This is a genomic window from Micromonospora sp. NPDC051924 (genome assembly GCF_055586005.1).
Window position 1 is genome coordinate 1 of sequence record NZ_JBVJJA010000009.1, and the last position, 57,671, is coordinate 57,671.

General features: G+C 69.0%; 51 protein-coding genes (1 of these 51 running past the window's edge). 14 read left to right on the forward strand and 37 right to left on the reverse strand.

Features of this window, described 5'->3' with window-relative positions:
• On the forward strand, window positions 1-384 hold a 384-nt coding region (locus ACZ6S5_RS09425; RefSeq protein WP_465999452.1), incomplete at its 5' end, for an integrase core domain-containing protein.
• 160 nt (window positions 385-544) lie between these two features.
• Here the strand turns inward: ACZ6S5_RS09425 and ACZ6S5_RS09430 are convergent.
• The 6 genes from ACZ6S5_RS09430 to ACZ6S5_RS09455 form a co-directional block, all read right to left on the reverse strand.
• A complete protein-coding gene (locus tag ACZ6S5_RS09430) occupies window positions 545-877 on the reverse strand; it encodes a hypothetical protein (RefSeq protein WP_465999454.1) in 333 nt (110 codons plus the stop codon).
• A gap of 266 nt (window positions 878-1,143) precedes the next feature.
• Window positions 1,144-4,689 carry a hypothetical protein gene (locus ACZ6S5_RS09435; RefSeq protein WP_465999456.1) on the reverse strand — a complete coding sequence of 1,182 codons (3,546 nt, stop codon included), beginning with the start codon at window positions 4,687-4,689 and terminating at the stop codon, window positions 1,144-1,146.
• Between the two features lie 88 nt (window positions 4,690-4,777).
• The gene (locus ACZ6S5_RS09440; protein ID WP_465999458.1) at window positions 4,778-5,338 is read right to left on the reverse strand and encodes a hypothetical protein; all 561 of its coding nucleotides are present in this window, start codon (window positions 5,336-5,338) and stop codon (window positions 4,778-4,780) included.
• A gap of 513 nt (window positions 5,339-5,851) precedes the next feature.
• A complete protein-coding gene (locus ACZ6S5_RS09445) occupies window positions 5,852-6,055 on the reverse strand; it encodes a hypothetical protein (RefSeq protein WP_465999460.1) in 204 nt (67 codons plus the stop codon).
• Window positions 6,056-6,176: 121 nt separating this feature from the next.
• On the reverse strand, window positions 6,177-7,115 hold the full coding sequence (locus ACZ6S5_RS09450) for an AfsR/SARP family transcriptional regulator (protein WP_465999462.1): 939 nt from the start codon (window positions 7,113-7,115) through the stop codon (window positions 6,177-6,179).
• Window positions 7,054-8,838: a LysM peptidoglycan-binding domain-containing protein gene (locus tag ACZ6S5_RS09455; RefSeq protein ID WP_465999464.1), complete on the reverse strand. Its 1,785-nt coding sequence runs from the start codon at window positions 8,836-8,838 to the stop codon at window positions 7,054-7,056. The genes ACZ6S5_RS09450 and ACZ6S5_RS09455 overlap by 62 nt, the downstream gene beginning before the upstream one ends.
• 267 nt (window positions 8,839-9,105) lie before the next feature.
• Here ACZ6S5_RS09455 and ACZ6S5_RS09460 point away from each other — a divergent pair, with 267 nt between their 5' ends.
• The 5 genes from ACZ6S5_RS09460 to ACZ6S5_RS09480 all read left to right on the forward strand — a co-directional run bounded on the left by ACZ6S5_RS09460 (window position 9,106) and on the right by ACZ6S5_RS09480 (window position 14,503).
• Window positions 9,106-9,948: an IS5 family transposase gene (locus ACZ6S5_RS09460; RefSeq protein ID WP_465999676.1), complete on the forward strand. Its 843-nt coding sequence runs from the start codon at window positions 9,106-9,108 to the stop codon at window positions 9,946-9,948.
• Between the two features lie 145 nt (window positions 9,949-10,093).
• Window positions 10,094-10,273 (forward strand): hypothetical protein, encoded by a 180-nt coding sequence (locus ACZ6S5_RS09465; RefSeq protein WP_465999466.1) that lies wholly within the window; start codon window positions 10,094-10,096, stop codon window positions 10,271-10,273.
• Between the two features lie 236 nt (window positions 10,274-10,509).
• Window positions 10,510-12,015, forward strand: a complete 1,506-nt coding sequence (locus ACZ6S5_RS09470) for a hypothetical protein (protein WP_465999468.1) — start codon at window positions 10,510-10,512, stop codon at window positions 12,013-12,015.
• A 458-nt stretch (window positions 12,016-12,473) separates the two neighbouring features.
• Window positions 12,474-13,286 carry a recombinase family protein gene (locus ACZ6S5_RS09475; RefSeq protein ID WP_465999470.1) on the forward strand — a complete coding sequence of 271 codons (813 nt, stop codon included), beginning with the start codon at window positions 12,474-12,476 and terminating at the stop codon, window positions 13,284-13,286.
• A complete protein-coding gene (locus ACZ6S5_RS09480; RefSeq protein ID WP_465999677.1) occupies window positions 13,283-14,503 on the forward strand; it encodes a recombinase zinc beta ribbon domain-containing protein in 1,221 nt (406 codons plus the stop codon). The genes ACZ6S5_RS09475 and ACZ6S5_RS09480 overlap by 4 nt, the downstream gene beginning before the upstream one ends.
• A 56-nt stretch (window positions 14,504-14,559) precedes the next feature.
• Here the strand turns inward: ACZ6S5_RS09480 and ACZ6S5_RS09485 are convergent, their stop codons facing one another.
• Window positions 14,560-15,063 (reverse strand): DUF6036 family nucleotidyltransferase, encoded by a 504-nt coding sequence (locus ACZ6S5_RS09485; protein ID WP_465999472.1) that lies wholly within the window; start codon window positions 15,061-15,063, stop codon window positions 14,560-14,562.
• Between the two features lie 20 nt (window positions 15,064-15,083).
• On the reverse strand, window positions 15,084-15,470 hold the full coding sequence (locus ACZ6S5_RS09490) for a hypothetical protein (RefSeq protein WP_465999474.1): 387 nt from the start codon (window positions 15,468-15,470) through the stop codon (window positions 15,084-15,086).
• A 224-nt stretch (window positions 15,471-15,694) separates the two neighbouring features.
• Between ACZ6S5_RS09490 and ACZ6S5_RS09495 the strand changes: the two genes are divergently transcribed.
• Together ACZ6S5_RS09495 and ACZ6S5_RS09500 are read left to right on the forward strand one after the other, a co-directional pair.
• The gene (locus tag ACZ6S5_RS09495; RefSeq protein ID WP_465999475.1) at window positions 15,695-20,173 is read left to right on the forward strand and encodes an AAA domain-containing protein; all 4,479 of its coding nucleotides are present in this window, start codon (window positions 15,695-15,697) and stop codon (window positions 20,171-20,173) included.
• Window positions 20,174-20,184: 11 nt separating this feature from the next.
• Window positions 20,185-21,003 (forward strand): hypothetical protein, encoded by an 819-nt coding sequence (locus ACZ6S5_RS09500; RefSeq protein WP_465999477.1) that lies wholly within the window; start codon window positions 20,185-20,187, stop codon window positions 21,001-21,003.
• A gap of 294 nt (window positions 21,004-21,297) precedes the next feature.
• Here ACZ6S5_RS09500 and ACZ6S5_RS09505 read toward each other — a convergent pair whose 3' ends face one another.
• Together ACZ6S5_RS09505 and ACZ6S5_RS09510 are read right to left on the reverse strand one after the other, a co-directional pair.
• Entirely contained in the window at window positions 21,298-22,368 is a 1,071-nt protein-coding gene (locus ACZ6S5_RS09505) for a tyrosine-type recombinase/integrase (RefSeq protein ID WP_465999479.1), read from the reverse strand.
• The gene (locus ACZ6S5_RS09510) at window positions 22,365-22,658 is read right to left on the reverse strand and encodes a hypothetical protein (RefSeq protein ID WP_465999481.1); all 294 of its coding nucleotides are present in this window, start codon (window positions 22,656-22,658) and stop codon (window positions 22,365-22,367) included. The genes ACZ6S5_RS09505 and ACZ6S5_RS09510 overlap by 4 nt, the downstream gene beginning before the upstream one ends.
• A 967-nt stretch (window positions 22,659-23,625) precedes the next feature.
• Between ACZ6S5_RS09510 and ACZ6S5_RS09515 the strand changes: the two genes are divergently transcribed.
• From ACZ6S5_RS09515 to ACZ6S5_RS09535, 5 genes are read left to right on the forward strand one after another with little or no spacing between them, the layout of a single operon-like run.
• A complete protein-coding gene (locus ACZ6S5_RS09515; protein WP_465999483.1) occupies window positions 23,626-25,173 on the forward strand; it encodes a DUF2397 family protein in 1,548 nt (515 codons plus the stop codon).
• On the forward strand, window positions 25,170-26,453 hold the full coding sequence (locus ACZ6S5_RS09520; protein ID WP_465999485.1) for a DUF2398 family protein: 1,284 nt from the start codon (window positions 25,170-25,172) through the stop codon (window positions 26,451-26,453). Before ACZ6S5_RS09515 ends, ACZ6S5_RS09520 begins: the two co-directional genes overlap by 4 nt.
• Entirely contained in the window at window positions 26,450-31,438 is a 4,989-nt protein-coding gene (locus ACZ6S5_RS09525) for an SbcC/MukB-like Walker B domain-containing protein (protein WP_465999487.1), read from the forward strand. Before ACZ6S5_RS09520 ends, ACZ6S5_RS09525 begins: the two co-directional genes overlap by 4 nt.
• 3 nt (window positions 31,439-31,441) lie before the next feature.
• Window positions 31,442-32,656, forward strand: a complete 1,215-nt coding sequence (locus ACZ6S5_RS09530; RefSeq protein ID WP_465999489.1) for a TIGR02679 domain-containing protein — start codon at window positions 31,442-31,444, stop codon at window positions 32,654-32,656.
• A gap of 6 nt (window positions 32,657-32,662) precedes the next feature.
• Complete coding sequence (locus ACZ6S5_RS09535; RefSeq protein ID WP_465999491.1) at window positions 32,663-33,409, forward strand: hypothetical protein; 747 nt, start codon at window positions 32,663-32,665, stop codon at window positions 33,407-33,409.
• Between the two features lie 236 nt (window positions 33,410-33,645).
• Here ACZ6S5_RS09535 and ACZ6S5_RS09540 read toward each other — a convergent pair whose 3' ends face one another.
• Both ACZ6S5_RS09540 and ACZ6S5_RS09545 read right to left on the reverse strand, forming a co-directional pair.
• Entirely contained in the window at window positions 33,646-34,233 is a 588-nt protein-coding gene (locus ACZ6S5_RS09540) for a restriction endonuclease (RefSeq protein WP_465999493.1), read from the reverse strand.
• Window positions 34,234-34,258: 25 nt separating this feature from the next.
• Entirely contained in the window at window positions 34,259-37,357 is a 3,099-nt protein-coding gene (locus tag ACZ6S5_RS09545) for a DEAD/DEAH box helicase (protein ID WP_465999495.1), read from the reverse strand.
• Between the two features lie 911 nt (window positions 37,358-38,268).
• Between ACZ6S5_RS09545 and ACZ6S5_RS09550 the strand changes: the two genes are divergently transcribed.
• Window positions 38,269-39,438, forward strand: a complete 1,170-nt coding sequence (locus tag ACZ6S5_RS09550; RefSeq protein WP_465999496.1) for a hypothetical protein — start codon at window positions 38,269-38,271, stop codon at window positions 39,436-39,438.
• A gap of 633 nt (window positions 39,439-40,071) precedes the next feature.
• On the opposite strand, the gene ACZ6S5_RS09555 is transcribed toward ACZ6S5_RS09550, so the two are convergent.
• From ACZ6S5_RS09555 to ACZ6S5_RS09675, 25 genes are all read right to left on the reverse strand, one after another.
• Window positions 40,072-41,136: a tyrosine-type recombinase/integrase gene (locus ACZ6S5_RS09555; RefSeq protein ID WP_465999498.1), complete on the reverse strand. Its 1,065-nt coding sequence runs from the start codon at window positions 41,134-41,136 to the stop codon at window positions 40,072-40,074.
• A complete protein-coding gene (locus ACZ6S5_RS09560; protein ID WP_465999500.1) occupies window positions 41,133-41,612 on the reverse strand; it encodes a hypothetical protein in 480 nt (159 codons plus the stop codon). Before ACZ6S5_RS09560 ends, ACZ6S5_RS09555 begins: the two co-directional genes overlap by 4 nt.
• 342 nt (window positions 41,613-41,954) lie before the next feature.
• Window positions 41,955-42,455 carry a hypothetical protein gene (locus ACZ6S5_RS09565; protein WP_465999502.1) on the reverse strand — a complete coding sequence of 167 codons (501 nt, stop codon included), beginning with the start codon at window positions 42,453-42,455 and terminating at the stop codon, window positions 41,955-41,957.
• A gap of 16 nt (window positions 42,456-42,471) precedes the next feature.
• A complete protein-coding gene (locus tag ACZ6S5_RS09570) occupies window positions 42,472-42,882 on the reverse strand; it encodes a hypothetical protein (protein ID WP_465999504.1) in 411 nt (136 codons plus the stop codon).
• Window position 42,883: 1 nt separating this feature from the next.
• Window positions 42,884-43,147 carry a hypothetical protein gene (locus ACZ6S5_RS09575; protein WP_465999506.1) on the reverse strand — a complete coding sequence of 88 codons (264 nt, stop codon included), beginning with the start codon at window positions 43,145-43,147 and terminating at the stop codon, window positions 42,884-42,886.
• Window positions 43,144-43,281, reverse strand: a complete 138-nt coding sequence (locus ACZ6S5_RS09580; protein ID WP_465999678.1) for a DUF6011 domain-containing protein — start codon at window positions 43,279-43,281, stop codon at window positions 43,144-43,146. Before ACZ6S5_RS09580 ends, ACZ6S5_RS09575 begins: the two co-directional genes overlap by 4 nt.
• A gap of 15 nt (window positions 43,282-43,296) precedes the next feature.
• The gene (locus tag ACZ6S5_RS09585; protein WP_465999507.1) at window positions 43,297-43,563 is read right to left on the reverse strand and encodes a hypothetical protein; all 267 of its coding nucleotides are present in this window, start codon (window positions 43,561-43,563) and stop codon (window positions 43,297-43,299) included.
• Entirely contained in the window at window positions 43,563-43,823 is a 261-nt protein-coding gene (locus tag ACZ6S5_RS09590; RefSeq protein WP_465999509.1) for a hypothetical protein, read from the reverse strand. The genes ACZ6S5_RS09585 and ACZ6S5_RS09590 overlap by 1 nt, the downstream gene beginning before the upstream one ends.
• Window positions 43,820-44,302 (reverse strand): hypothetical protein, encoded by a 483-nt coding sequence (locus ACZ6S5_RS09595; protein ID WP_465999511.1) that lies wholly within the window; start codon window positions 44,300-44,302, stop codon window positions 43,820-43,822. Before ACZ6S5_RS09595 ends, ACZ6S5_RS09590 begins: the two co-directional genes overlap by 4 nt.
• A gap of 417 nt (window positions 44,303-44,719) precedes the next feature.
• A complete protein-coding gene (locus ACZ6S5_RS09600) occupies window positions 44,720-44,899 on the reverse strand; it encodes a hypothetical protein (RefSeq protein WP_091105807.1) in 180 nt (59 codons plus the stop codon).
• A 124-nt stretch (window positions 44,900-45,023) separates the two neighbouring features.
• Window positions 45,024-46,088 carry a ParB/RepB/Spo0J family partition protein gene (locus ACZ6S5_RS09605; protein WP_465999513.1) on the reverse strand — a complete coding sequence of 355 codons (1,065 nt, stop codon included), beginning with the start codon at window positions 46,086-46,088 and terminating at the stop codon, window positions 45,024-45,026.
• A gap of 117 nt (window positions 46,089-46,205) precedes the next feature.
• Window positions 46,206-46,436, reverse strand: a complete 231-nt coding sequence (locus tag ACZ6S5_RS09610) for a hypothetical protein (protein WP_465999515.1) — start codon at window positions 46,434-46,436, stop codon at window positions 46,206-46,208.
• Window positions 46,437-46,681: 245 nt separating this feature from the next.
• Window positions 46,682-47,647, reverse strand: a complete 966-nt coding sequence (locus ACZ6S5_RS09615) for a recombinase family protein (RefSeq protein WP_465999517.1) — start codon at window positions 47,645-47,647, stop codon at window positions 46,682-46,684.
• Window positions 47,648-47,973: 326 nt separating this feature from the next.
• Window positions 47,974-48,378 (reverse strand): hypothetical protein, encoded by a 405-nt coding sequence (locus ACZ6S5_RS09620; protein ID WP_465999518.1) that lies wholly within the window; start codon window positions 48,376-48,378, stop codon window positions 47,974-47,976.
• A 14-nt stretch (window positions 48,379-48,392) separates the two neighbouring features.
• Window positions 48,393-49,400, reverse strand: a complete 1,008-nt coding sequence (locus tag ACZ6S5_RS09625) for a DUF2637 domain-containing protein (RefSeq protein ID WP_465999520.1) — start codon at window positions 49,398-49,400, stop codon at window positions 48,393-48,395.
• 158 nt (window positions 49,401-49,558) lie between these two features.
• Window positions 49,559-50,005, reverse strand: a complete 447-nt coding sequence (locus ACZ6S5_RS09630; protein WP_465999522.1) for a hypothetical protein — start codon at window positions 50,003-50,005, stop codon at window positions 49,559-49,561.
• A gap of 64 nt (window positions 50,006-50,069) precedes the next feature.
• Window positions 50,070-50,312 (reverse strand): hypothetical protein, encoded by a 243-nt coding sequence (locus ACZ6S5_RS09635; protein ID WP_465999524.1) that lies wholly within the window; start codon window positions 50,310-50,312, stop codon window positions 50,070-50,072.
• A 198-nt stretch (window positions 50,313-50,510) separates the two neighbouring features.
• The gene (locus tag ACZ6S5_RS09640; protein WP_465999526.1) at window positions 50,511-50,828 is read right to left on the reverse strand and encodes a hypothetical protein; all 318 of its coding nucleotides are present in this window, start codon (window positions 50,826-50,828) and stop codon (window positions 50,511-50,513) included.
• Window positions 50,829-50,900: 72 nt separating this feature from the next.
• Window positions 50,901-51,437, reverse strand: coding sequence for a hypothetical protein (locus ACZ6S5_RS09645; RefSeq protein WP_465999528.1), 537 nt, complete (start codon window positions 51,435-51,437; stop codon window positions 50,901-50,903).
• Complete coding sequence (locus tag ACZ6S5_RS09650; RefSeq protein WP_465999530.1) at window positions 51,434-52,522, reverse strand: AAA family ATPase; 1,089 nt, start codon at window positions 52,520-52,522, stop codon at window positions 51,434-51,436. The genes ACZ6S5_RS09645 and ACZ6S5_RS09650 overlap by 4 nt, the downstream gene beginning before the upstream one ends.
• A gap of 1,129 nt (window positions 52,523-53,651) precedes the next feature.
• A complete protein-coding gene (locus ACZ6S5_RS09655) occupies window positions 53,652-53,957 on the reverse strand; it encodes a hypothetical protein (RefSeq protein ID WP_465999531.1) in 306 nt (101 codons plus the stop codon).
• Window positions 53,958-54,020: 63 nt separating this feature from the next.
• Window positions 54,021-54,950, reverse strand: coding sequence for a CpaE-like family protein (locus ACZ6S5_RS09660; RefSeq protein WP_465999533.1), 930 nt, complete (start codon window positions 54,948-54,950; stop codon window positions 54,021-54,023).
• A gap of 201 nt (window positions 54,951-55,151) precedes the next feature.
• On the reverse strand, window positions 55,152-56,075 hold the full coding sequence (locus tag ACZ6S5_RS09665) for a hypothetical protein (RefSeq protein WP_465999537.1): 924 nt from the start codon (window positions 56,073-56,075) through the stop codon (window positions 55,152-55,154).
• Window positions 56,072-57,154 carry a hypothetical protein gene (locus tag ACZ6S5_RS09670; RefSeq protein WP_465999539.1) on the reverse strand — a complete coding sequence of 361 codons (1,083 nt, stop codon included), beginning with the start codon at window positions 57,152-57,154 and terminating at the stop codon, window positions 56,072-56,074. Before ACZ6S5_RS09670 ends, ACZ6S5_RS09665 begins: the two co-directional genes overlap by 4 nt.
• On the reverse strand, window positions 57,132-57,671 hold the end of the coding sequence (locus tag ACZ6S5_RS09675) for a hypothetical protein (RefSeq protein ID WP_465999541.1). Its footprint extends 3,243 nt past the window's final position; only the last 540 of its 3,783 coding nucleotides appear in the window; its start codon lies beyond the right edge, outside the window; the stop codon is at window positions 57,132-57,134. Before ACZ6S5_RS09675 ends, ACZ6S5_RS09670 begins: the two co-directional genes overlap by 23 nt.

Consider the following 57,671-nt stretch of genomic DNA (forward strand, 5'->3'; position numbering starts at 1 on the left):
AGGTCCTCGGCTGGAAGACGCCCGCCGAAGCTCTCGACGAGCAGTTACGGTCACTCCAACCAGCAGGCGTTGCAACGACCGGTTGAAACCAGGCAATTCCGGTCCAGGAAATTCGTCCGAGCCCTCAACCGCCACCACATGGCCGGATCGATGGGCCGCGTCGGCGCCGCCGGCGACAACGCCGCCATGGAATCGCTCTTCGGACTCCTGCAGAACAACGTCCTCAACCGGCGATCATGGGCAACCCGCCAACAACTCCGGATCGCCATCGTGACCTGGATCGAACGGACCTACCACCGCCGCAGACGCCAGCGGTCACTGTCCCGGTTGACCCCCGTTGACTTCGAGACCATCATGCACCCACCGGCCAGTCAGGCCGCGTGACTACACCTGTCACCTGCCGGTGCAGCAGACCCACATCCTCGCCGCCTACATGGCCTCCGGGACGTAGCCAGCGCTAGCGGCTTTGCCGATGAGCGAATGCAGGCGTGGATCAACAAGCCCAAGCTTTCGGAAGAGCGCCAGCCGGGGTGCGTGCTGGCGACTACAGGTATCTGATGCCGTCTTTGGTGATGTGAGCCGCTAGCATGCCGTGAGCCGAATCATCGGACCACATTTCGACGCGTCTACTCTCACGCAGAAGATCGTCACCGGCTACCGGAATGCCTCGTTCCCACTGCGCCGGCCAGCCGTCGAAGCGGCGCACCTCGATGAGGCCGCGGGCCACCAACGAGACCAGCCCCGGCCCGAGGACCGCAGCGACCTGTTGCCGTGATGGTGCCTCGGCCCAGCCGAGTTCGCACAGGGGCAGCGGTGAATCTTCCAGAGGGCAGAGGACCAGTTCTTCTGCCAGGTCCAGCCCTTCATCGTCGACCATGGCACCCACCCTCGACGGATTCCGGAGCAGCATCCCACCCAAAGGCTGACGCCATCTGCCCCGCCCGGGAGCCGATGACTCCCACTTGGTAGCCGCTCATGCCGCGAGCCGGTGCGACGACACGAGATCGCACGTTGTGAGTAGTCCGTCGACCGGAGATGCGTGAACCCGACGACCGCAGCCTCGGAGACGGAGACGATGGGCCACAGCACATCTGGCTTGGACCAGCATCGACGGAAACTTTCTCGTTGATGCAGGTATTGGCGTCACCAGCCGCGAACACGCTCTTCCCGCTCGCGGACTTCAGCCCGCTCTCGAAGCGTGGCCTGCTGGAGGCAGCCCGCCTCGGCCACCGGCGCAAGGGCGGGTACACGCTCACCCAATCCGCTGAAGTACTCGAAAATCTCCTGATGCCTTGCCGACTCCGGCCCCCAACCTGACACCAGGCCGCCAGCGGCTGCGGCGATCCGCTCGGGTGCGACACCGCGCTCCAACAGCAGCGGCCCGATCTCTTCGAGCGTCTCGTTCCGCCCACCCATAACCACTTCGAGGAGCCCGTCGGGCGTAACGGTCCTGTCATCGAGGAATCGCTCTGCGAGTTCCTGATCCCGTCCGACGAGGTAGGCCAGCAGGTTCTTGCCAATCCAGGGCCGACCCGCACATCGACGAGCGAGGCGCTCGCGGTGCGGCTGGGGCAGCTTCCCAAGGAGTCTTTCGCATCCACGGGGTTCGGGAGCCAAGATGAACCCCTTCTCGTCCGCTCCGTCGAGCTGGCGCTCAAACCATGCCTCGAACAGGTCCGGTTCATGTTCCGCGAGGTGCTTGAGCAACTCGCCGGTACGCCACTTGCCGTGCTTGTCAAGATCTTCGGCTCTCAGACGGCGGATAGCTTCCTCCCACTCAGGCCGCCATTGCTCGGGTAAGGCCGGGCCGTGCTTCTGGCCGACGCCGAAGCTCACCGCTGTGGCAGCGGCAATCGCCGGGATGGGGTGCACGAGCAATTGGCGCAGGACATCGTCTGGCGCGTCGCGGGTGAACAGCCGGTGGAGCATCGGAGCGTCCTCTGCCCGCAGATCTCCGATTACAAGTGCAGCGAGGTCATCGACCACCGAACGTGCGAGCATCGCGGTAATCACCGCGGCGCGCAGCTTCGGGCCGCGCAGGGCCTCGGCAATTGCAGCCTCAGGCAGCGCGTTTGGGCCTTCTGCCAAGCAGCGCTCCGTAGCGGCGTGCAGAAGCGAGGGTTCACCGGCCGCGGCGGCGGCCTGGTACCAGGCCGCCGGGTCGCTCATGTGCAGCTTCATTCGTTCCGCGATCCACCCTCCACTGAGATGCTCGACTGCCAACCCTCCCTGTTGGAGTAGTCCAATGAACCTGGCGATGCCACGGGCCGGCCCGAGGGCGGCAAGCCGGCGGGCGAGAGCATCGGTAGCGGCGCCCCGCTCCTGCAACGCGGCATTGAGATCGTCGGCCAGGTAGGGGTCGTGCCGTCCGACAAAATCTTCTAGATCAGAATCAAGTTCGAAGGCTTGGATCAGGCCGCCAGCGGCCTGACCGCGCTGCTCAAGGTCGAAGACTAGACGCTGAGCGCGCAGCGCGAGTCCTGGTACTCGCTGCAGGGCTGGCCGAAGCGATTCAAGGATCTCGCGGCCACCGTCGGCGGCAATCTGCTTTTGTTCATCAGTCGGCTCGGTCTGGCCGAACGAGAAGCCCATACCGAGGCGCAGCCACTCGCCAGCCAAGTCGAGCAGGGATCGAAGCGCCTCCGGCGGGCAGCGAGGCCGCTCCGCCTCCTGGTCGGTGCTGACGGCTTCTGCGATGCGCTCCCACATCGCCCTCAGCCGCGCGAGATGTCGCGCGTTCTCGATCCCCTGGGAGACGGTAATCGTGTACGGGGCGCCCGGCTCGGTCCAGCTTCCCGACGCCTCGACCGAGAAGACGGCGGCGAAAAGCTCCGCCGCGACGATCCACCGGTGAGGTTCGGCATTCTCGGCCAGCCAACCGAGCGCGCCGTCGAGCAGACGTTCCCGGATTTCGACCGCCGTACCGTAGTCAGGGTCAACATGTCGGGCCAGGTCGCCAAGCACGCGCAGCGGGTGCGCTGGCGTCTGGTGGCGCAGGCGATTGTCGCCGACGGCCAGATCGAGCAGCCCCGCTACGGCCTCGGGCAATAGCCACCCACGGGCGGCCCGGGTCAACAATCTGGCGGAGGCGTCCCCGACCGGGTCGAGGCTGACCTCCCCGATCCGGACGGTCTCGCGCGGCGCGGCTAGCGCCGTTCGGGCGTGCTTGACCGCGCATAGGGCGGCACTCTCGTCCAACGTCGAGTACTCCGACGCAACCGCGAAGATCGCCGTGTCCCAGCTCGCCGACTCTGGCAGCGATGTCACCCAGGTTTCCGCCGCGCTCCGAGCGGCCGCAGACCCAGTGTGCGCTGCCGCCACAACCGCACCGGCTAAGTCGAGCGACCGGTCGGGGAACGCCTCGTGCAGCGTTGACCACGGACGTCCAGGCGGATCGGTGAAGAACCATCGGGCGACCAACGGCGCCCGCAGGCTCGCCTGAACAGACCAGCCGCCCCCGGCCTGGTCGACCAGCCCGTTACGGCTGAGCCGGCTCACCAGCCCGACCAGCTCAGCGGGCGGAACCCCCAGCAGCGGTGCAAGTTTGTGCAACGTCTCAACAGGGATGTGGCCCAGAGCCGCCATACATGCGAGAGCGTCAAGGGCAGTCTCGGACTCGGTGGCCCGACGGAGGAAGCGCTCCACGTTCGCCAGGTGTGCTGCGCCGCTCACAACATCGTAGCCAGCGCCTTTCACGAAGAGTTCGCAGAGCGCAAGTGCCCAACCTGGGCGCCCCTCTGCCTGGCGCAGAACGATCTGCCTCGCCCGATACGCCGTGACGCCGACCGACTCGACGAGCGAGTTCATATCCGCCAATTCGAGCAGCTTGATCGGAACGGCCTCGGCTCCGGGCAGCTCTTCGACGACGGCGTCGAACATGTTGGGCCAGGTAGACGCGATGATCGAATAGGAAAGGTCCTCCTGCAGGCGCGCACGCCGCAAGACCCGCAACTCGTCGACACGGGCGTGCGCATCATCTACCACCACAGCGGACGGGGACCGCAACAGCAAATGATCAATAACCCGGCCCGGCTCCGCCTGCTCCAGGAACACCACCGATCGATCGAGTTCAGCCAGAACCCGGGTCTTCCCGACGCCCGGGACGCCCGTCACGACCGCGTCCTTGCCGTCCGCGATCACGTTGCGAAGCATCGACAGCTCGATATCCCGACCGACCAAAGCGACCGAGACCGTCGCCTGCTCCAGCATCTCCAGCGGCCGGTCGACGAGCGCACCGAGTTCGCCACCAATGCCGAGCAGCCGTTGCCGCCACACCGGCTCGCGGACGAGTTCGGCCACGAACCAATCGCGGGCGTAGACATGCGGCGGGTCCAGTTCGCACTCCGCGCAGATGTCGTTCAAGGTGGCTCGCTCACGGGCACTGACTGCCCGGATACAGGCGATGACCACCAAGTCGACGGACAGGCCCTCCTCCCGCATCCGCCGCAGCCCAGTCCGAAGATTCGCGGCCGGATCACCGGTCGTAACGAGAAGTCGTCCCCGGCTACGCGTGTCCCCACTACCGAACGGAAAGTAGATGTCGGCGTCACGCCCGAAGTCGTGGCCGCCCTCGACGGCAGAAAGGCCCGGATAGCGCGGTTGCAGGAGTGCACACGCGCATCGCTCGAACTCGGCCGGATGCACGGGCTGGTTCGCCAGTGTATTCAGCAGGCGAGCTACGAGATCCACAAGCGCTATATCCTACCCCTTGCTCTCGTCCGTGGCGTCTGAGACGGCGTCCGCTCATGCCGCGTAGTGCTCGTGCCACGGAGCTACGTCAGAGGCGTATGGCCGGCACCTGATTGTCGGCTGGCCGCCGCACCTGGTCGATGGTGCCGCCGCGGACACCGAGGCTGCCTCGCGCGGCCCGGTAGAAGCCGTCACGAGTTTCATCGGCCCGCCGGACCAGGTCCGTAAGATCGTCGGGAGGGTCCGGCAAGGAACGCGCCGCCTGCTCCAGAGCTCGTACGGCGTGACGCCACGCGGAGGCTGCCCCTACGGTGACCTCATCACCGAGCAGCAGAACCGCCTCCCAGGTCAACGTGTGCCGCACATCCGCCTCAGCCAACCGGGCTAACCCCTCCTCGCGGCCAAGTGCGGGGGTACGCGCGCCGGGCCGGTGGGCGCTGAGCATTCCCAGCGCCAGCAGGTGGATCTCCTTCACGGCACGCGTGAAATCGGCGTAGGCGTCCAGCCGCCGCTCGTCCCATCGCACCACTTGACTGCGCCGCCACCGGGCCCGTTCAGCCACTGTCGTGGCGATGATCGTGCCGACAGTGCCGACCACCACACCGATCAGCGCCGGCACCTGCGTCATCAGGGTCTCCAGCAGACTCATCGACGTCCCCTCGCCGTGGTTGGATTCGGCCCGTCCCGCCAAGATTTGCACCACCGTCAGTTGCCGAGCCGGCCGCGCCGCCGGACCAGCATCCTTGCTGGCCGACCGACGGATCCGTTGACAGTAGTCCCCGGGATGTTGGCGCGATTGTCTCCGATGGAGTGATCATCGTGGTGGACTGGCTCCATCGGCGCGCCGCTTTTCGTCACATGTGGCCGGACAAGGTGCTTGCCCTACCCAACCGCCGATGGTTGACCTACTCACATGCCGCGTTCCGCACGGCTGCACGTAGCTATTGGGCCCGGCTTGATCGTTTCGGGAGCCCGCTCAATCTGAGCGGGCTCCCCGGAGCCTGGCCCGACTCGAACGGTGCTGCCACCCCTGGGTTCAGTGACGCGCGGTACCGGCGCCGCGCGTTGGGCAGGCCGGGCCCCAATCGTAGTGCGCCCGGCTCCACGGGCGTCCGCCCATGCCGTCGACCGCCTTGCCTGGTCGAGTTGAAAGGATTGCGGCTCAGTTGAACCGGTGTCGGCGGTACTGCGGGGAAATCTCGCCGACCTCGATCCCATTTTCGTCGAGCGCGTTGTAGATCGTCAGCCAGCCATCGGCGAGGCCCAGCGCCACGGTGCCGTCCGCCAGGTCACCCCCGGCGTACTCCAGGAGCTCCACCGCCTCAAGGCGCTGCCCCGCGTAGAGCAGCCAACGGCGCGGAAGCATCGTCGCGCCACGGCAGACGGAAGCCATCCGATGTCGGCCATCTCGGCGCCGGGTCACGTCGACTTCGCACCCGGTGACCGTGTGACGCTTTCGGGCAGTTGGCGCAGTGGTGCAGAGGCGGTCATGTCTCGGTGAGGCTGGTGCGGAGTTGGGTGGCGAGCGTGATCGTGTCGTCTTGTGGTTCGGCGTCGAGGTCGGCGAGGGCTTTGGTCAGGGCGCGCAGGAGGGTGCGGATGCCGTCGGGGTCGCTGAGGGCGTGGCGGGCGTGCATGGCTTTGGTGTAAAGGGCTTCGTTGTAGCGGTCGAGTCCGATGGCTTTGTCGAAAAGCTCGGATGCGGCCTGCGGGTCGTGGTCGAGCAGGTCGTCGGCGAGTAGGAGGTGGGCTTCGGTGCCCCAGCGACGGACCGTCTCGCGGTGCGGCTGCAACCACTCGTAGTCTTGGCCGACAGCGAGGGGCGCGGTGTAGAGGTCACAAGCGGCGGTGAGCAGTTCGCGACGGCGTGGCTCGGTGGCGAGGGTCGCGACGCGCAGCAGGTCGCGGAGGGTCCACACGTCGACGTCCACGGTGGTGGGATCGAGCCGGTACCGTCCGGCGGTCTTGATGACGTAGGCGTTCTTCGTGTCGGCGGTGCCGGCGCGGCCAAGGACGTGCCGCAGGTTCGAGGCGTTGGTGTGTACGCGTTGGTCGGCTTGGCTGATGCGGGCGTCGGGTTCGAGGTATTCGCCGATGTCGCGGGTGGTGAGGCCGTCGGGATGGCAGGCCAGGAGTACGGCGAGTTCGAGGGCTTTGGCTCGTAGTGGCCGGCCTTCCGCAGTGATGTCTTCGATGCGCGGCGAGCCGAGCACGCGCAGCCGCGCCCTTCTTGACGGGGTGCCGGATTTGGGCTTGGGGATGACCGGAGCGGGTAGGTCGATGGCGTCCGGCGTGTTCTGTGCGCGGCTGGCGTGCAGGGGAACGACCGTGACCGGTACGGCTGGTGAGGCGGTGGTGGCTGGTTCACCGGTCTGTGCTTCGCGCAGCGTGGTTAGGATCTGGATCGTTGTGGCTGGTTCGAGCACGGGCAGCCGCGGCGGCACTGGTTCGACGGGCTGCCCGGAGATGAGCTTGGTGTGTCCGTCCTGGGGCGACCTCGACGGTGGCGCCGTGTGCCCATTCGCCGAGCAGCAAGGCGGACACGTGCAGATTTCGGCCCAGCGCGAGAGCTGACTCAGCGCGCATACGGACGTCTGCGGGTGGGGTCTCGGTGATGAGCATGACCGGCGACAGCGCTTTCTCGTCGGGCCCGGCCCGCCGCAGCTCGTCCAGGTCGGTTAGCGCGTGCTCGTTCAGGATGCGGCTGCGGCGCAGCAGCAGGGACTCAACGACGGTGAGCGCATCCTCGATGCCGTCGGCCACGAGCAGGCGCGGCCACGGACCAACGGCGACTGTGTCTGGGCCGAACAGCATGGCCAGAGTAGTGGCGTCGATGACGACCTCACCGCGTGCGTCGGGGTGGAAAGGGCCGCTGTTTGCCAGCACGGCGACAAGCGTTGCTCGGGCGGCAGCGGATGCGCCGTCACCGACGATCCCGATTCCGCCTGTCGGTATGGGGGCGAGGTCGGGCACCGATGCGGGTGGTTCGGTGTCATCGGCATCGGGGTCCGGAAGTTTGGGGTTACGGGCCACGGCGCGGCGCAGCTCGACCACTGCGGGCGGTAGCTCGGTGGGCGGGTCATCGTCGGGTTCACCGGTGTAGCGGCGCCGCCGCTGACGCCACACGAGAGCAGCCGCGGTGCCGATCGCGGCGGCGAGTGACCAGGGCAGCCAATTGGCTGGTGAGAGCTGTACCCCGTGCTCGTCGGTCGCCACGCCCGGGTTTCGCGTGTAGCCAGCGGTTGGTGAGGTGGACGGCGACGCCGTGGCAGCGGGGATGGGGTTCGCCGGCTCGTTAGAGGGGGTTGACTCTCGCACGCTCGGGGTTGCCGGTGCAGTGCTGTCGGGGGTGGCGGCTGATTCGTGCTCCGTCGTCTTGGGCGACACGGTCGGACTCGGCGCGTCTGCCCCGACGCTCGGCGATGGCCCAGGGGTGACCGTCGCCGGTGGTGGCGTCGTAGGACGAGACGGGTCCGGGGTTGCTGGAGTGGCAGTCTGGGGTGGGCGGGCATCAGCGGGCAGCCGCAGGTCCCAGCCGGGGTAGATGAGGTCGCAGTCGCGTAGAGTGCCGCCGATTCGGGGGAAGTGGCGGTGTTTGTTCAGGCGGCAGATCTCTGGCCACCGCCTGGCGTCGCCGAGCCACTCCTCAGAGATCTTGGACAGGGTGTCGTGTCGTTCGACGGTGTAGATGTAGCGGGTGTCGGCGACCTGGATCAGCGCGGGTCCTCGCGCAACGGCTTGCCGAGGAATGACCCTTTCAGGCGAAGCGATGGCGGCGGGCGACCTGTCGCCGCCGCTGGCGAGGTTGAGGTTGCCGACGGAGGTGACGGCGATCGCCGCGGTACCGGCCAGGCCGAACACGAGCCGGTGCAGCGGTGCGGGGAGCCGCAGGACCGGGATCCGCCACCGAGTCACGAGTGCGAGCAGTTCGGCGACCAATAGCAGCGCCAGCGCAGCCCACAGCAGCCACAGTGCCCAGATGGCCGCGCCGGTGAGTACGGTCGGGGTGAACCGTCCGCTCGGCTGATCGAACCACGCCACCACCTGCGGCCACGACGGCAGCCGCCGAACTGGACTACCGCCGAAAAACAACAGCAGCGCAGGTATCCCGCCCAGGAAGGCCACCGCGCCGATGAAGGCGCGGGTCACCCGGACCACGGTCGCCGCCCTCGCCGTGCGACGGCGGGACGGTGACGCAAGGCGTGGGGTGTAGACCGTGGGGCGCACGTAGTCGGTTAGCCGGTCACCTCGAACCGGGGGCTCCTGCGGCATGCGTCTCCTCCCCCGCGCCTGACGCTGATCTTCTTTCCGCTTAAAGGCCGCGCAAATAGGTCAGTGGGGGTCGGGCGGGTAGGAGACGGGCACAGGCATCAGTGATCATGAAGGTTCCTACGCCTAGTGATCACTGGAACGCCTGTGCCCGCTGTCCCATCTTGGCTGAGTGACCCCTTGTGGCACCAGTTCGCCGCGCTGCTGCCCACACGACCCGCCACCGATCCGAGCCACCCCCTGGGCTGCCACCGCCGACGCGTCGCCGACCGGATCGTGTTCGACAAGCTCCTGCAAGTGCTGCGGTTCGGCTGCTCGTACGAGGCCATCGCCGACTCGACCTGCTCGGCCACCACGATCCGCAACCGCCGCGACGAATGGATCAACCTCGGCGTGTTCGCCCAGCTCAAGACAATCACGCTCGACGCCTACGACCGCATCGTCGGCCTGCTGCTCGACGACATCGCCGTTGACGGGTGCATCACCAAGGCCCCCGGCGGCGGCGAGGCCGCCGGCAGGTCCCCGGTCGACCGCGGCAAACAAGGCATGAAACGCTCCATGATGGTCGAGGCCCGCGGTATCCCGCTGGGACGCGTCCTGGCCAGCGCCAACCGCCACGACTCCCCGCTGCTGGAACCCACCCTCGACCGGCTCGAAGACCTCGGTCACCTGCCCGACGACATCACCGTGCACCTGGACGCCGGCTACGACTCCGCCGCGACCCGCGACCTCCTCGCCCGACGCGGCCTGACCGGCGAGATCGCCCGCAAAGGCGTCAAGGCCCCCGTCCAGGCAACCGGACGGTGGCACATCGAACGCACGAACGCCTGGCACAACGCCTTCAACCGGCTCCAACGCTGCTACGAACGCAAGGAGACAGTCGTCCACGCCTACTTCGACCTCGCCGACGCCATCATCACCGTCCGTAGCCTCATCCGCCAGGCCTGGACCCTCTACCGCTGGGACACCCGCACCACCCGCCGACCATGAACCCGCCTAATTGCGCGGCCTCTTACACGACGAGGCGCGGCGACGGCCATCCCGTGGAGAAGGATTCTCACCATGCGCGCACAAAGGATCACGCGGTGAGAAGGTGGTTGACGGTCTACTCCCCCGTCGGGGGACACTGCCGCTCATGCCAAGCGGGGGCATCCGACTGTCGATCGATCTGAGCTCGTCGGCCATCGCCGCCACCACCGACCTGCACGGTGCCCGCATCCCCGTCATGCTCAACGGCCGCCTCGTCATGCCGCACGGCATTGCGCTCGACCCCACCGGTCACCTGCACGGGTTACCGCACCACCAGAGCCTTTAGGGAATCGCCAGTTCATCCACGAACCGCTGGAGCTGCTCACCAGCGCCGGGACCGACTCGCCGGTCGATGTCGTGCAGCTACTCGCCGGGCAGCTACGGCACGTCGCCGACCAGGCCGCCCGCCAGGCCGCGGAACCCGTCACCGCCCTCACCGTGACCATCCCCTCGGGCTGGGGGCCGCGCCGACGAGGACACCTCACCGACGCCGCGGCCGGCGCCGGCCTGCCCGCCCCCGCCATGGTCACCGCGCCAGCAGCACTCGCCGCCTACGCCAGAGCCCACGAAGGCATCACTCCTGACGGGTCATGCCTGCTGATCTGCCAGGCCGACCGGCACCCGATCACCCTGACCGTCCTCCAGACCGACCCCGACGGATACCGCGAACTCGCAACCCGATCGATCAATCCCACCCGCGCCCTGGACCAGGTTCTCGCCCAGCTAATCATCGACGCCAACACCACGGTCGACGACCCGATACGAGCCGAGACAGCCCAACCCACACACGGGCAAGACGAAACGTTGGTCGAGTCCGTCCGTCAGGCCAGGAAACTCCTGGCCACTCAGGACCGCGCGCCAGTCCTGCTTCCCGCGCCCCGCAAGCCCGCCGTCATCACCCGCGACGATGTCGCCGAGGCCGCCCAGCCCCTCCTCGACGAGGTAGACGCGGCGGTTCATGACGTCCTCGGCGCGGCCGACGTGGACCGCCGGCACCTCGGCGGCGTGATTCATCGCGAAGCCGAAGCAGTCCCGGGCCTGCGAGACCGGCTCGCCGCAGCTACCGATCTCACACCTACCACCCTCACCGCGCACTCCCACGCCCTCGCGGACGGCGCGCTGGCCCTCACCGCACCCCACCATCAGGCAACAACCACCGCCGCCGACAGCCAGCTACCACGAGTCCGGCTACGCATCCGGGACCTGACCACTGTCGTCCTCCTCGGCGCCTGCTCGCTCATCCTGCTCCTGCAAGCCATCCTCACCGCAGACATCACCACCATCTACTCCGTCCAGGTCGTCGGTGTCCGCCTCTCGCTACCCGAGCTCGGGGCTGCAGGGGCGCTCGCCATGCTCACCGCGTTCGCCGTGGCGCACCTCGCCCCCACCACCTGGCTCGCCGGAGCGCCCACCCCGTCCACACCCGAACCCACGACCGGCAGCCTCATCCGACGCGGATACCTCACCACCGCCGTCGGCGGCGTCATCGCCGCCGCCCTCTACGGCCTCGCCACCGGGACCTCCGTCGAATTCGACTACAGCCCATACCTGAGATGGACACTCGGCGCTGCACTGCCGCTTGCCGTCTGCGCCGCCGTCATCGCCGCTACCGCACCCCGAATCCCCGCTCCAGCGCTGCCCGCCTGGCTGGCCCGTACTCGACCGGCGATCCTGCAGGCCGCCATCGCCACCGCCGGCATCTACCTCATGCGCGCCGCCCTCACGCTCACCCCACCGGTCGACGTAATCGGCATGCCCGGCCTTATCGCCAGCGCCGGAGCTGCGCTCATCGGCGTCGCCACCTCCCTGACCGCCATCCGAAACCGCACCACCCGCGCCATCGCCGCACCGGGCCTCGCCATCGGCTACGCCATCGTCGTCACCTACGACACCAACAGCGCCCTGATAATCGGATACCTCGTCGCCGTCACCTGGTGGGCCATCGCACTCACCGCACACACGCTGCGGCTCGCGTTCCCGGCCACCGGGCGAGTACTACGCCGCGTCATCGACGGACAAACCCTCTGACGACTGCCGCTGAGCTACTTGCCGCCGTGACCGGATAGCCCCATAGCGACTCAAACAGCGTAGGCCCCACCGCCAGTTCGGCGGCCCCGCTTCGCCTTCATGTCGTCGTATAACGACGAGCCCGCAGAGCTCACGCTCTGCGGGCTTTCTATTTTCGCAATTGTCAAGCCACCAAAGGGAGGCACCCGATGACAGTTTCGTGTCAGGCCAATCAAACGATGGCCGCTACCCCCTGGAGCGCCTATGACACCACACAATCCAGATTTCCCGGTTTCCCAGGAACCCGAATACAATTACCCCAAGGAACAGCCTACACACAAACAGGACCCGCGGCGACTGACTGTAATCGCGCCAGCGGATCCGCCCAATCTCAACCAGGTCGCCGCGCGCGCACTGCTACGAGTGCTGCTGGCCGCGCATCAACGAACTCGTGACCCTCAGAGCAAGGAAGAATAGCAATGGAATGGACAGACAAGAACCATGTCTCCACGGTGCGCACTCTTGCTCCTCAGCCGCTTCGTTGTTTCGCCTTCTACGGGCGAGTCTCGACTGAGGACCAGCAGGACCCGGAAGCCTCCCGGGCCTGGCAGCTCTCCCGGTCACGAGCGCTGATCGAGCCAGCAGGCGGGGAGGTGGTCGCCGAGTTCTTCGACGTCGGCCTGTCCCGCTCGGTGCCGTGGAAACGCCGCCGCGAGGCAGCCCGCCTACTCGCCGCGCTCCGCGACCCGCGGCGCGGCTTCGACGCCGTGGTCATCGGTGAGCCGCAACGCGCCTTCTACGGCAATCAGTTCGGGCTCACCTTCCCGTTGTTCGAGCACTACGGTGTCGGGCTATGGGTGCCGGAGGTCGGCGGAGCCGTCGACCCGGGCAGCGACGCACACGACCTCGTCATGGCCCTCTACGGCGGCATGAGCAAGGGCGAGCGCAACCGCATCAAGGTACGAGTGCGCAGCGCCATGGCCGCCCAAGCCGCCACCGAAGGACGGTTCCTCGGCGGACGACCGCCCTATGGCTACCGACTCGTCGACGCCGGCCCCCACCCAAATCCGAGCAAGGCGGCCGACGGTCGGCGACTGCACCGCCTGGAACCCGACCCGCTCACCGCAGCCGTCGTAGGGCGCATCTACGCCGAGTACCTCGCCGGAAACGGCATCCTCGCCATCGCCGAAGGACTCACCCGCAACGGCATCCTCTCCCCCTCCGCCTACGACCGACGGCGCAACCCGCACCGCAGACGGCGTGGAGCAAGAGCGCCATCCGGGTCATCCTGACCAACCCCCGCTACACCGGCCGGCAGGTCTGGAACAAACAACGCAAGGCCGAAATCCTCATCGATGTCGACGACGTCGCCCTCGGGCACGAGACCAAGATGCGGTGGAACCCGGCCGAGGAATGGATCTACTCAGGTGCCCTGGCGCACGATGCCTTGGTCGATGACGAGACCTTCATCCGCGTGCAAGCCCTCATCGCCACCGCGGGAAGGCGCCCCGACGGAACCAGAAAACCGCGGGCCAGCAAACGCAACTACGTGCTGTCCGGCCTCCTGCACTGCGGCATCTGCCAGCGGCGCATGATCGGCAGCTTCAACAACGACCGCAACCACTACCGCTGCACCTACGCCGCCGAGTACGCCGACGCCAACCGCATCGCCCACCCCCGCAGCGTCTACGTCCGCGAGGACCACATTCTCGAACAACTCGACCCATGGCTCGCCCGAGCCTTCTCACCCAGCCGACTCACCGCAACTGTGCAGGCCATGGCCGACGCGCAGTACGACGACGTCGACGAACAGGGGATCAAAGCCGCACGGGAAACCCTCGCCACATGCACCAGTCGACTGGACCGCTACCGCGCCGCTCTCGACAGCGGCGCCGACCCCACCGTCGTCAGCCGGTGGATCGCCGACGTGCAAGCCGAACAGGTCACCGCCGAGGCCACCCTGCGTCGCCTCACCGGACGTCGGACGATGAGCGCTGACGAGATCCAGCGCATCATAGAAGCCTTGGGAAACATCACCACCGTGCTCCGCGACGCCGACCCCGCCGACAAGGCACTGATCTACCGCGAGCTGGGGCTGACCCTGACTTACCGGCCGACAGCCCGCACGATATCCGCTCAGGCAACCCCAAGTGGATCATGTACTAAATTGTGTCCGAGGGGGGATTCGAACACCTGTACGTATCATCTGTGCACATTTCGAGTGCGCATGCTCGTAGATTACGGTACGGCCAGACTTGGCTCAAGTGCTTGCCTTTCGGCTGCGCCGGGCGTCGCCGGCCTGCGCCCTGGTGTGTTCGTGGCGCGAACACACAAGCATCCGCCGTTTCCAGGCAGCGCGGGTCCTGGACTCGATTGGGCAGACCGCCACGCCGTCGCCGAACACTCACTCAGGCGAGACCCCAAACAGGTCCTGCCTCTCGGTGGCTTGCCTCGAACTTCAACGGATTCGGCCAACTCGCTCTTGCGACGCGCGAAATACACAGGCTAACCAATTGAAGACCGGTACTGCCGGGGTCCTTCAAGCACTCGGCGGCAGTGCTCGACCTACTCGAACAGTTCGCGGATGACTCCCATGGCCCGCGGCGAAATGACCTCGTCAGGGTAGAAGTCGCTGCACAGACGTAGGGCGTCATCCACTGTCGCCACCTTGGCCAGCGCCGCCAGGGTCCGAAGGTCGTCCACGTCGCGGGTCCGCGCCGCGAGCGCCTTCATCGCGAAGATATGCTCCGGCGAGGCCGCCATCACGCGCAGGCCAGGGTGGTCGAAGACCCGTCGCCTGCCCGGGTCGTCCTTGCCGGAGACATACACGCTGGCCTGCTCGTTGAGCCACCACGGCGGCAGGCCTAGTTCGTCGGCCACTGCACGCGCCTCGTCAAGGACGACCCCGTGCGGGACGAACATCGCGTCGACGTCCCTGGTGACCCGTTTCGCATCGTAGGCGAGCGCCATCGCGGCACCACCCACAATGAAGATGTCGGCGACGACCCCGCGACGGGCAAGCCGATCGCCCAGGTGAGTGAACGCGCGTTCGAGTTCCAGGCGCCCCATCAAGACGCCGTCTGACCCGCTCACGCCGCAGCCAGGTCATGAACGGACAGGTACACGCCATGCTTTCGGAATGCAGCCGGGGCCCATGCCAGGGCGTCGGCCCGGTGGATGGCCAGTTCGGCCGGGAACCACGCCCGGCGCAGCACACGTGCGTCGACCCATGCGGGCGGAGCAAGATCCGCCTGAGCTAGCAAATGCTCCGCGACCGCGGCAAGCAGCGCGTCCCACCGCGGGTCCCCGGTTAGGCCGGGCTCATCGCTTAACAGGTCAACCCTGGTTTCGGCGGTTTCCCAGCGGTACTCCTCGAGAAACTCCCATACGAGCTTCCAGCGAGTCTGGTCGGTGTCCGCGGAGACCAGATGGGTGGCCAGCCTGGCCAGACTCATCGGTTCGTAGCTGGTACCCATCGGGCAAGCCTCACCTTCGAGCGGACAGCTTCATCCGTTGCAGACTATCGCGGCGCCGCTCGCGAACACCGCAGAGGTGAGGTGGCGACGGGGCCCGATTTTCTTGCTGCACCCCTGCTCGGACCGTTCACTCACGCTGCGCTTACGGCATCGCTCTTGTGATCTTGGTGGAAGGCGGCGCAGTCTGTGGCGTTGCCGTGAACTTACAGGGGGTGCATGCGAGCGTGACTCTCAGTCAGATTGCGATCGAGAAGACGACGAAGCTGGTCGAGTTTCTCGCGGACGTGACGGCCGCAGTCGAGCGGGACCCAGTGTGCGACATTCTGGAGGACCCAGACGCGCCTGATCCGGTCATTTGGCTCGATGCTCTGCCGCGGGGTATTCAGTGGATGGCTAGCCCCGCCGATGACGTGATCATGCGACTGCGTCCGTCTCGGCCACCGGCGGAGCCGGCGCCACCGGAGTTGCTACACGAGTGGATCGACATGGACTCCATGGGCGGTTTCGCTGGTTCCGTGCCACGCCTGCTGGACGCCCAGCTGCGCAGCGACGACAGTCGCGGGGCGCCGCCGGGGCGGATCGTGCGCGCTTTCGACGCTTGGGTTGAGCAGTGGCAAGCATGGTCCGACGAGGCTCGGCGCCTGCACGCTGTCGGGCGGTTGTACGAGCAACTTGAGCGCGCTGCCAAGACCATGGAGCAGCAGGACGACGAGTACGAGTTCGTTCTCGGGATCGGCCTGCTTCGGTGGACGGCGCCGGACGGCACCCGTTTTCGTCGTCACATCATGGCCGAGGGTGTAGTCGCTCGACTGGACAGAGCGACCGCCGAGGTGTCGGTGTCGATGGGGACGGGACGTAGAAGGATCGAAGACCGGGAACTTCTTGGCGATCAGGAGCTGTTCCGGAGTGAGCGTGGGAGGCATCACCGTCAGGAGATCGTCGACGGAGACATTCCATGGCTAGCTTTGCTGCCTCCGATCGTGAGCCTCATCGAGGAATGCCTGGATACCGCGGTACAACAGGAGGACCATCCCGCGGTGGCGGGTGATGAGTTGCCGAGCTTCCCGGTGGTCAGCTTGTCGCCGGCGCTGTTGGTACGTCGGCGCAGTCGGGTGCTCCTTGCTGAGGCTTACCAGCACATCCGAGAGGCGCTGCGACAACCTGACGCACAGGTTCCCGTCGCACTTGCTCAGCTTGTGGTGGACACGGAGCCCGAGCAGCGTAACGGGTGGCTGAGGAGTCAGGGCGCTGTCAAGGGCGACGTGCTCGGTAGCGACCCTCTCTTTCCCAAGGCGACGAACGATGAGCAGATGCACGTCATCGAGCTGCTTCGCTCCGAGACGGGGGTCGTGGTTCAGGGGCCACCGGGCACCGGCAAGACGCACACGATCGCCAATCTGGTGTCGGCGCTCCTGGCGCGCGGTCAGCGGGTGCTCGTCACGAGCCAGAAGGATCAGGCGCTGCGCGAGCTTCGCGAGAAGGTACCGACGTCGTTGCGTGATCTCTGCGTGCTGATGACTGATGGCAGAAACGCGGCTACCGAGGTCGGCTTCGGTCTTGACGCTCTGTCCCACCTGACCGCGTACGCCGATACGGAGGAACTGACCAAGCAGGTTGAGGCGCTTCGCGGCGAACGGCACGAGTTGCGGTCTCGGTCCGCTTACCTCAACCGCCGCATTCAACAGCTACGTGAGGTGGAGTTCATCGCTCACGACCCGGTCGTGCCCTGGTTCAGCACCGAGCTCTACCGGGGATCACTTGGTCAGATCGCACGCCACGTCAAGGGCAACGCGAAGCAGTTTGACTGGATGCCGCCGGCCGTACCTGGCCTGCCCGACAGGCCACCCTTGACGACAGCGGAAGCTACCGAACTGGTGCATCTGCTTCGAACGACGAACCCGGCTCGATCTGCCCGCCTCGCCCAACTGATCCCTGACCTGTCGAACCTACCTACGCCGGCCGCGCTCGCCGAGGCGTTCGACGCCGAACTCGACGCCACGGCCGCCGTCCAGGAACACATCAACGTGTGGGCGCCCCGCTTGGCGGCTGCCGGTGAGGACATGCTGAAGGACCTGGATCTGCTCGGGCAGCGCTTCACCGCAATCGTGGAGCGTCTCGGAGTGGACGCGGACTCCGGGTCGTCGCCGAACTGGGTGGCACGTGCCATCGCAGACCACTTCTCGGGACGGCGGCAATCCCTGTGGCGGCACGTGGCCGAGGTCGCCGGCCGCGCCGAGCGCCTGCAGGCCAAACTTCGGATGCACGCGTTAGGTGCGGAAGTGCGTTTCACGAACACTGGTGAACTCGACCTAGGGCAAGCCCGCCACATGCTCGCCGTGGGCCGCGAACTCCGCACTCACCTAACGAGTCGGACCTGTCGCACGCTTCTCGCCGTCCAACCGGCCCGCATCAAGGCCGCCGCACTGATCAGCGGCATGCGCGTCGATGGAAGGCCGCCGACCACGGTGCCTCTGCTAGACGCCGCGCTTGACCACCTAGAAGTCCATATCGAAACCACTCAACTCCTGCGGCTGTGGGCCGACGTCGGAGTCGTTGTCACGCCTGGCCGTGTGACCGCAACCTTGTCCGAGCTGCAAGATTCGTACCGCCTACTTCAGCACGTCCAACAACTCGCCGCCGTCCACACCACCATCCGCGACCACCTGGAAGCCGCCGGTCTGCCGACCAGGATGCCCACCACTGACGACGTCATCGTGGTGATCTCATCGACCGCAGCCGCCCGCCACCACATCCGCCTGCGAGCAGCGCAGGCCGCCATAGCCGGACACCGCGACGCAGTCCGAAGGCACCTGACGCGCGAGAAACCGTGCCCCGAGGTTGAACTCCTCATCGCCGCCATCGACCAGCGATCCCTCGAGAAATACCACCACGCAATCGATGCACTGGACACTGCGCGCCGCGAGCAGCACGCCGAGCGGCGCCGCCTCAGACTCACGCAGCTACTGGACAGTGCGCATCCGCAACTGCTTCACCTGCTGCAAGACAGCTGCCTCGATCCTCGCTGGGACGCCCGCATGCGGGATCTGCCTGCGGCGTGGGCCTGGTACCACGCGGACCGTTTCGTGCGGGCACAGCGCACAGCCGGCACGGAACAAGAGGTCAGACGGGACTACGACGACGTCGAAATACACCTTGCCCAGGTCACCGAGCAGCTCGCAGCGGCCGAAGCAACTCGGGCGCTCGTCAACCGCATGACCGACGCCGACATGCGGGCCCTCCGCAGCTTCCGCGGGTTCCGCAAGCAGATCGGGGCCGGCGGCGGACGTAAGGTTCGCGAGCTGCGTCAGGCAGCGCAGGCGGCGATGGACAAAGCACAGAGCATCGTGCCTGCCTGGGTAATTCCCCTGCCAAGCCTCCTAGAGAATCTGACCGTCAAACGCAATGCCTTCGATGTAGTCATCGTTGATGAGGCGAGTCAGGTTGGGCTGGAACACCTCTTTCTTTTGTGGCTGGCACCAAGGATCATCGTTGTCGGCGACGACCAGCAATGCACCCCGGCACCCAATCGGATGGGCAGGACCTTCGACGAACACTTTCGAGCCCTTTCGGAGCACCTGGGTGACCTTGATCCCGAAATCCGGTATCACTTCACTCCTAAGGCTCACCTGTACGGCCTCCTCTCGGCGCGATCCGGAAAAGACGCCGTCGTCCGCTTACGGGAACACTTCCGATGCATGCCTGAAATCATCAACTGGTCGAAAGAGCAGTTCTACCGCGGGGCCAGTGAGATCATTCCGTTGCGTGAGAGGAAAGCTACCGATCTGGATCCGCTGCGCGTCTCTCACGTCGAGGGCGCCTACCAGGAGGGATCTGCACAGGCAATCCGCAACCCGGTAGAGGCGAAACGTATCGTCTCGCAACTGCTTGAATGCCTGAACGATCCCAAATATGCGGGCAAGACGTTCGGCGTTATCGTGCTGCACGGACACGGACAAATCAAACTCCTTGACCACGAGATCAACGCGGCCATCGCACCGGAAGTCCGCGCCGCCCGCCAGATTAGCGTCGGCTCGGCGCCCACCTTCCAAGGAGCAGAGCGTCACGTCATCTTCCTGTCCACAGTCGTCACTGCGGCGCCCAGACGGGTCGGCGAGAACCTCTACCAAAACTACAACGTCGCCGCCAGTCGCGCTCGCGACCAACTCTGGCTGTTCACCTCCGTGCCGCCCAAAGACTACAAACCCGACGACCTGCGGGCTTCACTGATCGGCTACATGCTGAACCCGCCGTCCGTGTTCGGACCTTCGCCAGACCTCAAGAGCGTCAGCGCCGACCGCCAGTGCGCTCCGTTCGAATCCTTGCTCGAACAGCGTGTATTTCGAATCCTCAAACGTCGCGGCTACCACGTGGTGCCCCAGTTCAAGGTTGGGTCGCGCACGCTTGACCTTGTAGTCGTTGGAAGCGGCGGCAGGCTCGCGGTGGAATGCGACGGCCACCGCTGGCACACCCGACCGACGGACGTCGTCTCCGATGGGCGTCGCGACCGAGAACTCTTCCGCATGGGCTGGGAAGTCATCCGCATCCGCGAAAGTGAGTTCGAGCTCGACGCCAACAAGGAGCTAGCGACCCTGTTCGCCCGGCTCACCGAACGTGGGATCTCCCCGCGGAGCGCATCGGACACTCCTGCCAATGCCTGGGAGCCGATCGCGTTGCCTTTCGAGCATGAGGAGCAGAACCTATGACAACTGATCCCATGAACAACAGCAGCGAGGTCACTGTCGAGCTCGACGGCAACGTCCTCGACCGACTCGCAGACCTCATCTGCGGCGACGACAGCACCCCCTACTATCGGACCGGCCGACAGATCACCGCCCTGTTCGAGGCCGCAGGCTGGCGCCGCGTAGGCGACGTCAACGGCGGTCGCCGTGAATGGGTCCTCCATACGTTGCGTCGCCGTCGCGACCCTGGTGGGCTCCGCCGACTGCTGCTCCGCCTCGCCGATCCCCGCGAATATCTCGACGACGACGAGGCTCGGCGCCACCTCATCGACGACCTCAACGGCCTACTCGCCGTGGAGGGCTATCAGATCCGCTACGCATCGGGCCGGCCCGAACTCGTCACGCAGACCCCGACAATGACGCGACCTACCATGCAGGTGCCGCTGGAACTCACCGCGAGCCTCGCCAACATCCTGAAAGACCGGGACTTCGGCCGCCACCTCACCGCTCGGCTCAACGAGGCCCACATCTGCTGGCAATCCGGTGCCTGTACCGCCGCCGTCATCATGCTCGGAAGCCTGCTAGAAGGCGTCCTCTATGACGTGGCGCTCGCTCAACACACCGGAGGCGAGCGGCCCACCGATCATCTTGAGTCACTGATCAACTTGGCCGCCGAGAAACAGTGGGTCGCTCGAGACGTGATCGACTACGCCCACGTACTGCGCAATCACCGCAACCTGGTACACCCAAAGAAGCAGATCAAGCAGCACTACTCGCCCGATGACGACACTGTCCGGATCGCCTGGAACGTCGTCGTAGCCGCACTAAACGACCTCGAACAACTGAATGCATAGACGCTGTTTCAACCAGGATCGGATCAACATGGGCGCGCGGGACGATCGGGCCATCCAGGGCCGACGCGATCACCATGCCGGCACCCCATCAACGCGCTTGGCCCGAGCGCCTCAGGGTCCCCAACGCGACCGCTTGAGAAGCCGCACGAAAACAACCCAACGACGGGGCAGCCGTGACGGGCTGCCGAAGAACCTCTCAGCTGGGACCGAGGGCCGCAAGGCCGGTCCGCTCGCCTCGCCGCGTGCGGTGCATTCGGAGCCGGTTCGCCCGGCACCGCACGCGGCTACTGTCCCCTACTCGGACGTGGGCGATGCGACGTGGTTCACCTGCGACCAGGTGCCGGCGTGATCTGCCACCCGGGCCAGTGGATGAGGCTGGCTGGTCATGGCGGACAGCGCGTTGGCGACGTCGTGAAGGTCGGCCTTGATGTATGTGGTGGTCGAGGATCCGGGGCTGTCGGTGTGTCCGGCGTAGGCGCGGGCGATGCCGTAGCCGAAGTGCCGTTCCACCCAGGTCAGCGTGGTGTGGCGCAGCCAGTGGGTCGAGATGCCGTGCACGGCTACCCAGGGCAGGCGCTCGCCCAAGCGCTCCCACAGGTGGTCGTAGCGGCGGCTGGTGATCGGTTGGCCGTTGCGTGCGCGCAGGAGCGGATCGGTCGGCAGGACCGCGCCGCGAGCGTCGGCGTGCTCTCGCAGGTGTCCGGCGAGATCGAGGGTTATGGGCTGCCAGCGCACAGTGGATCCTTTCTCAGTGAGGCGGACGAGTCCGTTGGTGGTATCGAGGTCGACCAGCCGTAGGGCCAGGGCGCCGCCGCGGCGGCACGCGGTCTCGGTGTGCAGTCGCAGGAGCAGCGCGTCGAGGATGACGTCGTTCCCGCTGGTGCGCGCCATCGCGTTGATCTCCTTCAGCTCGTGTGCGGTCAGCGCGCGGCGGGTGCCGGGTAAGCGTCGGGGTTTCGCGACTCGGTGCGCGGGGCTGGCGGCGGCGTCGATCAGCCCGTCTGCGCTGGCACGTCGGTAGAAGGCGCGGGCGGCGGCGATGAGGTGCTCGCCGGCGTGCCGGCCGTTGCGGCTGTTGCGCCGCGACACGGCGCTGGCGATCATCGCCTGTTTCAGGGCCTCGACGTCGCTGGCAGTGATGGTGTCCAAAGGCCGCTCGGTCCACGCGGCGGCCATCCGGTCCCAGTAGGTGCCGTAGGTGCGGCGTGCTCCGGGCCCGGCAGCGGCGACTACACGGGGCAGGTACTCGGCGACCGTCGGCAGAACGTCCGGCGTCGCGGGGTGAGACTGCAGATCGGTCACCGTGACGCCCAGGTGAGCCAGAACCTCTCGAGCGGCAGCGACGGCGGCGGGGTCAGCGGTCATTGCCGACTCCCGCCAAGTGTGTGCAGGTCGGCGAGCAGGCGTACGACGGTGCGGACGGGATGCACGACGAGCAGGTCGTGCGCAACGATGGCAGCGAGCAGCACGGGTTGACCGGGCTCGATGCGGCACATGTGCCGGGCATTCGCCGGCAAGGGTAGGTCACCTCGGCTGCCCACCTGGTGGCGGCCGTCGCTGGCCGAGCAGATGACGAGCATGCCGTGGCGCGGCTGAATGTCGAGGCGGTGGTACGGGAGCCAGCCCAACGCGCGCAGGAGGTGCTGCGCGCTCACCCGGCCACAGCGGGCCGGAAGAGCCATCCATACCACCAGGGCCGCGTCCGTGATCGCCGACGGACAGACTCGGGCAGGTAGAGCCGGCATCGGCATCGGGCTTGGACCCGGACGCGCGGGCAGGACAGCAGGTACGAGTGGACCAACGAGGTGTTCCTTCGGTCGGATAGATCTTGTCATGACCGAACAATCACGTTCAGGCAGTACGTGACGAGGCACGATCCGTTCGGCCGCCTCCTACCGGCCCTCACCGACCTCCGCCGACATCAAGATCACGCGCAATAGCGGACGACCCCTGTCGGCGTACGGGTTCGAGGCCCAGGTGAGTACGGATGAACGGGACCAGGTTCCTGCCCAAGACTCGGGCGCAGGCGATGTGCTTCGTTGCCGCGAGACGGTCGCGGCAACCCCGGCTACCCCACCCCGCTCCCGCTCCTCGCCGCTATGCGGCTGCGGCGCGGGTCGGCTTGTATCGAAAACTGCCGCAGCGCTCGCGAGAGGCGAGCCCAAACCCTGCGGGTCGGGTCAGCGTAAGCTCTGACCCTCGCATGCCTTCGGCGACATGTCCCCGTCGCTGATCTACGTCGGGGTCTGACTGATCATGAAAAGCGTGAGCGCGTAGGGCGGGCTGGGCACGTTCAGTACGTGCCCGGGTCAGGCGAGGTGGGCTAATCTAAGCCGTCGATGACCTGAGGCGGTTCTTGAGTCGGTAGCTGCGTCCTTGATCGCAACGTGCCTGAAGACAGGTTGACCCAACCTGTCGATAGTTAGTTCGGGTGACGTTCGACGAGGACGGCCCAGTAGTGGTGGTCCGGCTGTCGATTCCTGTGGCCAGGGCTGCGTTTCGGGCCCTGAAGACCGTAATGTTGCGGCGTCGGTCACTGGTGCGTCTCGGAGAGTAGCGAGGAAGTGTTGGTGAGTGCCGCGACGATGGCGCGGTAGGTAACGGTCGTCCGGGAGGAACTGCGTGCCGAACCCGCCACGGCTGTGGTGGCAGGACATCGATCCGGTCGTGTGGCGATGCTTCGGCCAACCCGAGGACCTGGCGCGCGAGCGCAACACGGCAGTGTTGGCAGCCCTGGAGGAGTTGGCGACACGCGCCCCGATGTCGACGCCGGCCGACATCCGGGCACAGATGCACGACGTCGGCTTCCGCGACCAGGTGACCGAGTTCGAGCTGCGTACGGTGCTCGACTACCTGACCAGCGCGCATCTCGTCGAGCCATTCCGGGACTATGCGGCGCTCAACGCGGGTTTGGATGCGGTGGTCCGCCGGCAGGAGGCCTGGGCGCTGACCAAGATCGGCCGGGCCGTGGTGGCCGCGGTGCGCACCGCTGTCGTCGACTCGCGGCGGGCGTTGCAACTGCCGAGCCGTCTTCTCGACAGCGTCGAACGCACGGTCCGTGATCTGATCGAGCATCTCTCTTCCGACGCTGGGCTGCTGCCAACCGACCTGGATGACGTCCGGACGAGGCTGGACGAGATGCAGCGGGTCACTGCCGACTTCTACGCTGCGCTGGCGCAGATGGTGCAGTCCGACGTCACCGATGATCTGCTGTTCGGGGAGAACCGTGATCGTGTGATCGAGGCCCTGCGGCAGTTCCCGCGCGAGTATGGGCGAGCGCTACGCCGGGTCGAGGCGGCCCTGACCGACTTGGAGTCGGCCGGGCACCGGCCGCTGGTCGAGACCGCCGCCATGCACGCCGGCCTGCTTGACGCCCGGGATCAGCAGGACTGGATCGACGAGCGGGTGCGTCGGCTGTCTGACCTGGCCGCCTGGTTCGCCCCTTTGGGTTCGGTGCAGCGACTGATCTCCTCGGCGGCCGGCGCCGTGCATACCCTCCTGGTTGCCATCGATCGACGCTACACAGCCCTGCGGCGCGGGTCGGATCTGGCCGCCGACTTCCGGGAGCTCGCCTACAGCTTGTACGCCCAGCCGGACGACGAGGCTGCCCGCCGGGTGTACGCGGCCGCGTTCGGTCAATGGCCTGCCGTTCATGCGGTCGTCGGGACGGCCGAAGAAGACGTCGCCCACGCCACCCCGGCAGCCGGTGGGATCAGCCGGCACCAGGTGGATGTGATTCTGCGCGAGCACGAACGCGTCGGTCGCTCCAGCGGCCGTCCCCGCAAGGTCCCGGACGCCGGTGCTGCCCGGGCTGCCGCTCTGGAGAAGGCCGCCGCCACTGCGGCGAACCGGCGGCGCTTCAGCGCGTTGCTGGCCACCGACGGCGAAGTGCCGCTGAGTCATTTCACCGGTCTGGAGACACCGGCGTTGGTGATCCTGCTCGGCGCGATCGAAGTAGCGCGCAACACGATTGATGCCGCTACCGGATATGGCGAAGTCCATGCCGAGGGTGCCAGCGTGGTAGTCCGGGTCCGGTTGGGCCGCCCCGAGACCCACCTGCCGGTCCGGTTTGCCGAAGGGACTCTGGTGGCGCCGGAACTCTTGATCACCGTGACCCCGACCGAAGCAGCCCAGGATCCGCAGGTCGTCATGACGGAGGGCGCCGCATGACCCAGCGGCTTCTCGACCCGGATCTCGCCGACGCGGCACGCCACCTGATCCTCACCTGCCGGATCTCTTCGGCCGAGGATCCGGTTCGCTACCGTGTGGTGCTGCGCGGCCGGCGGGAGATTACCGACTTCTTCCGGACAGAATTGGGGTGGACCCTGCACATTCACGACATTGGTGGGGTGGTGCGCCTGCATAAGCGCCGTGACGATGTTCCCGGGGATCGCGGACCGCGGCTGCAGCGGCGCAGCGGACGAGGCGAGTTGGCTCCTACCCAGGTGCTGGTGCTGGCCGCGCTGGTCTGTGAACAGCTGTGGCGACGTCCACGGATCAGCCTGCGCGAACTGTTGCAGTCGGTGGCTCAGGTGTGCGCCGCCGAGGCGGGCACGGGCCGGCTACCAGCTTTCCGGATCGTGGCCGCGGACGGGGTCAGCAAGCGTGAAGCACAGGCCGCACGGGCGAACATTGTGGATGCCATCAAGCTGCTGCAGGTGGACGGGGAGATCGGCGTCGACGCGGACCTGGACCGGGCGGTGACAGACGAGAACGCGGAGGTGTTCATCACCGCTGACCGCGACAGCCTCGCCAACAAGTTCGCCTCGTTGTCGCCGACGCTGTTGTCTTTGAGCAGCCGGGCCCCCAGTCAGCACGTCGCCACGCTGACAGCGGTCTCGCTTCCGGACGCCGAGCCGGACGCCGTCGCGCAACGGCAGGCCAGCGTGGAGGGGCGCCGGCTGACCGCGCTGCGGCGGGTGGCGGACGACCCGGCCGCTGACCCGGAGGACGACCCGAACCCGGTCGGCTACCTCGCCACCTCGACCGGCCGGGAACGCGCGTTGAACATCGCAGCCGCACTGGGGCTGATCGCCAGCGTGCGCCGCGACTGGTGGGAGATCACCGACCCGACGGGAACCGCCTCTGACTTCGACTTCCCGCAGGGCCGCAAGACAGAGCGGCAGGGTGCGCTAGCCCTGCTGTCGCACCTGCCGCACCATGGCGCGTCCGAGGTAACCGCCGATGAGATCACGACATTGTTCGAAGAGATCCGCCGAGACATGCCACGGTGGGCGGCCGGCTATGCCGAACAACTGCCCCTCCTGGCCCGGGCCGCTGCCGCGGAACTGGTCACCGCCGGCCTGCTCCAAGTCACCAGCGACGAAGAGCGGTGGCAGATCACACCGGGCGTGCACCTGTGGCGCGTGCGGGCACGCCAAGGCCAGCCCGCTCGTCCGGGCCGGCACCGCACGGAAGCTGACTCGGACACGAGGGAGGAGCCGGCGTGACTCTCATCGCGCACCCGGGCCAACAGCGAACCGGAAGCCACGACAACGCCGGCCCGATGTCGGATTGGAACGACGGACCGGTCGCGGCCGACAGGTGGCAGCCAACCCGGGCCGGTGCGGTGAACTCGTGGGCGTGGACCGACGAGACGCTCATGTTCGCCGACGGCTGGCTGGCGCTGGCCGGGCCGAACGGATCCGGTAAGTCCTTGACCGCCTCGATGCTGGTCACCGTACTGCTCGACGGCGAGGTGTCGCAGAAGGCGCTGTCGGTGTCTGGTGAGGCCGTCGGCACGCTGATCGACCGGCACACCGACCGCAACGTCAAGGAGGACCGCACCGGAGCGTGGTGGCTGGAGTACGGCTACCGCGACAGCGGCACCGGTGAGGTTCGCTACCTGACGACCGGGTTGTGGCTGCGCTCGCAGAGCAGCGGCTTGCAGAAGGCGTTCTTCATCATGCCGGGCCGCGTCGGCACCGACCTCTTCCTCGCCCGGCAGCGGGACCCGGTACCGATCGAAGGGCTCGCCGAGCAGGTTGCCGCCGGGAACGGCCGACTGTTCACCTCCCACGACCGTCTCACCTTGAAGGTCCGGGACTATGTGAACCTTGCCGAGGAGAGACAGTACCGCGACGCGATCCGCACAACGTTGTTCGCGCCGTTGGATTCGGTGCAGTTCGACGCTCTCGTCGGAGTGTTGCGCAGCCTGCGCAGCGTCCGCACCGCAGAGGCGATCTCCCCGAATCAGATGCGCGCGGTGCTGACCGAAGCGCTTCCGGCGCTGGATCCTCGCGCGTTGCAGTTCATCGCCGACACGATGGAACGCATCGCCGACCTCGAGGCACAACTGAAGCAAGCCCGTGCCGAGATTCGCCAGCTGGAACAATCGGAGCAGCAGTACCAACGCTACATCGACGCGATCATCGCCGAGGAAGCCGCCCGCCTGGCGAATGCCCAGACGGTCTTCGACGACCACGCCCGCGAGGCGCGCACCGCCGAGCAGCAGTTGATGGAGGCGCAGGCACAGGCTGCGCGGGTACAGGCCCGGCGCGAGGAACTGCGCGGTGAGATCGCCGGTGTCCGCGGCCGGCTCCAGGCCGCCGAGGATGCGCTGCGTGACCATGCCGGCGCCGAGCTTCCGCATCTCGAAGAACGCCTCACTGATCTACGCAAGCAGCAATCCGAGCTGGAAGCAGCCGGCCTGGACTTGCAGGAAGAGTCGCAACACGCCGCCCAGCAGGCGGTGGAGTCCGCGGATCAGTTCCGCAACAGTCAGCGCCATCTGACCGGGATCGGCTCGCGGCTACGCGCGACAGCCGCCGACGTCGGGGCGCACGCATTCGTCGATCGTCTCACCGAGGTCACCGAACAGGTCACGGCAGCCAACAGCCTCGACCAGGAACCGCCCAAGGCTGACCTCGCCCAGATCGCCGAAACGCCGCGCGGCTGGATCGAGACGCGCACGACAACCCTTAACGGCATCGACACAACGCTGCACGAGCACGACATGGCACAGATCGAACAACGAACCGAGGCAGGGCATCTCCGCACCGCCGAGGAGGCCCAGGACCGTGCCGCCGACCGCGCCGGCGATGCCCGCGCCGAACGTCGTACCGCCGAGCAGGACCTACTCGACGAATTGGACCGATGGGACAGCCGACGGGCCCAGCTGCCGTCCGTCCCGGCGGACCTGACGACTGATGCCGAGGACCGAATCGACCCCGACCGGTTGGTTGCCTGGCTGCATGAGGCCGGGACCGCCACACGGGAACGGATCGCCCTGGCAGCCCGGGAACAGGACGTCGTGCACGGCACCCGCCTCGTGCACGCTGCCGAGAATGCGGCACACCGGGCCGCGCAAGCTCGGGATAGGGCCGAACAAGTCGCCGATCAGGCCCAACGTGACCTGGAGGACGCGCAGGCGCAGGCCGACATCGACCGTACGGCCGTCGACGAACAAGCACGCCAAGCCCGAGCCGACCATGACGCCGCCGTGGACGCTGCCCACGCCATCACCGCCACAGCTGAGCAAGCTCTGGTGGACGGCCGCGTGGACGCCACCCTGGCAGCAACCGAGTGGATCCGTCAGGTGGCCGGGTGGCGCGCCGGGCTCGTCCACCTCGACGGCCATACGGTGAACCTGCCCGACGATCCGGATGCCATCGATCTGCGGCAGCCGTTCCTCGATCTGGAACGGGCCCACGCGGCGGCCGTCAACGGTCTGCAACGCGCGATCGCCGAGGCGGGGCGTGCCGTCGATGATGCGAGGCAACGAGTCACCGGAATCGAGGACGAGCTCGAACAGGCCCGGCGACAGCTGCCGCTACCGCAGGCGCCACCGTGGCGGTCGCCACGCGATCCGGGCCGTGGCGTGCCGTTGTGGGCCGCCGTTGCTTTCGCCGAGCACATCAGCGCCGAGCAGGCCGACCGCATCGAGGGTGCCCTGCTGACCGCGGGCCTGCTCGATGCGCTGATCACCGGCGACCGTTTGGTCGGCGACGGTGACCTGGTGCTCGCCGGCGACCGTCCCGCGGCCGGGCAGAGTCTCGCCGACATTCTCGTTGCGGAGAACGGCTCGGGCGCCGACCCGCAGCACGTCGAATGGCTGCTGCAGGCCGTCGCCATCGACCTGGCCGGCAGTGACCTCAGCATCGGGCACTTGCGCACCGGCAACGTGATCGCGTCGGCTCCACCCAACTACCGAGCCACGTTCATAGGCCGGACCGCCCGCGAACGCGCCCGGCTCGCGCTCGTCGCCGACCTCGAACAGCGACTGGCCGCCGCGCGTCAGGGCCTCGATGCCGAAGAGCAACGCGTTGAACACCTTGAATCCGCTGTCCGCGCGTCCCGCCAGGAGCGGGATGACTTCCCGCCCGCCGACGTGGTTGCCGTGGCACGCGAGCAGGTCAGCCAACTGCAGCTCGGCGTCGCGAAAGCTCAGCAGCAAACCACGCAGGCACTGGCCACCGCCGCAGCGCAGCTCATCGGCCTGCTCGCCGAGTTCGACGCTGTCCGCAACGCCATAGAGCGGAAGGTGGAGACTGCCCGCCGGCGGATTGAGGAGGCATCCGACGCACTAGGACGATCCCGGCAATCCGAGTCCGACGCCAGCGACGCCCTGACCACCGCGCGGGAGGAGCTGGCGGAAGCCACCGGGCGGCGGAACGAGGCCCGAACGGCTCAGCAACTGTGCGCCGCCGAGGAACAGCGATTCCCCGACGTGGAGCAGTTGCGCCGCACCACCCGTGATGAGGACACCGCCGAACGGGACGAGGCCGCCGCCCGCGCCTCGGTCGACGAGCACCGCCGCCGGCACCAGCAAGCCAGCGACCGCGTCCGCACCTCGCTGCGCGCACTGCATACCGCCGCGACGCTGCCCGACGGCGCCATCCTGCCAACCGACCGGGAAGTGCTACGACGGCACCGGGACCTGGTCGCTACCCTGCTGCAACAGATCGAGGCCTGGCAGAGTGCCGGGCAGCGAACCCTCGACTTGCTCGCAACAGCCCAGCGCGAGCAGCGGACAGCGGACCGGGTCGCCGGTCGGTTCCAGAAAGCGGTCGCCGCCGCGGACCAGATCCGGCTCACCGCCGAGGAACTGGACGCCCGGATGGAGCAGACCCGAGCGCTGTACGGGGCCGAATACGCCGAGCTACGCCAGACGAAAGACCGGCTCGCCGACGAACTGACCGACAAACTGGCCGAGGTCGAGCGACGCGAGGCCGAGTTCCGCACGCACGACAATGCTGCGGTCGCCGCCACCACCACGCTCGACAAGATCGCGCCGCGTCGTCGAGAAGCTGATCAGCACCGCACCGACTGCTTCGATCGGATGTGTCTGCTGATCACCCACGGCTTTACCGAAGTGCCGGAAACCCTGCCGCGTGATAGCGACAACCGGCCGGCCAACCTGACCGCCGCACTCACCTGGTCGCGTCAACTGCTCGCCGGCAAACCCACCACCAGCGCCCGGCTGGACACCCTGAGGATCGCTCGGGAACGGGTGCAAAAGCAGCTCGAGAGCACGATGCGGTCCGTCAACCAGGCCCTCGCAGAGTTCGATCAGCAGCTCGACAGCACCACCCTCGAGGGCACCGAGTGGCGGCGCATCACGCTCGCCGCACCCAACGCCGCCGTCGGCGAGGATCTGCGGCAAGCCGCCGAGACACTCCGCGCCACAGCCGAAGGCCTCGAACGAGATCTGCGCCAGGACGTCAAAGCGACTCTCAAGACGTCGATGTTCACCCAGCTGCGGCGTGACATCCAGACCCGCCGCGAGGCGGCAAGGGAACTTGTCCGACAGATCCGGGCCACCCTCGAGAACGTCCGGACAGGCGTGGCCCGCGTCGGGGTGCAGGTCGACTGGAAGGTCCGCGACGACGGCAACTCCCAGCAAATGGTCGCCCTGCTCAAAGCGCCGCCCTCCGACGAGGTCTTCGATCAGATGTACGAGATCCTGCGGGAACGGATGGAGGACGCCGGCGAGGAAACCTGGGCCGACCGGGTCGCCCACACCTTCGACTACCGCTCCTGGCACCACTGGGAGATCAGCGTCACGCACAGCAGCTTCGGCGCCGACCAGTTCAAACCGGTAAACGCCCGATCCAACCCACTCAAAGGCCTGTCCACCGGCGAATCCCGACTCGCCACGATGCTCCCGCTGCTGGCCGCCGCCTGGTCGATGTACTCCGGCGACACCTACCACGGGCCTCGCGTGCTGTCCATCGACGAGATCGACGCCGCCTTCGACGACCGCAACCTGCGCCAGATCCTCACCCTGCTGCGAACCTGGGATTTCGACATCCTCGCGACCACACCCACCATCGCCCCGCTAATCAAACGCGAAGCTCAGCACGTCGTCGTCCACGAAGTCATCACCGACGGCCGGCACCGCGTGACCGTCCCGTGGTTGTGGAAGGGCAGCGGGGAACCGACGCCCCTCCCCCTCGCCGCACCTACCGCAGGCACGACCCCGGCCGGACACTGAACGATGCCGGCTGACCTCACCTACCTGGCGGAAGACGTCGACCTGCATCCTCTGTGGCGCGCCGTGCATGGGCGTCTCTGCGCCGGCACCCGCCCCGAGGCGATCAACACGGTTCGGGTCCTGGCACTGAGCACAGCCGGCATCGCGCAACTGCGGACCTGGCTCGACACCTCCACACGCCGGCGCCGCGGCACATCCGCCGTCACCGTATCCGGCGATACCGCCACGGTCCCGCTGCGAGAACTCCTCGCCGTTCTCGACATCGACCGGGCAACACTCATCGCCCTGGTCGAGAAAGCGGTGGGGGAACCGGTGATCGACCGTAGCGCCGCCACGCTGGCCGCGGCGGACCGTCGTGCGCAGCTGTGGCGGTACGCGACCGAGGAGCTTCCCGACCTGCCGCAGCTCGTCGCCCGGATGCGGGTCACCGGCGTCGGCGAGGACGATACCGAGATCCGGCACAGCATCGCCGCGCTCGCCGCGGCCCTGCGACGCATTCCAGCCCGGCCACCGGTACCTCTGGCGAAGCTCGCCCACGACATCACCGGCGACCCGCACTACTTCGACCTGACCACCCTCAACGGCATCCGCCTCGTGGCCGCAATCGCCGAACGCGCCGGCCAAACCGAGCCGAATCGGCCGGATCTTGTGCGTGCGCTGCTGGCCACCGTCGGTGTCATCGCGGACCGGCTCTCCGCCACCGTCCTGCTCTTCAACGTCGAGGCTGTCGGCGACGGACCGATCGACCGGCGACTGCGTGATTCACCGGCACCTGTGGCGCTCACCCTGCTCGACCTCGTACACCATCCGCCCGTTCTCGCACCGCAAACCCTGACGGTCGTGGAGAACCCGTCGGTCATGGAGATCGCCTTCACCGCCGGAGTGCGACAACCGATCGCCTGCACCAGCGGCCAGTTACGCGCGATCGATCATGTGTTATTTCAACTCGCTGTCGCGCACGGCGTGCGTCTGCGGTATGCCGGCGACATCGACACCGCGGGCAGACAGATCGCGGCGGTCGTCGCATCGACGTATGGCGCCGAACTGGTCGCGATGGACGACGACACCGCCTCCGAAGCTCGACATCACCCGCTGGCTACACCCCGGCCCAGGCTGCGCGAAGGTGAGCAGTCCCACGCGCTCGCTGCCGCAGCGACCGCGGTCTACCAGGAGCACGACGTCCTTCTCGCGCGAATCCTCGGTGCTCACCGGCTCTGAACCCGCATGGCCCGGCTGGAGGTCATCGAGACCGCGTGGCGCGAGAACCATGAGTTCGTGCTACACCACGACCTGACCAACGTCATCCGTGTCGGCGACGTCACCGTCCTCGACCGTGACGGCTGGGCCCGGCTCCGCGAGATCAAGACCAGCCAGCGGTATCGGATCCCTGCCCAGGAGCGGCTGCTGGCCGACACCTCGCAGGTCCTCGCCGACGAGACCGGCAAGTTGCCCAGCGGCTACGCACCAGTGCGCACCACCATCGACTACCGCACCGACTCGGCGGGCCTGCGTGACATCCTCGGCTTGGCGCATGCGCGGACGGGTATCGCCGGAGGCGTGGTCTCGTCCGGCCGCGCGGTCGTGGCGGCCAGTCAGTTCACCGCCGCCGGCCGCTACAGCGCTGAGGAGTTCGGCACCCGATTCAGCGCCGAACTCGCCCGTGTCCGCCGCCGCATCGGCGCCGACAACCCCGGGCACACGCTGACGCTGCTGAGCATCGACCAGGCAGGTCGTACTCTCGTGCGCCCACCGTGGGCGATCTACCCGATCGAAGCCGAGGTCGCGGCCAGCCTCGTCGCCGACGGCATGTTCTTCGCCGTCTGCATGAACCCGAACAGGATCATCGACTCGCTGGCCAAGGCCGGTGTCGAAGGGTCCTGGCTGCAGCGTCTCGACGGCACCGAGGATCCGTCAAAGCCGTTGTTGAACGTCCCGTACGGTCGGGCAGCCGGCTCTGGTCGACGTCCCTGAGCTTCGCCGCGATTGCGGAGCTGATGCTCGAGCTGATCGATCTACGCACCTGGAGCCCACAGGTCGCCGCGATGCTCAACGGCGATTTCCCTGCCGGCACCCGGCCCTGGCCGTGCTTCGCCAGGGAGGCCAGAGTCTGGGCCTGATTGTCCGACCGCCGGCTGTCTGACTCGATGCCACCACCCGCAGATGGGCTCGGCTCGCGAAGTGGCGATGGCACCGTCAGACAGGGTCCTTTAAGCCGTTGTGATCAACGCCGAGCGTGTGTTGTCGGCGCTGCCGGTCAGCGGCGTGAACTCGTAGTCTCCCTCGCCATCGGACAACATCGCATAGCCGGAGTACGCGCCGGTGAGCGGGGGCGTGGTCGTCGTACTGGTGTGACGTGTGATGTACGTCCAGGCGTTGTCGACCAGCCGCACGCATGCAATGCCGTGGGCCTTGGCGAATTCGAGGGCGCCACTCTGGAATCCGCTGGCGGCCACCACGACGCCCTTCTGGGCGCCGGTGGACTGAAGCTTGGTGAGAAGCACCTGAACATCGGACCGCTTGACGGGGTCCTTGTGCCGCTTGCACTCGAACAAGATAAGGAACTCCATGCCCGCCAGCTGAAAGCGGGCCGTAACGTCCATGATGTAGGTCCCGTCCAGCCCTTCGACCGGATCGAGGTGTTTGACCTCCCAGCCGACCAGGTCCAGGTCCATCGACTTGGCGATCCCCGCGACCGCTTCCTCGTAGGCCTTCGGCGTGATGTCGAACGATGGCCAGTGATCTTCCTCGTCGGCTGCGGTAGTCGCGGCGATAGCGGTCGGCGTGTCATTGCTCATGGCGGTGCTCACTCTCGGCGACGGATTAGTCGATGGAGGGCCGTAACAGGTCGGCGAAGTCGGTGCTGTCGTCGCCGTCCTGAGCGGCGCGAGCGGCCCGCCGCAGAACACGGAGCTTGCTGTGGCTGCTGTTCAGATACGGCAGCAGGGTGTCGTCGGCGGCGTCCAGGATCGCGCTCGGATCGGCAAGGGACGCGGCGGCGAGCCGTAGGTAGTCGGTCCGGTCGAGCGCGGCGCCTGCGCGCTGGGCCAGCGGGACCAACTCGGGCGGGATACCGAACTCGAGCTGGACCGGCAGGAGGCGGGCGAGGTCGTCGAGACGGGCATCGGGATGCAGGCACCGAGCGATGTCGATGATGGTGCCGACGACACCTTGCGTGCGGTCGGCCGCAGCCCGGGCGACGCCAGCAGCGTCCTTCCTCGGCATGTGCACCATGAGCCGCCGCTCGATAGGTCCGATCGGGACGCCGCCCATCCACAGCAAGCAGGCCACTGCCCGTTTCGCCCGCTCGGCAGCGGTCTTGCGATCCTGGCCGGGCATCGCGGCGAGCACGGGTCGGGCGAGACCGTGGCGCTGCAACTCGCCGATGTAGGTAGCTTGCTCCTTCTGCCATCCTTTCCCGTTGACCGGGGGACGAGCGCTGGTTACCTCGTCGGTCAGCTGCGCCGCGGTGATGATGGTGACGCGATTCAACGCATCCGGGTATACGGCCCGCAGCGCCCGGGCGACCCGAGCGGCGGACGCGACCCGCAGACCGCTCTGGGAAACATAGGTCCCGAGCTCGGTCAGCTCGATCCCCGAAGGGCCGGACGACAGCAGCCCGGCACCGACAAGCTCGGCCAGAACCGCCGTGACGGTGGTCGTGGGAAAGGGCTCCGCTGCGCCGGCAAGTCGCTGCTGATGGGCGGCGAAGCTGTTGGCCAGGTACGCAAGGATGTCGTCCTCGCTCAGGCCGGTTGCGCCCTCGCGTCGCGAGGCAACCGCAACGACGCGCAACAACAGCGTCGCGACATCCTGCCCGGGGTCGAGCAGCTGTGACCGCAGATCTTCGGGCTTGCCGAGCACGTAGTCCCGCCAGCGGCGGTCGCCGTCGATGCCACCGCCGGCGATCAGCACGGCGCGGCCCCCGTCGGTCAGCCCCAGCCGACCGGCGCGCCCGGCGATGTTCTTGTATTCGGCGACCGAATACGGGGCTGTCTGGATCGGCCCGGTCGGGTGGTCCAGCTCCACGATGATCACGGTCTCGGCGGGCAGGTTGACGCCCTGGGCAAGCGTCGTGGTGGACACCAGCACCCGTATGCCGCTATCGGGGGCGCGGAACTGGTCCTCGATGGCGATCTTTTCGTCGCGGGCCAGGTCGGAGATGTGGAAGGCGACCCCACCGGCGAGGCATTGGCGTAGCTCGGCCAGCACGACGCTGGGGTCGCCGCCGGCCAGGCTCTCCAGCGCCGCCTTCGCTTCCGGCAGGTGCAAACTCTGCGCGAGGTAGCGAGCACAGCCGCGGGCCGCGCCACGCGTGCTGCGGAAGATGATGACCTGCTGGCCCTCGCCCACCAGTTTGCGCACCAGCGGAATGATCAGGTCCTGGTTGCGCTGCGTCCATCCGGACGGCGTGATGAGCTGCTCGGATGCCTCCTCACCGTCGGCGTCGACGTGCCGGTAGATCCCATCGGGGCCGAGTACCCCTTCGAGCAGCGGGATGGGCCGCTCGGTCCGGGCGATGACGGTCGCGTCGAGCCAGCTGTCGAGACCGCCGAGGTCGCCGAGCACCGCGGACAGCGCGACCACCTGCGGCGCTACGCCTTCGGGCCGGCGCGCCTTGAGGACGGTGAGGAGGAACTCAAGGTATGCGCCACGGTTCGGGTCGACGATCGTCTGGACCTCGTCGATGACCACGACGGAGATCAGCTTGAGCAAGTGCGGGTTACCAAGGGCCAGGCCCGCGAACTTCTCGTAGGTCAGCACGGCTAGGTCGAACTGCCCCTGCAGCAGCGCCGGCACGTCATCGGCGGTTTCCCCAGTGGCCCGGATGGTCTGCAACCCGGCCGGCCCGTACGTGCGGGAAAACCCCGCGTACTGCTCGTTGACCAGCGCGCGGGTCGGCAGGAGAAACACCGACCGACCACCCTGCCGGGCGGCGCGGACAGCGGCGAGTTCCCCGATCATGGTCTTGCCGGAGGACGTAGGCGCCGTCACCAGTACGTTCGCCCCGGCGAGCAGCCGTCCTTGATTGATCGTGTCGACCTGAAGGTCGTTGAGCTCATCGATGCGCACTGCCCAGGCGTCCAGCACCGCCTGAGGGATGCCGTGGCCGCGCAGGCTCGCAAGGTCCCGAGTGACGGGAGCCAGCACGGACGACGGGAACTGCGATGAGTAGAGCGGCCCGGTGTCGGTGAAGACCGGCCACCGCAGCTCCCCGTCCATCTGACCCCGCAAGCTCGGATCCTGCTCGGCGGCCACCGTGCCGGATGCCTTCGCCTTGACCTCGCGGGTCACGAACGCCAGCAGGTCATACAGGCGAACCTGGCCCCCATCTCCGGTCGTCGCCCCCAGCAAGGCCCGCAGCAGGTGGTAGGTGAGCAGCCCGTGCCCCAGGTGCGGGTCCTCCCACGCCTCCTGCTCGCCAGTCGCCGCTGCGAGGATCAACCGTCCGGCCCCCGCCATCCGCTCCAGCCGGGCGTCCGTGGACTCCGGCAAGCCGGTCACGCCACCTCGCGGTACCAGCGGGGCGTTGAGCACCTTGGCACCGGCACCTCCGGCGAAGCAGCAGTCCAGGACTACGACCAACTGCCGTGCCGGGATCGCGCCCACCAGTTCGGTGAACTGGTCAAGCGGCAACGACGTCGACGGCAGGCTGTCCGGGTCGGCGTCATGGGTGACCAGCTCGTGGGTCGTACTGCCGTGCCCAGAGAACGAGATGACCACAACGTCCTCGGGCGTGCTGCGGGTCTGTAGCTCCATAAGGGCGGCCACGACGGCGTCGCGGGTGGCCTCCCGGTCCACCAGCAAGGTGGTGTTGGCCTCGCCGAGGTTGTCGGAGAAGACGGCATGCAGCGCCTTCGCGTCACGTGCCGCCGACGCCAGCCGCCGCACCGACTTCGACCGGTAACGGTTGATACCCACGAAGAGACCATGGAACTGCCGCGCCGAAACCGCGGCCGGACTGCCCGGCATTCAACGCCTCACGATGTGGAAGTAGTTCGTGCCGACTCCGGCAGGGAAGCCGTGCTCGGCCGCGCTCCTCTTGCGCCCGCCCCGGACAGTTACCGGTCGGGTTGGCTGATCGAGCGACAGCAGACAAGGTTAGCAGGCGCAGGCGGGATCAAACCCGCCCGAGAGCGTCGGGAGTGGGCGCAGCAGGCGGTCGAGTTCGATGTCAGACCACCGGAGCCCCGACAGCTCCCGCGCCGTAGTCCGCGCAGGCCGACGAGCCACCAAAGGACGAACAGCGGGTCGTCGTTGACGCAGCCGAGGAACTCGGCGAGCTGGTCGGCGGTCCACACCGCCACGGCCTGCCGGGCGCCGTTTGCTTCCAGGACTCCGACGCGGGCTCGGTTCAGACCCTGGCATGCGGATGCTGGCAGCCGCTGATCTCGATGTGCCGGGCCGGGTTGCAGTCCAGCACGCCCTCCTTGACGGCCAGGTTGAGGGTGGCGCGCAGACTGGTGCATCGCCGAAGCGGACTGCCGCCGGCCCTTGCTGTTTCTCGTTGCCGCTATCTGGGCAAGCGTGGGAACAACCCTGCTCACCACCGACGCCGACACGAACCTGCAGGTCTGCTACCCCCGAGATCAGATAGATGCCCCCGAGGGGCCTGCACCTCCACCATGCGCGAAGCCCTCCGACGACACCGAACCCGCCACGCGCCCACCCTCCCCACCGCCAACAGCGACCAACCCCAGATCCCTCGTGCGACCGGCGAAGGAGAGAAGCAATAGACGTGGCGCGGGCGGCTTATTCGGCTTGCCCGCCGTACCTGTACACCGCGACGATGGTTACTCCGTGGCGAGTTGACCTTCGGGGGACACGTGGCAGTGCTTGACGACAGGGACCCGACCGGCGCTGCGCGGCTGAAGGAATGGGCCGACGGCCTGCGCGAAATCCCGCCAGCCACGCCGCCGACCTTCGAGTTCCAGCGGATGATCCACCCCGGAATGGTGCCCGCGGACGGGGACGGGCTGCTCGCCGCAGACGGTCAGGGTCTACTGGAAGTTCCGGGTGAGTACATCCAGTCGGTGACGGTCCTGCACTACATGCGCGCGGGTACGCCGTCGGAGCAGTTCGACACCGTCGGCCGGGACGCGATGTTCGGCGCCCTGCTGACCTTGGTGACCGACCGTCGCTGCCAGGTCGTTCCGGAGGTCATGGCGATGGCCGAGGGGCAGGAGCATCCCTTCGCGCTGCCGCTGGCCGGAGCGGTGGACACCCATCTCGGTGCGCCCATGCCCGACTGGCCGCAGGTCGACGCGGCGTTCCGCGACGCGGTAGCGCGACTCACCAGCCTCCCCGAGGACGACATGCGGGCCCTCAGCGCGGCAATCCACATGCACTATTGCGCCTCGCTGCTGACCACCCGTGATCTTGTCGGGGCGTACGCGCTGATGGTCGGGGGTATCGAGTGCCTCGCGCAGCACTTTGGCAGTCCCCCAACCGAGTGGGGGGACTGGGACGAGTCGGCGAGCTGGGAGAAGTTCATCGCCCGCCAGGACTTCACCGAGGCCCAGGCCGCGGCCCTGCGTGCTCGCCTGATGAAGGACAAGCACATCAAGCTCGCCGAGACCTTCGCGACGTACGCCATGACGCGGCTACCAGCCGGTTTCTGGCAAGAGCCGGTGCGCTCCTACATCTGGGGTGTGGACGCGATGAGCGCACGACCGCGGGAGGGCTCCTGGTCTGATCCGCAGCCGCGCGGTGCAGTATTCGCTGACGATCCGGCGGTCCTGAAGGCGGCGTTCAAGAACGCGTACAAGCTCCGGTCTCAGTTCCTGCACGCGGGCAAGCGGGCGTTCTCGTTCGCCGGTGACGTGTTCGCGACCGTCGTGGCTGCGGACCGACCCGCTGGCGAGAGTCCACGTCTGAGCGCCGCCCAGCTGCGCGCCGTCCTGCGGACCCTGATCCTGCAGGAGTTGACCGACCGTGGCAGCACCGATCCTCGGGGCTTGGACGAAATCACGTTCGTCACGGGCTCGACGCCGACGTCATGAGCTGACGTCCTACGTGTCTAGTGTGCATGTCGAGACTGCCGCGCAGACCGTGGCAGGCGGATACCAACGGAAGGCGCTACTGCCAGCAGCGCCAAGGCGCGCTGGCGATGAGCGGGCTCGACAATGGTGGACGCGAGTAGACCATCGGAACCGATTCGGCCGGGCCGGCATCGGTGGATCCAGGGTGGGCATCCGCTGCAGGTGCCTCGGCGTCGTCGGCCTATCGGCTGCCGGTGGTGGGGCCGGTATGCGGCGAGTTTACCGCTTTCCTCCGAACGCAGACCAGTGTCGGCGATGGTGGAACCAGCCGAGCTGGCGGCGGTTGTGGCACCTGCCTGCCCGATCCGCTCGAGAGCACCAACGCGGGCGGGTCGGCTGGGCCGTCATCCGCCGGTGCGGTCTTTCCGTGCATCAGCGGTGACGGCGTGGCTCGGGCTCGTCGACGAGCCCAAAGCCACCGACGACATCGCATCCTGGGTCTGCAGCCTGGTGACCGTGGTTATGGCTGATCACTCGTTGTGCTCAACTACGCGTTCACCCTGGCGCGCGAGGCCCACGGGAGGCTGGCGTGACGCGCCGGTCATCGAATCCAGCGGCCTAGCCTGTGACGCGGAACGGTAGCGCTCGACCTGATCACGTTCGCCGGATCGGCGGCTCGACAGGCTGCACCGAAGGCTGCGGGCGCCCTCGCTGTTCGACGACCAGTGGGTGGGGTTGGCCGGTGAGGGCGGCCAGCGCGGTGGCGACGGCGTGCAGGTCGGCTTTGATGTAGGTGGTGGTGGCGGGTCCGCGGCGGTCAGTGTGTCCGGCGTAGGCGCGGGCCACGGCATAGCCGAAGTGGCGCTCCACCCAGGTGAGGGTGGTGTGGCGCAGCCAGTGGGCGGAGATGCCTTGGACAGCGACCCACGGCAACTGTCGGCCGATGCGGGCCCACAGCAAGTCGTAGCGCCGGTGGGTGGCGGGTTGGCCGTTGCGGTAGCGCAGCAGCGCGTCCGTCGGTGCGACGGCGCCGCGGACTCGGGCGTGGTCGTCCAATCGGTTGGCGAGCATCGGTGTGATGGGCTGCCAGCGTTGCGTGCCGCCCTTTTCGCGCAGGCGGATCAGCGCATGGTCGGTGTCGAGGTCGGTCAGGCGTAGCGCGAGGGCGCCGCCGCGTCGGCAGGCCGTTTCGGTGTGCAGGCGCAGCAGCAGCGCGTCGAGCACGATGTCGTTGCCGCCGCTGCGGGCGGCGGCGTTGATGTCGGACAGTTCGTCGGGGGTGAGGGCGCGGCGAGTGTTGGGTAGCCGGCGGGGTTTGCGGACCCGGTGGGCGGGGCTGTCCACGGTGGTGAGGTAGCCGTCGGCGATGGCGCGGTTGTAGAAGGCGCGGGCGGCGGCGATGAGATGCTCGCCGGCGTGCCGGCCGTTTCGGGAGTTGCGGCGAGGGCGGGCACCGGCGGCGGCCTGTCGCATGAGGGCTTCGAGGTCGCTGGCGCGCACCGCGTCGATGCGCCGATCGCCGAGGGAAGCGGCCATTCGTCGCCAGGAACTGCCGTAGGTGCGTCGTGTGCCCGGGCTCGCCGCAGCGACGACAGCAGGAAGGTAGTCGGCGACGGTCGGCACGGTAGGCGGGCTGGTGCCGGTGAGGTCGGCGGCGGTGAGGCCGAGGTGCTCGAGCAGCGCTCGGGCGGTGGCGACACGATCGGGATCCATGGTCATGAGGGCTCTCCGAGGATGCGGGCGTGCAAGTCGGCCAGGACCGCCGTGATGGTGTTTGAGGGGTACACGACAATGCGGTTCTGGCGTGGCAGGGCGGCTAGGAGCACGGGTTCGCCGGTGGCGATGCCGCACAGGTGTCGGGCGGCGGCCGGTAGGGGCAGTTCCTCGCGGGTTCCCACGGCGTGCGCGCCATCGGCGGCCGGGGTGATCAGGATTGCGCCGTTCACGACGTCGACGTGCAGCGTGAGGCCCGGTGTCCAGCCCAAGGCCCGCAGCAATGCACGAGTTGTGACGCGGCCAGCGGCGTCGGGGCGCGCCACGTCGAACAGCAGGCGGCCATCGCCACCGAGGGCGGCGGGCGCGGGCAATGTCGGCAGCGGTGCCGGCCCCGGTACCGCGACGGGCAGCGGGGTTGGCACGATGGCCTCGACGAGCTGCTCGTCGGGCTGGCGGGGACGCGGCCGCCCGGAACTCACCTAGGCCCCCGCCAGGGCGGACGCAGCGGTGTCAGCGCAGGTAGAAGCCACTCCCGGCGTCCGGGTGCACAAGCTGCGACGTGCCGGTTCGCGTCCCCACGCGAGGGGAGTTGATCTCGCGTGGATATCCACACGTACTGGTGTCCGAGGGGGGACTTGAACCCCGCAGCACCACGCCTCTGACCTGCGGCAATCCTATCCGCCCTGCTCAGCTTGTGTCTACTCGTGCCCCGTTGTGGCCGCTTGTAGCCCTCTGTTCCCCGCCGTGTTCCCGCCGGGAACACCGTTGATCTTGCCCACGCGAAGGGGGCCGGCCCAGCGGACCGGCCCCCAGCTGTACGGCTACGGTCGCTCAGCGACCCCGTGCACCGTGTCGGCCTCGTCGACCGGCACCTCTTCCCAGGTCCAGATCCCGCCCATCACAACGTACCGGCCGTGCTCGTCCGGCTCGATGCGCAGCTCCGGCTCGTCCTCGCCGAACGCGCGGCGGTCGACCACGATCACGTCGCCGTCCCACCGCATCTCCGGCACGTCCGCGTCGAGCGCCCGGCTCAGCCTCGGCTCGGTCATGCCCTGCGCCTGGTACACCGCCCGCCAGTGCCGGCGGGCCGCCTCCTGGTCGGTCACCACCGCGGCGGCGACGTCGCGGGTGCAGGACCACACCGCCCAGCCGTTCCAGTGCCGGACCAGCGTGCCGGCGTACGCCGACTCGAACCGGCGGCCGCCGTCGTACGGGTACTCCAGCCACTCCCCCGCGAAGTACCCGGACTCGCTGGGCTCGCGGTGCGGGTCGAGGTCGAGCGGCACGCCCGCCTCCGGTGGCTTCTCCAGAGTCAGTTCCACGTGAACTCCTTCGTCGTCAGAACAGGGTCGCGGCCGGCGTCTCGGGCCGCCGGTCCAGCTCGCGCACTTCCCGGCCGGTCTGGTCTTCCCACCAGGCCGCGAACATGCGCCGGTGACACCAGTTGTCCGGCGGCGGCACGTTCAGGTCGCAGAAGCACAGCAGGACCAGCCGCTCGGTGCCGGCCGCGTCGGCGATCTCCGCGAACTGATCGGAGATCAGATCCACGCCGGCTGCTTCCAGCCGCTCCAGGTAGATGTGCCGGTACGGCCCCTGCGCCATCTTCAACATTCCGTAACTCGGCGCGAGAAGCCGGGCGTACCCGGCCAGGTCGTACGGGAGCGGGAACCGGGGCGCACCGACCGTCGACCGGACCGGCGCGCCCTGATCGGGCTTGAACCGCTGGTAGCGGTTCGTGAACAGCTGCAACTCAACCTCCATGTTGAGGCGTGGACTCGTCGTAGAGCTGGGCCAGCGTCGGCACCAGCTCGTCCAGGTGTGCGCCCAGCGCGTCCACTGCGGACGCGACCACCGACGGCGGACCCGTGATCGTGAGCAGCTCCAGCTCCACGATCGCGTCGCCGTGGGTGACGTCGACCGTCTCGCCGTCCGGCAGCGGCGGCAGCGGCAGGACCGCCTTCGCCTGCACCATCGGCGTGTAGACCCCGCCCCGGAACCTCAGGATCGCGGTCACGCTGCTCCTCCCATCGCCCCCAGCCGCTTGATGCGGCACTTCGGTCCGACCCGCTCGGCGCGAGCCCGCTTCGTCCGCAGGGGACGTCCGCAGTCCTCGCACTCCACGGGCTCTTCGTCGGGGCTGGCCGCCACCTGGTCAGGCAACAGCTACCTCCTCCCTCGCAGCCGGGCGGCGATCCCCCGGCACCATCCGCGGTCGACCCCGAGCCGTTCGGCCACCTCGTCGGCGCTGTAGCCGTCGACGAGGTACGCCGTGGCCAGGGTCGCCACCCGGTCGTCGACCGGCGGGGCGTCCGCCGGCGGCCGGGTCACCATCGGCCGGCCCCGGCGCGGCGGCGGCTCGGCCCCCGTCTCGCGCCGGGTGGCGCGGGCCCGGGCCAGCGCCCGGTCCCGCGCCGTCTCCTGCTCGGCCACTACCGGGCCCGGCGTCGTCGGTGGCGCAGCCGCCGCCGGTACTCCGTGTGCATCGCCCGCAGTCGCGCCCGGCGCTGGTCCGCCAGGCGGACTAGCGGGGCGAGCGCGACGAGAGCGCGCTGCACGGCGATGCCGAGCTGCCGGAACGCCTCGTGCAGCGGCTTGAACTGTTCGGCGAGCTGGCGGCCCAGCTGCTCCCACGCCGCCCGGATCCGGGCGGCCTGCTCCGGGTCCAGCTGCGGCACGACGATCGTGGTCACGCCGCCACCTTGGGTCGGTGCTGGCCCTGCGGCGGCGCCGGCATCGGCACCACCGCGACGACCTTCTGCTGCTCGGCCATCCACTGCCCGCCGACCCGGGCCAGCCGCTCGACCAGCTCGTCGCGCAGCTTCTTCGCGCCGTCGACGTACATCTCCAGGTCGTGCAGCACCGCGCGGGCCATCGGGTCGCCGCTCTTGGCCTTCTCCCGCGCGCCCGGCAGCAGGTACGCCGCGTGGGCGGCCATCTCCATGTCGGCGACGTCGCAGGCGAACGAGATCCCGCGCACCTCCGCGCCCTTGTGGATCGCGTCCACCACGGCTTCGGCCAGGTCTCGGGCGTCGCGCTCGTCGAGGCGCATCCCGATGTCCTTCCCGGCCGCGACGAGCACGGCGGCCGCCGTCTCCCGCACCGCCAGGTAGCCCGGCAGCGCCGCCTTCACCTGGCGGGCCTGCTCTTCCTGCTGGGTGGTGAGGCTCATCGCGCACCACCCTTCGTGCATCGCTGGCCGCAGTCGAGCATTGCGGCCGTACAGCTTGCGGACACAGTGGGGTCCCCTCTCCGTTCGGTTTCGGCAGCTGGGCTGCCCTGACTTCCGCGACGAGCGCCGGACCGGCGTGGGTGTCGAACACCGCGCGGCGGGCGACCCGGAAGGTCGCCGGCCCGAGCGGGACCGCGTTCAGCATCCGCGCCTGCCGGTACAGCTCGGCCTGCGCTCGCCGCATCGCCTGCCGCAGGCGAGCCGGCCCGGACGGCAGCGGCCACGCCCACAGGACCGTGACCACTCGTTCCGCACCGATCGTCTCCAACAGCCGAGGGTCGTACATAGACATTGTATCGGACAGAGCACGCACAGTCAAACTGCGACCGTACAGCCGGCGGCCACGGCGACGCCGCCTCACAGGTTCAGAGCCCGCCGCTGCTCGTCGGAGAGCACCCGGCGGGCCTTCTCGACCAGGGGCCCGCCGTCGCACGCCAGGCACAGCACCACCGGGTCGCGGTCGCCCCGGCGGGCCCGCACCCGGGCTCGCCGGCAGATCCCGCACGGCGTCAGGTCGATCGGCCCGAGCACCGGCATCAGTGCGCTCCACGCGAACAGGCGTCCACGCCCGGAGCATACGCACTCCCACCGCGCCCGCACAGGCTGCGCCGGGACGAGGAACGCCCCGCGGGTCAGCCCGCGGGGCGTCCACTCTCGCCGGTCAGTGCTGGCACACCGGGCAGAAGCCGGCCTCCTCCACCGCGTCGGCGTGGCCCTGCCACTCGCAGTTCGGGTCCACCTTGATCGGCCCGGTCGACGTCACGTCGACCAGCTCCGCCGGCACCTCCACCACGACCTCCGGGTCCAGCTCCACCTTGACCGCCGCCGCGAGGGCCTGCGCCTTGCGCAGCTTCGTGGCCACCTTCCCCGCCGCCGTGCGCAGGTGGTCGACGCGCTGCCGGTACGCGGCCACGCCGCCGTCGGCGCCCGCGAGGACCTTCGCCAGCTCCACCTCGTCCATCGCCGCCAGCTCGGCCAGGATCTCGCCGGCCGCCGCCAGGCGGTCGATCTTGCTGGTCACCTTCTTCCGCTTGGCGACCACCTCGGCCTGCGCCTCCTCGTCGTGCGCGGCCTCGTCGAGCTGGAAGAACCCGGCCTGCTCCTCGGCCGCCTTGCACGCCTTGGCGAACGCCTCCGCGTCCCGCGCCGACGAGAACTCGCCGCGCGCCCACTTCACCAGGAACTTCCGCTGCTGGTCGGCGGACAGCCGGCACACGTACCAGGCCAGGCCCACCTGCAGCTGGCCCTTCGCGACGAGCTGCTTCGCGTCGTCGATCAGCGTCAGCAGGTCGATCCGCCACCCGATGTACGGCTGGCTCTTGCCGAACAACTCGGCGATCGCCTCGACCTCCCAGCCGGCGTCCGCGAGGCGCGCGTAGGCCGCCGCCTCCTCCATCGGCGTCATGTCCTGGCGGTTGACGTTCTCCGCCACCTGCGCGATGAACGCCGCCTCGTCGTCCATCTCCCAGACCATCGCCGCCAGCTCCTCGATGCCGCCCTGCTGGGCGGCCCGCCAGCGCCGCTCGCCGACGACCAGGCGGTAGGTGCCCGCCTTCGCCAGCTTCCGCACGGCGACCGGCTGGAGCTGGCCGAGCTTCCTCATGGAGGCCGCCAGCTCAGCCAGCTCCTCCTCGGTGAACTGCTTGCGCGGCTGGTCCGGGTCCGCCTCGATCTTCCCGACGGGGATCGTCCGCAGGACCGGCTTCGCCGGCTTCTTCGCAGTCACACTCGCAACCATCGTCTTCCTCCACAGTGAACGGGTCGCACCAAGCGGTACACATTCATTGTAGTCAAAAGACGATCTTGGCGTCAATGTTTTATGTACGTCGGACCGTGGAGCGCGTCACGATGCCATCGCCGTCGAGCAACCCACCGCCGCGAGGAACGTCGGGAACAGACGGCTGGCGGCCACCGCGCGGGCCACTCTCGACAGCAGCTCGACCGGGGCCTCCGGCCGCAGCACGTCCGCCACCTTCTCCGCCTGCTCGTCGCTCAAGTCGGCGTCGTCCGCCCGACCCGACGCCAGCTCCGCTTCGATCCGCGCCGCCAGCTTCTGGACCTCGATCTCGCGCATCCGGTACAACGTCTCAGCCCCCCGACATCCGTCTCGATGCACCAACCATCCCACTGCGACCCCACAGGGCAGCGGGCGGTTAAGGCCGCCTTAAGAAGATCAACGTAGCCGATCCTATGCGGACCGTGGCCGGGTGCAACAGGGCGGAAACCCGCTTCGCAAATACTTTTCACGCGGCGAGCGCCAAGCCACTGTTACGCGGATGCGCCGCACACCGATATAACGGTGGGGGCCGAGTCTGCCCCTTACTTCCAGACGAACTCCAGGCGATCGACGTCGAGCTGAGTCGCGCCCGCACGGGTCGCCGGCTTCACGATGATCCGGTCCAGCACCAGCGCCAGCAGCTCGCGGCGCCGCTCCAGCGGCGCGTCGACCCACCACTCCGCCAGGCCCTCCGGCGTCGTCGCCGGCAGCGCCTGCAACCGCTGCGCCTGGGCCAGCCGCTCGCGCACCTGCTTCTGCTCGCGCTTCGCCTCGGCCTCGATCGCCGTCAGCGTCACCAGGCTGATCTCCCGCTTGGCGTACGCCTGGCCGGCCTCGGCCAGCCGGTCCTCGATCGCCTGGAGCACCGCCTTCATCGGCTCCGCGCCGTTCATCGCCGAGCCCACGGCACGCTCCAGCCGGGCCCGCACCTTCGGCGAGGCCAGCCGCGCCAGGGCCCGGGCGGCGACCTCCTCCTCCAGGCTCTCCGCCGCGATCCGGATGCGCCCGCACCCGTAGCTCGGGCTGCCGGCCCGGCAGACGTACCCACGCTTGCCGCTGTTGCTCGGCTGCGTGTAGAGCGGCTTCCCGTCGATGTGCGTGCCGGCCCCGGTCTCATCCGGCAACGGGTAGCCGCACACCAGGAACCCGCCGGACAGCAGGTACTTCCGCACGTTCGTCGCGTGCGGCTGCTTGCGCTCCGGGGCGTCCAGCAGCTCCAGGAGCCGGTCGTGCGTGGCCTGGTCGATGATCGGCGGCCACCCGCCCTGGCCGACCACCTCGCCGTGGTACGTCTTCAGGCCCGCCAGCCGCGGGTTGCGCAGCAGCCGCGACAGCGACTGCTGGGTCCAGGGGCGCCCGGCCGACGTCGTGATCTCCCGCGCCCGTAGATCGGCGACGGTTGATCGCATACTCTCCCCGTCGAGCACCCGCTTCACGACGTCACGGATCACCGCCGCCTCGGCGTCGATGATCTCCCGTCCTGTCTCGTCGTATCCGTAGCACCGCATCCTGACCCCCAGCACGCGAATAGCCGGCCTGAACTCGGCCGGCCTATAAGCTAGCAGTGCCTCATGGCACCGTGCTACCTACGGGTACCTATGAGTTGCGCGCAGCAGTTGTCGCCTTCCGGACACCGTTACCTCACAGGCAACTCGGACAACTCCGGACACAAAGAGCCCGGGACCCCCCAATGGAGGTCCCGGGCTCTTGGCTGGGAGCGGGCCCGGTCAGGTCCTGCTGTCCCCCGACGGCTCCCCTGACCGGCCCCGCCCGCCGCACGGCATCGTGGGACGAGGCCGGTCACATTCAACCACCGCGACCGGACAGCTCGCCACTACAGCGAAACCCACTCCTTGCCGTCGCGGTACTGGATCTCGACGCAGCCCCAGTTCGGCTGCCCGAAGTCGTCCAACGGCCCGAAGTCCGCGTCGCCGCCGGGCTCCGCCTCGGTCCAGATCAACCCCTCGTACGCCACGCCGCGCTCCGCCGGGTCGACGTCCTTCCCTTCCTCGATCGCGCCCTGGTCGGTGTCGCCCTCGTCGAGCATCCGGAACTGCCGGCCCTCGGTCCGGGCCCGCTCGACCATCTCCGCGGTGGCCTGCCGGGGACCGGACGTCCCCACCTCCGACTCGAACATGCTGCCCAGCTCGCAGGCCCGGTCCCGAGTGATCACCCAGGCGTACGGGTCTCCCGGGAACTGCGCCGCCCGCTCGGCCGCGATCATCGCCATCGACACCATCTGTCTCTCCTCCTCTACGCGACCCCGGCGCCGACCGGCACCCGGGCCTCCTGCTGGTCGCTGTCGCCGGCGACGTCGCCGCCGGCCTCCTGCTTGGCCTGGAGCTCCGCCTTGGCCTCGGCGATGCGCTGCCGGCCCCACCTCTCGCCCCTGCCGAACTTCTGGCCGAGGGTCTGCCCCGTCAGCGGCTCGCCGGCGGCCGCGGACTCCCGCCACGCCTTCCGGGCGGCAGCCCACAGTTCCTCCGTCGCCGCGTCCGGCACCGGCGCCGGGTCCGGCGGCGGCAGCGGCAGCGGCTGCTGGGCGGGCCACGGCTCCGGCGGCACCACCACGTCCAGCGACGGCAGCGGCACCCGCGCCGGCTGCGGCACCGGGTCCGGCAGCGGCTCGGGCTCCGGCACCGGCTCGGGGTCCGGCAGCGGCTCGGGGTCCGGCAGCGGCACCGGCTCGGCGGCGGCCGGCGGCATCGGCACCGGCTCTGGGTCCGGCAGCGGCACCGGCTCGGGTTCCGGCACCGGCATCGGGGGCGGCGGCACCGGGGCCGGCGGCACCGGCTGCGGCACCACGGCAGGCGCCAGGGTGGCGGCACGCTCCGCCGCGTCCGCCTCGCGCCGCTGCTGCGACAGCACCACCAGCCCGATCGACGCCACGACCACCAGGCCGTCGACGGACAGCGGCAGCGTGCTCGCCGTCAGGCCGTCCTCGCCGTACTCCAGGGCTAGGCCCTTCATGTGCCGATAGCTGGCCAGCGCGGCGACCCCGGCGACGATCACCGTGCTGGCGATCTGCACGCGCCGCAGCCACTTGTGCCGCGGTGGCGGCACCCGTGTCATCACCTCCGAGCACAGCAGCAGGGCCAGCGGCGCCCACCCGGCAACGGCACGCGCCACGCCACCGGTCCCGGCGTGAGCGATGTTCGCCGCCAGCGATGCCGCGATGCCGGCACCGAACGCCAGCCACACCGACACCCATGCGCCCTTGCTCGGCCGCTCCGGCAGGTCGACCTTCTCCACGTGAACCACGCCGGCCTACCCGGCAGTCTCGGCGGCAGTGCCGCCGTCGGGCGGCTGTGCCGCCGGCATCGGCAGTGCCGGCACGGCCGGCACCGTCTTGCTCTCCATCGGTTTCCCTCCAACGGGTAGAGGCCGCCCGGGGGGTCCCGGGCGGCTCTCGTCGGTCATCACAGGCGGGTCAGCGTCTCCCCCACCAGCTCGCCCCGCTCGGTCACCGCCGCCTCGTGCTCGTGCAGGTGGTTGGCGCACAGCAGCTCCTCCTGCGTCCACGGCGAGAGCTCCAGGCCCTCCTCCGGGTCGAACAGGCAGACCCCGCCGTCGCCGCACTTCTCGCCGTCGTGCTCGGTCACCAGGCGGGCGACGGCCGGCTCGGTGCACGGCCCGCCGTCCTGCTCGGGCACGAACTCGGCGTTGAAGGTCGGGACGGTCACGCGCAGGGTGCAGGTCGGGGCGGTCATCTTGGCCTCCGTGGGCTCGGGGCTGGTCGGGTTGCAGACGGGGCAGGGCGCGCCGATCACGCCGCCGCAGCGGCAGTCGACGTGCCAGGTGACGCCGGTGGCGTCGCGGGTGCAGCGGACGCGATCCGCGTTCCGGTAGATCGTGTAGTCGCGCACGACGTCCTCCTCAGGTCAGGAACGACGACCGGCGGGCGCGCTCGAGGCGCGCCCGCCGGCTCGGTCAGCGGTAGCGGTTGAGGGTCAGCGTGTACTCGCGGCCGTCGGTCAGCCGCAGCACGATGCCGTTCTCGGCGGCCATGAAGCCCGCGTCGGCCAGCGTCTGGGCCTCGCGCACCTCGACCGGCTCGCCGTCGCGCTCGTCGCGCAGCGGCTCCTCGCCGATCGTCTCGGCGGCGTCCTCCAGCAGCAGCTCCTCGGCGGCGACCAGCAGGGCGCGCTCCAGGATCTCCTCGTAGCTCAGCATCTCGGCTCTCTCCTCACAGGCATGATGGGGGGCGGAACGTACAACTTCATTGTAGGCAGACGACACTCCGGGCGTACAGGTTTTATGTACGCGGCGGGCCGTGGAGCGGGTCACACAAATGGCGGTCGTCCCCCCTCCACGGAGGGCGCCGAACGACCCCGGCCGGGTAGTGGAGTGAGGCAGTGCCCCGGGCCCGGCTTAGACGGGCTGTGAGCGGTCGGGCCGCTCCCCCAGCCGCCGGGCGTCCAGCTCGGCCGCCGCCTCCAGCAGCCACGCCGGCGGGCCTGGCCGCCGGCCCGCGGGGCGCGGCAGCGTCCGGCCGCCCGGGGCGGTCCGCTCCCGCCCGCAGCCCCGGCACCTGGTCGTCAGCCACACCAGGCCGCCGCCCTCGGTCGCCGAGCCGTCGAGCAGCCCGCCGCAGCCGTCGCACACCCCCACCGGGCCGGCCTCGGCGGCGGCGGCGAACGCCTCCACGTCGACCAGGCCCTCACGGACCAGCCTCGCGTCGGTCGCCACCGCTCACCTCCCCCGGCTCCGATGGGGAGCGGGGCCGGGCGAAGGTCGCCCCTCGCCCGGCCCCGCACCCGCTCACTCCTGCGTGGACGCCGGCAGCGCCAGCAGCTCCGGTAGCGCCAGCCGACCGTCGCGGTAGGCCGCCGCCACCTCCTCCCGGCCGCCCTTCTTGAAGGTCAGCGTCGTCGACGGCGGCGGCGGCTCCGCGACCTCCACGAAGTCGAGGACCCGGCCCGTCTCGCCGTCGACCACCGTGCCGTCCGGCTCGACCTTCATCCGGCCGAGCAGCGCCTTGCGGAATGCCGCCCGCACCGACTCCACCGGCTCGGGCACGGTCGCCTGCACCTCGCTCGGGTGCTCCGCCTTGCAGTACGCCAGGAACCCGCGCTCGTCGACCACGAAGCCCGTCTTCGGCTCGGCGAGCGTCACCTGCGCCACCGCGCCGTCGTAGCCGGGCAGCTTCACCTGCACCGTGGTCACGCCCAGCTCGTCGTTCAGCTCGACCAGCTGCCCGTCGGCCTCGGCCCGGGCCACGTCGTAGACCTTGCGCACCTCGTCCAGCAGCGCCTTCAACACCGCCGCCTTCATGGCCGCCCGCTGCACGCCGCTCACCGGCCCGCCCCCGCCGTCTCCGGCTGCCGACCGTTAGCCCGCGCCATCCGCCCGGCATCGCTGGCCTGCTGCGCGCCCGCTTCCTCCGAGGCGTCAGGGTCGGCCGCTCGGGCGGCCGCCGCCTCGCTCAGCGCGTTGTCGAGCTGGGTGCCCGGGGCCTCGGCCGCCCGCCGCGCGGCCGCGATCTCCGCGCCCCGCGCGTTGAAGGCGTCCCGCAGCTTCTGCGTCTTGCCGAGGCGCTGCGCCCGCTGCCACAGCACCGCCAGGTCCTCCCGCGACGCGCACGCCGCGAGCGCCTTCGGCCAGTCGACGTCCTTCGGCGGCTCGCCGTTGTCCAGCCAGTCGAGCAGCTGCAACCCCAGCTCGGCGTCCGGCTTGTGGATCACCTGGTCGGCCAGGGCGTCGCACCGGCTCTTCGTCACCCGCAGGTAGTGCCCCTGGTCGAGGTCGCCCACCAGGTCGAACTCGTACTCCAGCCCGTCGCGCTGGTCAGGCTGCATGCCCAGCTTGGACACCTGCTTCTTGCCGTCGCTGCCCTCGGTGATCTCGTACTTCTGCTTCGACCGGAGGCACACCACGACGTGCCCGGGGAAGCTCATCAGCGCCTCGATGTACGCCCGCTCGATCGGGCGCACGTCCTTCCAGCCGTCCATCGACCGGCCGCCGTGATTGCGGGCGAACAGGTCGACCAGCTCCAGGATGCCGCCCGGCCCGAACCAGTAGTGCGACGCCGAGTCGAGCATGAAGCCCGTGAAGCCCGCCACCGCCGCCTCGTCGATCAGCTCGACGAGCTGCCGCGGGTCGTACCGCACCGGGCTGATCTTCGAGAAGCCGTAGCCGCCAGCCTGCTCAGGCGTCATGTCGCCGATGCCGGGCAGCTCCGGGTTGACCGCGTACTTGTCCGCCGAGTCCCGCTCGGTGTCGACGAACGCGATCCGCTCGACGCCGTCGGCGACGGTCACCGCGCCGGTCAGCGTGTACAGCAGCTTCAACCCGGTCAGCGTCTTGCCCGCGCCGCTGGGTCCTGCGAGGGCGATCCGGCCCTTCGCCTTCTTCCGGCTGGCCGGCATGAACCGTGAACTCATCCTTCGTCCCTTTCCACGTGAACGTCGGTCCTACATAGACTCTATACGGTCGCGGTCTGGGATTGCGACCTGACACCCTCGATCGACGAAAAAGCACCCGCGCAGCCCGCGCAAGCCTCACTCCCGACAGCGGCCGGCAGGCCGCAGTCCCGGTACCGGCAGATCACCGGCGTGGCCAGCTCGGTGCAACCCGTGCCCTCGCGGTGCCGCCAGTCGTCTCCGGCGGCCACGAGCTCGCCGCTGCACGTCGCGCACTGCGCGACGTCGACCGGCGCGAGGTACACCCTCACTCCCCCATCACTCTCCTTCCCTCCTCGTGCACGGCCCGCAGCGCGGGCCCGTGCAGCGGAGCCGACTTCCTGCACCCGGGATAGGCACAGGACCCATTCGGCCCCTCGACGTACCGGTGGTCGACACCGCTCGCGGCGCGGACCCCAACCGGTTCTTGTTCCCTGTATGTCTTCCGTACGCGTGGCGGACTAACTCGGTCCGCCTGACGGACTAGTTCTAGTCCGCGACCCGGACTAGAAGCGCCCTTGTCTGGTCCGTCCACCGGACTACCAGACCTGGGCGATTCGGGCGCGGCTGGTCCGGCACGCGGACCAACTACCCCCTTCTCGGTGAGCACCCGCAACAGCTCCGGCGGCACTCCCATGCGGTAGACCGTCTTCGCCTTCTTGCGCCGCGCGTCGGCCACGCTCGGCCGGTCGCGCCACACCCACTTCTTCTCCAGCCGGTTCAGCCACGCCGCGACCGTCGACCGGGCCATGCCGGTCGCGTGCTCCAGGTCGGTCAAGCTCGGCGTGAACCGCACCGGAATCATCGCCGTGGTCGGCTCCGACCACGTGAGCAACGTCAGGACGAGATGCCGGCCAGGGGGCTCCAGATCGCACTCCTCGCTCCTGACCGCACGCTCGACCGTCCAACGGTCCACCATGCAGGCGGCCTCTCTGTGCAAAGCCGCCAGCGCACCGTCGCCCGAACTGGCGTACGATGCGCGTGCGACCCGTTTTCCGTTCCGGGTACGTCCATTTCGACCCCGCCGGTTGACCGCCTGGCGGGGTCGAGACGTTTTCCGGCACCCTACACCCGATCTGTACGGTCGCAGTGGGTTCGGGCGTGCTCATACCTACGCCGCCTCGTCCTCGACGTCCTCCAGGACGTCCCACGGGTCCCACACGATCTTCCGGTTGGTCGTCTCGGCCCACTCGTAGATCGTGGCCAGCTTCCACTGCGGGTTGTTGCTGACCTCGCCGTCCTCCTTGGGCAGCTGGCCCTTGGACCGCCACTGGTACGGCGTGTTGTCCTTCACGCCGAACATGCGGACCAGCTCCTTGAGCCCGACCATCGACGGCAGCTCCACCGGGCCTGGCTTCATCAGGTCGGCCGCGATGCGCCGCGTGACCGCCTTGAGCTTCGCCTGGTTCACCTTCACTATTCCTCTCCTCCCACGGCCGGGTTCCGTACAACGTCAATGTACGGCACCCGCCGGGGACGGTCAGGCCGCCACCCGGGCAGCGGCGTACGGCGCGGCGCGCAGCAGGTCACGCGCCAGGTCCAGCAGCGGGCAACGGTCGAGCAGGTGCACCCGCCCGTCGGAGAACACCGACGGCGGCTCCAGCGGCACCTCGTCCAGGAACCGCACGCGGAACTCGCCGGCCAGCTCCTGCGCCGGCTTGTCGTGCATCCACGTCGGCACCAGCGCCCACCGCACGCCCTGCTCGGACAGCTTGGCGGCGACCCACCGGGTCGACGTCGCGTTGCGCTGCACGTTGGCGACCAGCAGCACCAGGTCGCACTGGCGGGCCACCTCGACCTGCCCGGAGTCCAGCGCCCGGTCCAGGTCGACCACCTTCACGTCGGCCGCGTACCGGTCGACCGCCCGCAGCGGCTTGAACGGCTCGTCGACCACCCGCAGGCCCTCGGCCGGGGTGCCGAGCCGGTCGTCCACGCCGCCGCGCCCGGTCGCGTCGACGAGCAGCGCACGCCGCCCCTCGCCGACCGCGACGAGCCCCAGCGCCACCGCGAGGGTCGTCGCGCCGGCACCGCCGTGGCCGCCGACCACGCCGACGCGCACCTCGGGCGCCTGCCCCTTGGCCGCCTCGGCGACCAGCTGGCGGACGGCCTCCGCGCCGTGCGGCAGGTGGTAGACCGGGGCGTCCGGGTAGTCGGCCGCCCAGCCGCGGTAGGCGGCGGCCAGCCGGTCGCCGTCCAGCTTCTCCGGGGCGACGACCACCATCCGCGGGTGCGCCGGCAACCCGGCCGCGAGGGTCTGCACGCGGGCGTCGACCACGACGAGCGGCGCACCACGCCACTGCGCGACGGTCGGCTTCCCGACAACGACGTCTACTTCGACGTCCGGCCCGAGGGTGTCCACCACCTCGTCCACGTACTCGTGGCCCCAGGCCACGACCAATGCCTTGCCCATCCATTCCTCCTCGTAGAGACGGCGAAACGTACAAAGACATTGTATATGACCGGCCGCCTGGCGTCAATGTTGTATGTACGGCGGCGCGCCTCTTTGCTCGCCGTTGGCACCGGCCGCTATGCTGGTGTCTCCACGTGAACGCAGCACAGCCCCGGATTTCGCGGTCCGGGGCTGCGCTGTTTCCAAGGCCAGGTCAGGCGGTCAGTAGACGACCTCCACGACGCACAGGCCGCCGCCGCCCTTGCCGCCCACCCGGGACGTCGCCCCCGCGATCGCGCCGCCACCGCCGCCGCCCGGACCGCCCGCGTCGTTCCCGTTCCCGTTGATCGACACCGGGGCGGGCCCGCCCGCCCCCAGCGGCGAATCCCCGCCGAACGCCGCGAACGTGTGCCGGTTGTCCAGGGTCCGGCCCGGGCCGCCGCCCGCGCCGATCGAGTTCCGCACGTTCCCGCCCGCCGCCGTGCCGCCGTAACCCCGGCCGCCGCTGGTGTCCGTCGCGTTCGCCGTCACCCCTCCACCGCCGTTGCCTCCACCGGCCGTCCACAGCCCGCCGAAGCTCGTCAGCCCGCCACCGCCGCCCTGCGCGCCCGCAGCGCCCGCCGTGCCGGCCGCGCCGACCGTCACGGCCACCTGGGCCGGCAGCTCGCCTGCCGCCCACACGCTCTCGCAGTACCCGCCGGCGCCACCGCCGCCGCCCGCGCCGTTGCCGCCGCTCGCGCCGGTCACCCCGCCGCCGCCGCCACCGCCGCCGACCCCGTACGCCCGGATCCACCGCGCGCCGGCCGGCACCACGAACGGGCCGTCGACTGTGAACGTCTGCACCGGCCCGGTCGGCGCGCCGGGCCCGGGTGAGCCGACCAGGCCGACGATGTGGTTCCCGGCCGGCGGTGTCTTCATCACCATCACCCGGGCGCGCACCGGAACCGCGCCGATCATCGACGTCACCCGGATCGCCTGGGTGTCGCCGTCGTGCAGCGCCCGGATCGTCCCGTCGTTGGCGACGCTCGTCACCGTCGCCGGCCGCAGCCGCCACGTCAGCCCGAGCCGGACCGCCTTCTCCAGCACCGCCTCGGCGAGCGCCTTCACCGGCACTGCCAGGCCCGGCACCTTCCCGTCCCCGCTCACGCCTCCCCGCCTTCCGTCTCCGGGTACGCCCGCCGCAGCGTGTGCCGCATCTCCCCGCCTGGCGCCAGCGGCATCGTCCAGGCCACCTCCAACCACCGCACCCCGTCCCAGCGCACCACCTCGTACGCGTCGTGCCGCGGGTCCACCGGGGTGCTCAGCTCCACCACCTCGTACACCGTCTGCTGGAGCCCCAGCGTCCGCGCGTACACCGTCGCCTGAGCCTGCGAGCGCACCTGCACGTCGACCGTCTTCGGCAGCACGAACCCGCGCTGGGCGATCGAGTGCGGCGCCGACGCCGGCACGTCGTACACCCCGACGACCGGCTCCGCGTCCGAGCCCGGGTCGTTGGACACCACCACGAAGCGGTTCGGCGCGGTCAGCAGGTCCGTCCCCCGCGAGATCGACCCCCGGATCACCCGGCGGGAGGCGTCCAGGTCGATCGTCACCGCCTGGTCGGCCGGGTCGAAGGCCCGCCGCATCCGCAGCCAGCCGCGGTGGTTGAACCACGGCATGAAGTACCCGCCCTGCGCGGCCAGGTCCCGCAGCGCGTTCGCCCGCGACGTGCCCGGCGACCAGGCGGACACCGACGTGAACTCCGTCGCGTCGACCACCAGCTGCCCGATCGGCAGCCCCTCCACCAGCCGCTGCGCCGCCTGGTCGACGAGCTGCCTGCCCGCGTCGAAGCCGACGTCCAGCTCCTGGTCGACCACGAACATCTCGTCCAGCAGCGTCAGCGGCGCCGTCGACCCGGCGCTGGTCACCAGGTCCGACGAGTCCGACACCAGGTAGCGGCCCAGCTGGTACGAGGTGCCGTCGCCCAGCACCATGCGGGGCGCGATCCGGTCGGTCAGCTGGTTGATCCGCTTCGCGTCGTCCACGCCGAGGGTCACCCCGGACAGCCGGCGCGGGATCGTCGACGTGCCGTCGTGGCTCAGGCTCGGCGAGGTGTCCCGCAGCGGCGTGAGCTCACCCCGCCGCACGCCGGTCCGCCCGTCGATCAGGTCGAACCGGAACGACGCCGACCGCTGCCCGCGCCACGCGGGCAGGTCGAGCAGGTCAGGCGGGGGCGCAGATGCCACGGCCGTCCACCTCCCACACGTTGCCCTGCGCGTCGACGAACTCCGTGGTGCCGGCCGGCTGCACCTCGAAGGCGGGGCTGGCGAGCAGCGGGCCGTCGATGCCCTGCCGCACCTCGACCCGGGCCACGGTCACGTCGCCGGTCAGCACCACCGCCAGCCGCCCCGGGTCGAGCGTCGGCGGCTCCGGGTTGGCCGTCACGTTGCTCGGCGACATCCACTCCACCCCGTCGTCCGAGAACCAGAGCTTCGCGTTCGCCCAGCCGGCCTCGTCGTTGCGGTACGTCACCCGCAGCCACCGCCGCTGCCGGGTCACCACCAGCCTCCGGGTGGCCTCGCAGCCGGTGAACCCGGCGCCGCCCCACAGGTTGAGGCAGGTCTGCACCTGGTCGGCGGTCAGCTTCCAGCCGAGCGCGCCGTTGTTGTTGGTGCGCGACAGCTGCGCCGACCACTGGTCGCCGGTCGGCCGCAGCTCCACCCGCAGGTCCAGGTCGTTCAACCCCGCCTGCGACACCTGCAG

What these genes read in the sequence shown, in the direction of transcription:
- ACZ6S5_RS09490 (WP_465999474.1), bottom strand. Translation starts at nt 15,470, where the DNA reads ATGGGTACCAGCTACGAACCGATGAGTCTGGCCAGGCTGGCCACCCAT.
- ACZ6S5_RS09500 (WP_465999477.1), top strand. Translation starts at nt 20,185, where the DNA reads ATGAACAACAGCAGCGAGGTCACTGTCGAGCTCGACGGCAACGTCCTC.
- ACZ6S5_RS09445 (WP_465999460.1), bottom strand. Translation starts at nt 6,055, where the DNA reads ATGCTTCCGCGCCGTTGGCTGCTCTACGCGGGGCAGCGCCTTGAGGCG.
- ACZ6S5_RS09615 (WP_465999517.1), bottom strand. Translation starts at nt 47,647, where the DNA reads ATGCGGTGCTACGGATACGACGAGACAGGACGGGAGATCATCGACGCC.
- ACZ6S5_RS09540 (WP_465999493.1), bottom strand. Translation starts at nt 34,233, where the DNA reads ATGAGCAATGACACGCCGACCGCTATCGCCGCGACTACCGCAGCCGAC.
- ACZ6S5_RS09485 (WP_465999472.1), bottom strand. Translation starts at nt 15,063, where the DNA reads ATGGGGCGCCTGGAACTCGAACGCGCGTTCACTCACCTGGGCGATCGG.
- ACZ6S5_RS09620 (WP_465999518.1), bottom strand. Translation starts at nt 48,378, where the DNA reads ATGGTGTCGATGGCGATGATCGCGGCCGAGCGGGCGGCGCAGTTCCCG.
- ACZ6S5_RS09475 (WP_465999470.1), top strand. Translation starts at nt 12,474, where the DNA reads ATGGAATGGACAGACAAGAACCATGTCTCCACGGTGCGCACTCTTGCT.
- ACZ6S5_RS09530 (WP_465999489.1), top strand. Translation starts at nt 31,442, where the DNA reads ATGCCGGCTGACCTCACCTACCTGGCGGAAGACGTCGACCTGCATCCT.
- ACZ6S5_RS09635 (WP_465999524.1), bottom strand. Translation starts at nt 50,312, where the DNA reads ATGCTGAGCTACGAGGAGATCCTGGAGCGCGCCCTGCTGGTCGCCGCC.
- ACZ6S5_RS09650 (WP_465999530.1), bottom strand. Translation starts at nt 52,522, where the DNA reads ATGAGTTCACGGTTCATGCCGGCCAGCCGGAAGAAGGCGAAGGGCCGG.
- ACZ6S5_RS09465 (WP_465999466.1), top strand. Translation starts at nt 10,094, where the DNA reads ATGCCAAGCGGGGGCATCCGACTGTCGATCGATCTGAGCTCGTCGGCC.
- ACZ6S5_RS09470 (WP_465999468.1), top strand. Translation starts at nt 10,510, where the DNA reads ATGGTCACCGCGCCAGCAGCACTCGCCGCCTACGCCAGAGCCCACGAA.
- ACZ6S5_RS09660 (WP_465999533.1), bottom strand. Translation starts at nt 54,950, where the DNA reads ATGGGCAAGGCATTGGTCGTGGCCTGGGGCCACGAGTACGTGGACGAG.
- ACZ6S5_RS09555 (WP_465999498.1), bottom strand. Translation starts at nt 41,136, where the DNA reads ATGACCATGGATCCCGATCGTGTCGCCACCGCCCGAGCGCTGCTCGAG.
- ACZ6S5_RS09430 (WP_465999454.1), bottom strand. Translation starts at nt 877, where the DNA reads ATGGTCGACGATGAAGGGCTGGACCTGGCAGAAGAACTGGTCCTCTGC.
- ACZ6S5_RS09595 (WP_465999511.1), bottom strand. Translation starts at nt 44,302, where the DNA reads ATGAGCCTCACCACCCAGCAGGAAGAGCAGGCCCGCCAGGTGAAGGCG.
- ACZ6S5_RS09610 (WP_465999515.1), bottom strand. Translation starts at nt 46,436, where the DNA reads ATGCGCGAGATCGAGGTCCAGAAGCTGGCGGCGCGGATCGAAGCGGAG.
- ACZ6S5_RS09520 (WP_465999485.1), top strand. Translation starts at nt 25,170, where the DNA reads ATGACCCAGCGGCTTCTCGACCCGGATCTCGCCGACGCGGCACGCCAC.
- ACZ6S5_RS09600 (WP_091105807.1), bottom strand. Translation starts at nt 44,899, where the DNA reads ATGCCGGTGCTCGGGCCGATCGACCTGACGCCGTGCGGGATCTGCCGG.
- ACZ6S5_RS09505 (WP_465999479.1), bottom strand. Translation starts at nt 22,368, where the DNA reads ATGACCGCTGACCCCGCCGCCGTCGCTGCCGCTCGAGAGGTTCTGGCT.
- ACZ6S5_RS09535 (WP_465999491.1), top strand. Translation starts at nt 32,663, where the DNA reads ATGGCCCGGCTGGAGGTCATCGAGACCGCGTGGCGCGAGAACCATGAG.
- ACZ6S5_RS09440 (WP_465999458.1), bottom strand. Translation starts at nt 5,338, where the DNA reads ATGAGTCTGCTGGAGACCCTGATGACGCAGGTGCCGGCGCTGATCGGT.